52 protein-coding genes (1 of these 52 running past the window's edge) are annotated in these 57,671 nt (G+C 56.4%); 34 read left to right on the forward strand and 18 right to left on the reverse strand.

Features of this window, described 5'->3' with window-relative positions:
* Positions 1 to 533 precede the first annotated feature (533 nt).
* Positions 534 to 1,493, forward strand: coding sequence for an alpha/beta fold hydrolase (locus Q4D85_RS03715; protein WP_303198298.1), 960 nt, complete (start codon positions 534 to 536; stop codon positions 1,491 to 1,493).
* A 44-nt stretch (positions 1,494 to 1,537) separates the two neighbouring features.
* Here the strand turns inward: Q4D85_RS03715 and Q4D85_RS03720 are convergent, their stop codons facing one another.
* Entirely contained in the window at positions 1,538 to 2,791 is a 1,254-nt protein-coding gene (locus tag Q4D85_RS03720; protein ID WP_303198300.1) for a galactokinase family protein, read from the reverse strand.
* 183 nt (positions 2,792 to 2,974) lie between these two features.
* Between Q4D85_RS03720 and Q4D85_RS03725 the strand changes: the two genes are divergently transcribed.
* Positions 2,975 to 3,166 (forward strand): hypothetical protein, encoded by a 192-nt coding sequence (locus tag Q4D85_RS03725; RefSeq protein WP_303198301.1) that lies wholly within the window; start codon positions 2,975 to 2,977, stop codon positions 3,164 to 3,166.
* A 27-nt stretch (positions 3,167 to 3,193) separates the two neighbouring features.
* On the opposite strand, the gene Q4D85_RS03730 is transcribed toward Q4D85_RS03725, so the two are convergent.
* Positions 3,194 to 4,843 (reverse strand): CHAD domain-containing protein, encoded by a 1,650-nt coding sequence (locus Q4D85_RS03730; RefSeq protein ID WP_368502253.1) that lies wholly within the window; start codon positions 4,841 to 4,843, stop codon positions 3,194 to 3,196.
* Positions 4,844 to 5,411: 568 nt separating this feature from the next.
* Here Q4D85_RS03730 and Q4D85_RS03735 point away from each other — a divergent pair.
* The 5 genes from Q4D85_RS03735 to Q4D85_RS03755 all read left to right on the forward strand — a co-directional run bounded on the left by Q4D85_RS03735 (position 5,412) and on the right by Q4D85_RS03755 (position 12,152).
* Entirely contained in the window at positions 5,412 to 6,752 is a 1,341-nt protein-coding gene (locus Q4D85_RS03735; protein ID WP_303198303.1) for a glutamine synthetase family protein, read from the forward strand.
* Positions 6,753 to 6,781: 29 nt separating this feature from the next.
* Positions 6,782 to 9,889 (forward strand): bifunctional [glutamine synthetase] adenylyltransferase/[glutamine synthetase]-adenylyl-L-tyrosine phosphorylase, encoded by a 3,108-nt coding sequence (locus Q4D85_RS03740; protein WP_303198306.1) that lies wholly within the window; start codon positions 6,782 to 6,784, stop codon positions 9,887 to 9,889.
* 143 nt (positions 9,890 to 10,032) lie between these two features.
* The gene (locus Q4D85_RS03745; protein WP_303198308.1) at positions 10,033 to 10,677 is read left to right on the forward strand and encodes a heme oxygenase (biliverdin-producing); all 645 of its coding nucleotides are present in this window, start codon (positions 10,033 to 10,035) and stop codon (positions 10,675 to 10,677) included.
* A 499-nt stretch (positions 10,678 to 11,176) separates the two neighbouring features.
* Positions 11,177 to 11,437 carry a hypothetical protein gene (locus tag Q4D85_RS03750; protein ID WP_303198309.1) on the forward strand — a complete coding sequence of 87 codons (261 nt, stop codon included), beginning with the start codon at positions 11,177 to 11,179 and terminating at the stop codon, positions 11,435 to 11,437.
* Positions 11,438 to 11,450: 13 nt separating this feature from the next.
* Positions 11,451 to 12,152: an AAA family ATPase gene (locus Q4D85_RS03755; protein ID WP_303198311.1), complete on the forward strand. Its 702-nt coding sequence runs from the start codon at positions 11,451 to 11,453 to the stop codon at positions 12,150 to 12,152.
* Here Q4D85_RS03755 and Q4D85_RS03760 read toward each other — a convergent pair.
* Positions 12,149 to 13,438, reverse strand: coding sequence for a nitrate/nitrite transporter (locus tag Q4D85_RS03760; protein WP_303198313.1), 1,290 nt, complete (start codon positions 13,436 to 13,438; stop codon positions 12,149 to 12,151). The two genes, Q4D85_RS03755 and Q4D85_RS03760, sit on opposite strands and share 4 nt — an antisense overlap.
* Positions 13,439 to 13,528: 90 nt before the next feature.
* Here Q4D85_RS03760 and thrC point away from each other — a divergent pair, with 90 nt between their 5' ends.
* The 7 genes from thrC to Q4D85_RS03795 all read left to right on the forward strand — a co-directional run bounded on the left by thrC (position 13,529) and on the right by Q4D85_RS03795 (position 19,924).
* Entirely contained in the window at positions 13,529 to 14,956 is a 1,428-nt protein-coding gene (gene thrC, locus Q4D85_RS03765; protein WP_303198314.1) for a threonine synthase, read from the forward strand.
* A gap of 108 nt (positions 14,957 to 15,064) precedes the next feature.
* Positions 15,065 to 15,238, forward strand: coding sequence for a hypothetical protein (locus Q4D85_RS03770; protein WP_303198316.1), 174 nt, complete (start codon positions 15,065 to 15,067; stop codon positions 15,236 to 15,238).
* A 3-nt stretch (positions 15,239 to 15,241) separates the two neighbouring features.
* Positions 15,242 to 15,778: an NUDIX domain-containing protein gene (locus Q4D85_RS03775; RefSeq protein ID WP_303198317.1), complete on the forward strand. Its 537-nt coding sequence runs from the start codon at positions 15,242 to 15,244 to the stop codon at positions 15,776 to 15,778.
* A gap of 128 nt (positions 15,779 to 15,906) precedes the next feature.
* Positions 15,907 to 16,827, forward strand: a complete 921-nt coding sequence (locus Q4D85_RS03780) for a hypothetical protein (RefSeq protein WP_303198318.1) — start codon at positions 15,907 to 15,909, stop codon at positions 16,825 to 16,827.
* A gap of 24 nt (positions 16,828 to 16,851) precedes the next feature.
* Positions 16,852 to 17,286 (forward strand): DUF2231 domain-containing protein, encoded by a 435-nt coding sequence (locus Q4D85_RS03785; RefSeq protein ID WP_303198319.1) that lies wholly within the window; start codon positions 16,852 to 16,854, stop codon positions 17,284 to 17,286.
* Positions 17,287 to 17,351: 65 nt separating this feature from the next.
* Positions 17,352 to 18,707, forward strand: coding sequence for a Na+/H+ antiporter family protein (locus Q4D85_RS03790; protein ID WP_303198320.1), 1,356 nt, complete (start codon positions 17,352 to 17,354; stop codon positions 18,705 to 18,707).
* A gap of 221 nt (positions 18,708 to 18,928) precedes the next feature.
* Complete coding sequence (locus Q4D85_RS03795; protein ID WP_303198321.1) at positions 18,929 to 19,924, forward strand: hypothetical protein; 996 nt, start codon at positions 18,929 to 18,931, stop codon at positions 19,922 to 19,924.
* A 59-nt stretch (positions 19,925 to 19,983) separates the two neighbouring features.
* Here Q4D85_RS03795 and Q4D85_RS03800 read toward each other — a convergent pair whose 3' ends face one another.
* Positions 19,984 to 20,322 carry a zinc ribbon domain-containing protein YjdM gene (locus tag Q4D85_RS03800; RefSeq protein WP_303198322.1) on the reverse strand — a complete coding sequence of 113 codons (339 nt, stop codon included), beginning with the start codon at positions 20,320 to 20,322 and terminating at the stop codon, positions 19,984 to 19,986.
* Positions 20,323 to 20,453: 131 nt separating this feature from the next.
* The gene (gene glnA / locus Q4D85_RS03805; protein WP_303198323.1) at positions 20,454 to 21,890 is read right to left on the reverse strand and encodes a type I glutamate--ammonia ligase; all 1,437 of its coding nucleotides are present in this window, start codon (positions 21,888 to 21,890) and stop codon (positions 20,454 to 20,456) included.
* Between the two features lie 216 nt (positions 21,891 to 22,106).
* Here glnA and Q4D85_RS03810 point away from each other — a divergent pair, with 216 nt between their 5' ends.
* The gene (locus tag Q4D85_RS03810) at positions 22,107 to 22,580 is read left to right on the forward strand and encodes an RDD family protein (protein WP_303198324.1); all 474 of its coding nucleotides are present in this window, start codon (positions 22,107 to 22,109) and stop codon (positions 22,578 to 22,580) included.
* A gap of 91 nt (positions 22,581 to 22,671) precedes the next feature.
* Here Q4D85_RS03810 and Q4D85_RS03815 read toward each other — a convergent pair whose 3' ends face one another.
* The 3 genes from Q4D85_RS03815 to lipB form a co-directional block, all read right to left on the reverse strand.
* Positions 22,672 to 23,457 carry a DUF4191 domain-containing protein gene (locus tag Q4D85_RS03815; RefSeq protein WP_303198325.1) on the reverse strand — a complete coding sequence of 262 codons (786 nt, stop codon included), beginning with the start codon at positions 23,455 to 23,457 and terminating at the stop codon, positions 22,672 to 22,674.
* A 101-nt stretch (positions 23,458 to 23,558) separates the two neighbouring features.
* Positions 23,559 to 24,605, reverse strand: a complete 1,047-nt coding sequence (gene lipA, locus Q4D85_RS03820) for a lipoyl synthase (RefSeq protein WP_303198327.1) — start codon at positions 24,603 to 24,605, stop codon at positions 23,559 to 23,561.
* Between the two features lie 60 nt (positions 24,606 to 24,665).
* On the reverse strand, positions 24,666 to 25,433 hold the full coding sequence (gene lipB, locus Q4D85_RS03825; protein ID WP_303198329.1) for a lipoyl(octanoyl) transferase LipB: 768 nt from the start codon (positions 25,431 to 25,433) through the stop codon (positions 24,666 to 24,668).
* A 177-nt stretch (positions 25,434 to 25,610) separates the two neighbouring features.
* Here lipB and Q4D85_RS03830 point away from each other — a divergent pair, with 177 nt between their 5' ends.
* On the forward strand, positions 25,611 to 26,156 hold the full coding sequence (locus Q4D85_RS03830; protein ID WP_303198330.1) for a TetR/AcrR family transcriptional regulator: 546 nt from the start codon (positions 25,611 to 25,613) through the stop codon (positions 26,154 to 26,156).
* Positions 26,157 to 26,181: 25 nt separating this feature from the next.
* Entirely contained in the window at positions 26,182 to 26,541 is a 360-nt protein-coding gene (locus Q4D85_RS03835) for a DoxX family protein (RefSeq protein ID WP_303198332.1), read from the forward strand.
* A 306-nt stretch (positions 26,542 to 26,847) separates the two neighbouring features.
* Here Q4D85_RS03835 and gcvH read toward each other — a convergent pair whose 3' ends face one another.
* From gcvH to sucB, 4 genes are all read right to left on the reverse strand, one after another.
* Complete coding sequence (gene gcvH, locus Q4D85_RS03840) at positions 26,848 to 27,234, reverse strand: glycine cleavage system protein GcvH (RefSeq protein ID WP_303198333.1); 387 nt, start codon at positions 27,232 to 27,234, stop codon at positions 26,848 to 26,850.
* A 52-nt stretch (positions 27,235 to 27,286) separates the two neighbouring features.
* Positions 27,287 to 28,384 carry a glycine cleavage system aminomethyltransferase GcvT gene (gcvT, locus tag Q4D85_RS03845; protein ID WP_303198334.1) on the reverse strand — a complete coding sequence of 366 codons (1,098 nt, stop codon included), beginning with the start codon at positions 28,382 to 28,384 and terminating at the stop codon, positions 27,287 to 27,289.
* 26 nt (positions 28,385 to 28,410) lie between these two features.
* The gene (gene gcvP / locus Q4D85_RS03850; protein WP_303198336.1) at positions 28,411 to 31,287 is read right to left on the reverse strand and encodes an aminomethyl-transferring glycine dehydrogenase; all 2,877 of its coding nucleotides are present in this window, start codon (positions 31,285 to 31,287) and stop codon (positions 28,411 to 28,413) included.
* A gap of 274 nt (positions 31,288 to 31,561) precedes the next feature.
* A complete protein-coding gene (gene sucB, locus Q4D85_RS03855) occupies positions 31,562 to 33,643 on the reverse strand; it encodes a 2-oxoglutarate dehydrogenase, E2 component, dihydrolipoamide succinyltransferase (protein WP_303198338.1) in 2,082 nt (693 codons plus the stop codon).
* Positions 33,644 to 33,771: 128 nt separating this feature from the next.
* Between sucB and Q4D85_RS03860 the strand changes: the two genes are divergently transcribed.
* The gene (locus Q4D85_RS03860; protein WP_303198340.1) at positions 33,772 to 34,158 is read left to right on the forward strand and encodes an oxidoreductase; all 387 of its coding nucleotides are present in this window, start codon (positions 33,772 to 33,774) and stop codon (positions 34,156 to 34,158) included.
* 88 nt (positions 34,159 to 34,246) lie between these two features.
* Here the strand turns inward: Q4D85_RS03860 and Q4D85_RS03865 are convergent, their stop codons facing one another.
* Positions 34,247 to 35,728, reverse strand: coding sequence for a leucyl aminopeptidase (locus Q4D85_RS03865; RefSeq protein ID WP_303198342.1), 1,482 nt, complete (start codon positions 35,726 to 35,728; stop codon positions 34,247 to 34,249).
* Positions 35,729 to 35,946: 218 nt separating this feature from the next.
* Here Q4D85_RS03865 and Q4D85_RS03870 point away from each other — a divergent pair, with 218 nt between their 5' ends.
* The 3 genes from Q4D85_RS03870 (at position 35,947) to Q4D85_RS03880 (ending at position 37,664) form a co-directional block, all read left to right on the forward strand.
* The gene (locus Q4D85_RS03870; protein WP_303198442.1) at positions 35,947 to 37,047 is read left to right on the forward strand and encodes a branched-chain amino acid aminotransferase; all 1,101 of its coding nucleotides are present in this window, start codon (positions 35,947 to 35,949) and stop codon (positions 37,045 to 37,047) included.
* Between the two features lie 15 nt (positions 37,048 to 37,062).
* Complete coding sequence (locus tag Q4D85_RS03875; RefSeq protein ID WP_303198343.1) at positions 37,063 to 37,344, forward strand: hypothetical protein; 282 nt, start codon at positions 37,063 to 37,065, stop codon at positions 37,342 to 37,344.
* 80 nt (positions 37,345 to 37,424) lie between these two features.
* Entirely contained in the window at positions 37,425 to 37,664 is a 240-nt protein-coding gene (locus Q4D85_RS03880) for a hypothetical protein (protein WP_303198344.1), read from the forward strand.
* 95 nt (positions 37,665 to 37,759) lie between these two features.
* Here the strand turns inward: Q4D85_RS03880 and Q4D85_RS03885 are convergent, their stop codons facing one another.
* From Q4D85_RS03885 to Q4D85_RS03900, 4 genes are all read right to left on the reverse strand, one after another.
* Positions 37,760 to 38,590: an adenosylcobinamide-GDP ribazoletransferase gene (locus tag Q4D85_RS03885; RefSeq protein ID WP_303198346.1), complete on the reverse strand. Its 831-nt coding sequence runs from the start codon at positions 38,588 to 38,590 to the stop codon at positions 37,760 to 37,762.
* Between the two features lie 28 nt (positions 38,591 to 38,618).
* Entirely contained in the window at positions 38,619 to 39,683 is a 1,065-nt protein-coding gene (gene cobT / locus Q4D85_RS03890; RefSeq protein ID WP_303198347.1) for a nicotinate-nucleotide--dimethylbenzimidazole phosphoribosyltransferase, read from the reverse strand.
* Positions 39,684 to 39,797: 114 nt separating this feature from the next.
* On the reverse strand, positions 39,798 to 40,322 hold the full coding sequence (locus Q4D85_RS03895; RefSeq protein ID WP_303198348.1) for a bifunctional adenosylcobinamide kinase/adenosylcobinamide-phosphate guanylyltransferase: 525 nt from the start codon (positions 40,320 to 40,322) through the stop codon (positions 39,798 to 39,800).
* A gap of 14 nt (positions 40,323 to 40,336) precedes the next feature.
* On the reverse strand, positions 40,337 to 41,035 hold the full coding sequence (locus Q4D85_RS03900; RefSeq protein ID WP_303198350.1) for a DUF3043 domain-containing protein: 699 nt from the start codon (positions 41,033 to 41,035) through the stop codon (positions 40,337 to 40,339).
* A gap of 247 nt (positions 41,036 to 41,282) precedes the next feature.
* On the opposite strand from Q4D85_RS03900, the gene Q4D85_RS03905 reads away from it, so the two are divergent.
* Positions 41,283 to 41,630: an iron-sulfur cluster assembly accessory protein gene (locus Q4D85_RS03905; protein WP_303198351.1), complete on the forward strand. Its 348-nt coding sequence runs from the start codon at positions 41,283 to 41,285 to the stop codon at positions 41,628 to 41,630.
* A gap of 83 nt (positions 41,631 to 41,713) precedes the next feature.
* Here Q4D85_RS03905 and asnB read toward each other — a convergent pair whose 3' ends face one another.
* On the reverse strand, positions 41,714 to 43,636 hold the full coding sequence (gene asnB, locus Q4D85_RS03910; RefSeq protein WP_303198353.1) for an asparagine synthase (glutamine-hydrolyzing): 1,923 nt from the start codon (positions 43,634 to 43,636) through the stop codon (positions 41,714 to 41,716).
* A gap of 434 nt (positions 43,637 to 44,070) precedes the next feature.
* Between asnB and Q4D85_RS03915 the strand changes: the two genes are divergently transcribed.
* The 12 genes from Q4D85_RS03915 to Q4D85_RS03970 all read left to right on the forward strand — a co-directional run.
* Complete coding sequence (locus tag Q4D85_RS03915; protein ID WP_303198355.1) at positions 44,071 to 45,153, forward strand: cytochrome c oxidase subunit II; 1,083 nt, start codon at positions 44,071 to 44,073, stop codon at positions 45,151 to 45,153.
* A 22-nt stretch (positions 45,154 to 45,175) separates the two neighbouring features.
* Complete coding sequence (locus tag Q4D85_RS03920; protein WP_303198356.1) at positions 45,176 to 45,628, forward strand: cytochrome c oxidase subunit 4; 453 nt, start codon at positions 45,176 to 45,178, stop codon at positions 45,626 to 45,628.
* 479 nt (positions 45,629 to 46,107) lie between these two features.
* A complete protein-coding gene (locus Q4D85_RS03925; protein WP_303198358.1) occupies positions 46,108 to 46,725 on the forward strand; it encodes a heme-copper oxidase subunit III in 618 nt (205 codons plus the stop codon).
* Between the two features lie 81 nt (positions 46,726 to 46,806).
* The gene (locus tag Q4D85_RS03930) at positions 46,807 to 47,703 is read left to right on the forward strand and encodes a c-type cytochrome (protein ID WP_303198360.1); all 897 of its coding nucleotides are present in this window, start codon (positions 46,807 to 46,809) and stop codon (positions 47,701 to 47,703) included.
* Positions 47,700 to 48,920, forward strand: coding sequence for a ubiquinol-cytochrome c reductase iron-sulfur subunit (locus tag Q4D85_RS03935; protein ID WP_303198361.1), 1,221 nt, complete (start codon positions 47,700 to 47,702; stop codon positions 48,918 to 48,920). Before Q4D85_RS03930 ends, Q4D85_RS03935 begins: the two co-directional genes overlap by 4 nt.
* Positions 48,920 to 50,545, forward strand: coding sequence for a cytochrome bc complex cytochrome b subunit (locus tag Q4D85_RS03940; RefSeq protein WP_303198362.1), 1,626 nt, complete (start codon positions 48,920 to 48,922; stop codon positions 50,543 to 50,545). The genes Q4D85_RS03935 and Q4D85_RS03940 overlap by 1 nt, the downstream gene beginning before the upstream one ends.
* A 1,175-nt stretch (positions 50,546 to 51,720) precedes the next feature.
* Positions 51,721 to 52,347, forward strand: coding sequence for a C40 family peptidase (locus Q4D85_RS03945; protein WP_303198364.1), 627 nt, complete (start codon positions 51,721 to 51,723; stop codon positions 52,345 to 52,347).
* Between the two features lie 186 nt (positions 52,348 to 52,533).
* Positions 52,534 to 53,547, forward strand: a complete 1,014-nt coding sequence (locus tag Q4D85_RS03950; protein ID WP_368502256.1) for an NlpC/P60 family protein — start codon at positions 52,534 to 52,536, stop codon at positions 53,545 to 53,547.
* A gap of 25 nt (positions 53,548 to 53,572) precedes the next feature.
* Positions 53,573 to 54,697: a glycosyltransferase family 4 protein gene (locus Q4D85_RS03955; RefSeq protein WP_303198365.1), complete on the forward strand. Its 1,125-nt coding sequence runs from the start codon at positions 53,573 to 53,575 to the stop codon at positions 54,695 to 54,697.
* Positions 54,698 to 54,804: 107 nt separating this feature from the next.
* A complete protein-coding gene (locus Q4D85_RS03960; protein WP_303198366.1) occupies positions 54,805 to 55,740 on the forward strand; it encodes an ROK family protein in 936 nt (311 codons plus the stop codon).
* Between the two features lie 48 nt (positions 55,741 to 55,788).
* Positions 55,789 to 56,520, forward strand: coding sequence for a 1-acyl-sn-glycerol-3-phosphate acyltransferase (locus tag Q4D85_RS03965; protein ID WP_303198367.1), 732 nt, complete (start codon positions 55,789 to 55,791; stop codon positions 56,518 to 56,520).
* 195 nt (positions 56,521 to 56,715) lie between these two features.
* Positions 56,716 to 57,671, forward strand: the 5' portion of a protein-coding gene (locus Q4D85_RS03970) for an acyltransferase family protein (RefSeq protein WP_303198369.1). 130 nt of this gene lie beyond the right edge of the window; 956 of the gene's 1,086 nt are visible here — the first part of the coding sequence; it begins with the start codon at positions 56,716 to 56,718; its stop codon lies off the right edge, out of view.

Consider the following 57,671-nt stretch of genomic DNA (forward strand, 5'->3'; position numbering starts at 1 on the left):
CCCAAAACCACAGGTCAACATTTCATACACATTTTCCTGGTGAGAAAACCTCAATCCTATCGATAGTATGGGAGACCAGCATTCCGATCACTGATCCGATCCGCTATCAGATGCTTGATAGCTGTAAACCTTCCTGCGCGGAGTCTGACACAAGTGTATGCCATGACGGAATCAGATGTGCTTTTTGTTTCCTGATAGGGGGATGTCATGTTCTCTTGTAGCCATTTACGGTTTCGTGAAGCAACCATTTTCCAGCCACCCTTGAGGTATTGGTGCGGTAAAATTGGTGATAGTCGTGCTGGTCGGCGGCTTATTGTGCATTAAGAAGTGCGCAGTCATTATTCGTGCCAGATGGTTATGCAACTTGCAGTCAAAGCCATTAAATCTGCAATTTAGGAACGGAATTGCATGCTATGAATTACATGCTTATTGCTTTGGTTTTGTCGCTTGTTTTATTTATTTTTAGTGTGTTTAAAAAGTTCGGCAAGCGATGGCGGAAATTTGCGCTGTTATTTCTTTCTTTTTGTTTGATTGTGCTCACTGGTTTTGGATATCTGTTCCCGTTTAATCCGACGCCGGAACCAAAGGGGGATAAGGAAGTTCTGACGGCGGATGGGTTTTATCGTCATGAAACGGCGTTTCCTAAGATGCAGACCGGGAAGGGCGAACGCGAAATCCCGGTGCGGGTGTGGTATCCGCGTGGGGCGAAAGAGAAGAGTCAACCGTTACTGGTGTTTTCACACGGGTCGTTTGGTGTTTCCCTATCGAATGAAACGTTGTTCCGTGAGCTTGCTTCCCGTGGTTACGTCGTGGTGAGTCTCGACCACCCGCATCATTCGTTTAGCACAACGCTTTCTGATGGGCAGGCCGTCCGCGTTGATGGTGGATTCCTAAAAGACGTGATGGGGCTGCAAAAATCAACGGATATTCAGGCCAATTTAGCGGCACTGCGCGGTTGGTTGGAAATCCGGGTTGAAGACATGAATTTTGTGCTGGATACAATCCTCGACGGGCAGGGTAACAACGATTTTGAAAAATACGTAGATCCCGGCCGTATCGTGTTATCGGGTCATTCTTTGGGCGGTTCGGCCGCCTTGGCGGTGGGTGATAACCGGCATGAGCAGGTGCGGGCGGTAGTTGCTTTGGAGTCGCCGTTTATCCACGATATCGAGGGCGTTGCGGGGGAGTCATATGTTTTTAGTGATGGTGAGTACCCGATTCCGGTTGCGCATATCTATTCCGACGCGGTGTATCCGCATATTGCGGCTGACACGTTGTATAAGCAAAACTACAGCCTCATTAAAGCCGATGATGCGCGATTTTTAAACACACACATAACCGGGGTAGGGCACCTTGGGTTAACGGATTTGGCGTTGGTTTCACCGGCGTTGACGAATTGGCTGGATTCCGGTCTGGATACGCGCCGCCCACCAGAGACGTTGGTTGAGCTTAACGGCTATGTTGTTGACTTTTTAGCCACCTATAACGGCTGATACTCACACGGTTATGTGTCGTGTGAATGCCAGCCGCAGGCCTTTTACACTTGTAAGAGTGTAGCGGGGGTGCCGTTGGTTAATTCGACGATGGTGAAGCCATCGTCGCTAAGGTCGGCGATGAAGTTATCGGCGCGGGTGCTAGTGACCAGCGCGATTACCGCCGGGCTGAGGCCGCTGTGCGCGCTGCGGGCGCTGTCGGCACCGCGGGTGATGCACAATTGGGCGATCGTATCGTCGACGCCGGTCACACCGTATAGCCCCGCCATGTTGTGTTGGGATTGGGCTAACGCCGGGTACACGTCGGCGATGCGGCGGGAACGGATCGCCTGGGTGACGGTTTGCACGGTGCGCAGTTCGTCGGAATGGTAGTCCATCCACTGGTTCGCCTCAGACAGGGTGGGGAGATTGTCGGTGCCGTGGACCTCGTGGCAGGCCCGCAGCCAGTCGATGACGCGGATATTTGCCTCCGGAAGCAGTCGGATGGACTCGGCACCGAATGCGCGGGTTGCTTCGTCGACGAATGCTTGTCGACGCTTAAGCTCTTCCGATACAGGCACAAAGTCGGAAACCGGCGGAATCACGGCGATGGCTGCGGTCTTATTGAGGGTGCTAACCAGGTGGCTTGCCTGGGTGATGGAGAAGTCGGCATAGTCGACGACGTTGATCATTGCGTCTTTTCCACGTAGCGCCACCGTGTAGCGCGCCCGAAGGGCCGGTTCCGGGCGGTAGTTGTGGGCGGCCTGGTAGCAAATGTCGGCCAGCTTGGTTTTAGCGGGCGGGGTGTCGATGTCTTCAATGGAGTGTGCCAGCGCGAGTGCGGTCGCTACCTCGATGGCTTCGGTTTCGCCCAGTCCGCTTAATGGTGGAATTTCGGTGGCGATGGTTATGTTGAAGCCTTTGGCATCCCGGCTTAGCATTTGCCGTTGAATCATGGTGGCGGCAAGCCCAGCTAATTGGGTAGCCCGGTCGGCAGCACCGTTGACTGGGGGCTCTTGGTTTTGCGTTAGCTGGGCGGAGCTGGTGGCTTCCGCCCAGTCGCCGGAGGCGGTGAGTTGGTATTCGTGAACGTTGATCGTGTTGTCGCGGCGGGGGCTTATGGCGACGGCTGCGTTGAGATCCAAGATGCTCATCAACACAATGCCGCCAGCATGGTCGGTGTGCTCCCCAATGAGCGACCAGGTTGCCGGTGCGGTCGCGACCGCCTCCGCCGGAACACCGCAACCGGTTTCGTGCCAGGCTTGTACCCGCTGCGCGAGAGGGGTGTCACTGCTGTGGGTGTTGGACCAGATTGGCATGATGCGGAAACTTCCTTAAGACCGAGCGGGTTGTCAATATTCCACACTAATGTAGCAATCGATCGGGCGGATGTGGGGTGGGCTTGGCGGTTAGCTGACTAAGAAGCTTAAAAATAGGTAGCGTGGAAGAAGGCACATGCGCGGTGTCAACCGAGCCCGAATAGAAATGAAGGATGGATAATCATGCAAGATGACGATCTCAAATGGTTCTATAACCAAGAAACCGGTCAGGTAGAGCAGGGTAAAGTCTCTAGCTTCGAAAGCCGCATGGGCCCGTACGATACCCGCGAAGAGGCAGAACATGCGATTGAAATCGCCGCCGAACGCACCCGTGCGGCGGATGCGTACGACGAGGAATACAACGACGAAGACTAACTGCTATAAGCTGACGTCTGTCGTTGGTTAGCGCTTTTTGCGCTTCTTTGCACCCCGGTTTTTCTTCCCGTTGGTGCGTTTGTCGGTGCGGTGGATGAGTTGCTTAAAGGCAGCGGCCACCGCCGCATACGTTTGTTCGTAGTCAGCCAAGACGTGTTGGCTTAGTTCGTGTTCAAGCCGGTAAAGCACCCCAAACCCGAAGGTATTGATCCCGTGGCGATGCGCATTGCCAGCGAGTTTCAGTAATTTATCGCGGGCGGTGACGCTGTCTTGGAAATCGCCTAAGACGGTCTGCATGTCTTTGCAAGCTTTATACAGGTCGAGGGTGTCGATGGAGGTGGCATCGCCGATCGCCTCCGCTGCGTAGCGTAGTTTCTTCGCGGCTTTGCGCAGGTCGTGGAAGTAGGTTTCCCGATCACGCAGCGGAATTGTATCGTCGTCCCACGCGGCCACCGCCTTTTCGTGTCGGTTCCGAAGTTTGCGGAAGTTATCTTTGACGTGCTGGGTGAGGATTTTCGCCGATGCGGCCCGGTCAGTGCCTGCCCCGACGGCGTTGGCGGCCAGCTCCGGGCGGGCGAGAAATTCGTCCAACATATCCAACATGCCCAGGTAACGTGCGTCGTCAAGCACTTTAACGATGCGTTGATGGGCGTGTTCGTATTCCCGCCGCATCACGTCATGCAGGTAGGTGGCGGTGGCGTCGTCCACCGCGCCGGTTTCCTCCAGTGCGCACAGCAGGCGGAACCGTTCAGCGATCACTTCGGCGTCGCGGGCTTGGCCTAAAATCCCGGCGAGTTGTTTAAGGTTGTCCTCCAACACCAGGTGGGTTTTGCCACTTAAGATTCCCTCGAATGTTTGCAGGTGGCTGCGTAGCTCCCGGGTGGCTACCCGCATCTGATGCACCGAATCCCATTCGTCGCGACGCACCCTGGGATCGAAATTAACCAGCTTGTCGCGGTTACGCTTCAGCGCGTGTAGCACCGCGTAGGCGGGGGAATCCGCGGCGACTTCCGCAAGTTGCGGCGGGATGGGGGCGTAGTCGATGCTGTCGCCGATGGCCATCGCCAGTTTCGACGGGCTTTTCGACGCCACCGCGCCCGCCGACCGCAGGACCTCGGCGGCCGCTTTCAGCAGCGTGTCGGCATCATCGCAGGCGTCTGTTACCTCAATCTCCCATTCTCGCCACTGCGTTTTCTTGCCCTGTGGCAGGAAGGATTGTGCTGACACATGGTCGTCGCAAAATTCGGCGATAACGCTGCCGGAGTCGTCGGCAAGCAAGGATTCGTGTCGCTCATTATCCACCTGTGCGATGGGGATCAATTCCTCATTTCGGATAATGGCACGCACCGCCGCCAGAATGACATCGGGTGGTTGTTCCGCGTCAGTAGTAAGTGGATGGTGAATTTCTCGTCGTCCATTGGCCGCCGGGAGTTTAATATGCCACCCATCGTCGGTGCCGCCGGTGCGGCGTCGCAACGTGATCTTTAACCGGCTTAATCGTACGTCCGCGGTGTCGAAATACGTCGCGGTCAGCCGGTGAATCCTGGTTTCTGCCACCTGCGCCACCCCAGCGATGTCGCTCAAGTCGGGTACCGCAGTGTCGGTATCCACCGCAAATTTCGCTTCTACCTCAAGTTGTTCATGTAGTCCCATAACCTGGATGCTACCTGGATTCACGCAGCCGCTGTCTTGGGTGTGACCCGCCAAACGAAAACAACTACCACAGCCTGTAGCTACCACAACCAGCTACCACAATGAGCACAGAGTGTTTTCTTATCTGGGGATGGCATGGTTTGGGGAAGATAGCATGTGCACCGATGGGGACGAAGCGACGTGCGCTTTTGAGGGGATAGGGGATTAGTGTTCCCGGTTGTTATCAGCGTTCACAACCAGCAACTCGACCTTTCCATCCCAATGGGGCAGAAAACCTCATGCGCGTTGCGTATAAGTCGAGTTGCCTGCTTGGAGCACGATCACTAGGGTTTGCGATGGGGCGGAATTCCTGGTGAAACCCGCCGTACTCGACCAATCCGTCGTCGCGAGGGTGAAACCGGGGGTCTGAATCTGGAAAAGTCGAGTTCCAAAAAGGAACCCCGGTGCGGGGCGGTGGATCGTCGAAAAGCAAAAGGCGCTAAACGCCCGTGCTGGTGGGCAGAATCTCCTGGTAGCGGAACCGGAAGCGCCTTTGAACACTACGCCCTGGTGGCGCGTACCCAATTGGATAACAAGGCGCTATCGTGGACGTATGGATTCACAACAGGAATACGTGCTGCGTACCATCGAAGAACGAGACATTCGCCTGGTGCGGCTATGGTTCACCGACATCTTAGGTTCCTTGAAATCGGTGGCGGTAGCGCCCGCCGAACTGGAAAGCGCCTTTGCGGAGGGAATCGGCTTCGACGGCTCGGCCATTGAGGGGTTCTCCCGTATCTCCGAATCCGACACCATCGCCATGCCCGACCCCTCCACCTTCCAACTCTTACCGGTCGACGGCGATGACCACCCGATTCAATCGGCCCGCATGTTCTGCGACATCATGAACCCCGATGGGCACGCCTCCTATTCCGACCCCCGGCAGGTGCTGCGCAGGCAAGTGCAGATCGCCGCCGATGAAGGGTTCAGCTGCATGGTCAGCCCCGAAATCGAGTTCTACCTGGTAGAAAACCTCCAAACCGCGGGGCAAACCCCGAAACCCACCGACAACGGCGGCTATTTCGACCAAGCCAGCTACAACATCGCGCCGCACTTTAGGCGGGACGCCATGTTCGCGCTTGAGGATATGGGGATACCCGTGGAATTCTCTCACCACGAAACCTCGCCGGGACAGCAGGAAATCGACCTGCGGCATGCGGATGCCCTCACGATGGCCGATTCCATCATGACGTTTCGCTACCTCATGAAACTCATCGCCCAACGCAATGGGGTAGGGGCAACGTTCATGCCCAAACCGTTCCAACAATATGCTGGCTCTGCCATGCACACCCACATGTCCCTGTTTGAAGGCGACATCAATGCATTCCACGACCCGGACGACGAATTCAGCCTGTCGCGCACCGCGAAGCAATTCGTGGCGGGCATCCTCACCCACGCCAATGAAATCTCCGCCATCACCAACCAGTGGACTAATTCCTATAAACGCATCCTCTTCGGCAATGAAGCACCAACCGCCGCTACCTGGGGTGTTTCCAACCGCTCCGCGTTGGTGCGCGTGCCAACCTACCGGCTAGCCAAGGAACAATCCCGCCGCGTGGAAGTGCGTTCCCCGGATTCCGCCTGTAATCCTTACCTGGCGTTGGCCGTGCTGTTGGGCGCGGGGTTGAAAGGAATCCGCGAAGGCTATGACATTCCCGAACCTGCCGAGGACGATATTGCGTCGTTGTCGCGCAGGGAACGCCTTGCCTTAGGGTATGTCGACCTGCCTGGCAGCTTGGATCAGGCGTTGCGGGAGATGGAGAAATCCGAATTTGTTGCGGATATTTTAGGCGAGCATGTCTTTGAGTTTTTCCTGCGCAATAAGTGGCGCGAATGGCACGACTACCAGCAGCAGATTACTTCGTGGGAATTGCTCAATAATTTAAGCTTCTAACGCAAAAGTTTCCAAGGATTGTATAGCCCATGACATCCCCGCGCACCACCCGCAAAACCCTGCCCACCACGGGAGCATTAAGCTTAAGCAGCCCGCAAGCCATTGCTGATTTGGAGCAGCTTGGCTGGTGGAACGACGAAAGCGTTGAGATTTTGTGGGCACTCAGCGGTGCCGCCGACCCGGACCTGGCGTTGAACCAATTGATCCGCCTCAGGCAGGCGCTCACCGACGAGGCCGGGGGATTTACCGAACTGGATGCCGAAATTCGCACGAACCCGTGCCTGCGGGTGCGGCTTTTCGCCCTGCTAGGGTCCTCGAGCGTGCTGGGCGATCATCTTGTCGCGCAGCCTAAGCTGTGGCGATTATTGCTTGTCGACGCCCCCACGCGCGAAGAAATGCTGGAAAGCCTGCTGGGCAGCGTTGAGGCTATCCCGGCCTATTTCTCGGAGGACATCGGCTACACCGGGGTGTGTGATACAGCCCGCCCCGACCGCACCACGGTCGGCACCTATGTTGCTGGTATCACCGGCCCGGAAGCCGAAGCGATTTTACGACGCGACTACCGCACCCTCCTCATGCGGATAGCTGCGATTGATGTGGCGGGCACCTATCCGGAAAACTCCCGTCGAGTAGGGCAACCAGAAGTTCCGTTTCGGCAGGTAACCGAGCAATTGGCCGACCTGGCCGACGCGGCGCTCACCGCAGCCCTAGCGGTTGCCACCCGCCAGGTGTACGGCGATAATCCGGTCGATAGCCGCTTGGCTATCATCGCTATGGGCAAATGCGGCGCGAAAGAACTCAATTACATTTCCGATGTCGATGTTATTTTCGTCGCCGAACCAGCCGGATCCAAAGCGACCCGGCAGGCCAGCGAAGTGATAAAAATCGGATGCCGGTGCTTCTTCCAAGTCGATGCCGCGCTACGCCCCGAAGGCAAACATGGGGCGCTGGTCCGCACCTTAGAATCCCACGTCACCTATTACGACAGGTGGGCGCACACCTGGGAATTCCAGGCGCTTTTAAAACACCGCCCCATGACCGGCTGCATGCAACTCGGGCAGGAATACTCCGCCGCGCTTTCACCCAAGGTATGGGAGGCGAGCAGGCGGGAATCGTTCGTCGCCGACGTGCAGGCCATGCGTCGAAAAGTGGTGGCCAACGTCCCGGAGCACCTGCAATACCGGGAACTCAAACTCGGGCACGGTGGGCTACGCGATGTCGAATTCGCCGTGCAATTGCTGCAACTCGTGCACGGACGCTCCGACGAAACGCTGCGGACCCTAGCGACAGTCGACGCCCTAGCCGCGCTTATCGACGCCGGTTACATCGGCCGCGAAGCAGGCGCCAGCCTCATCGAAGCCTACGAATTCCTCCGCCTGCTAGAACACCGGCTGCAACTACAAAAGGTCAAACGCACCCACACGCTGCCCGAACGCGACGATACCGCCGCCTGGCGGTGGCTGGCGCACGCCGCCGGATTCCGCGGGGAGAAAAACCGCTCCAGCGTCGACATCCTGGAAGAAAACCTACGCAAGGTGCGGCTTACTATCTCCACCCTCCACCGCCAACTGTTCTACCGGCCGCTTTTAGATTCCGTCGTCAACTTAAGCGTCGACGAAATCAAACTCAGCCCCGATGCCGCCAAAGAACAGCTGCGCGCCTTGGGCTATAAACACCCCGACCGGGCATTCGAGCACCTCACCGCGTTGGCCGCAGGCGCGAACCGCAAAGCAAAAATCCAAGCGATGCTCCTGCCCACCCTCATGGAATGGCTCGCGCCCACCGCCGACCCGGACGCCGGGCTCCTCAACTACCGGAAACTCTCCGATGCGGCATTCGACCGCACCTGGTTTTTGCGGCTGCTGCGCGACGAGGGGATCATCGGCAAACGCCTGATGACAATACTCGGCAATTCCCCCTACACCGCTGACCTCATCATTTCCACCCCCGACATCGTCAAACAATTCGGCGACGGGGCAAGCGGGCCAAAACTACTAGAAACAAAACCCGACACCGTATCCACCTCACTCGTCCGCGCCGCCTCCCGCCACGACAACCCCGACCGAGCCATCCAAGTAGCACGCTCCCTCCGGCGCGCCGAACTAGCCCGCATCGCCGCAGCCGACGTCCTCAACCTCATGGACGTCAAAGACGTCTGCCGCAGCCTCTCACTCGTCTGGGACGCAGTACTCGAAGCCGCCCTCCAAGCAGAAATAGCAACAGCCTGCGCCGAAACCGGCAGCCCGGCACCCTGCGAAATAGCCGTCATCGGCATGGGGCGACTCGGTGGGGCGGAACTCGGCTACGGCTCCGACGCCGACGTGATGTTCGTCTGCGAACCCGCACCAGGAATCGACGAGTCCGACGCCGTGAAATGGGCCATCGGCATCTGCGACCGAATGCGCAAACGCCTCAGCAAACCATCCGGCGACCCGCCACTGGAAGTCGACCTAGGGCTACGCCCCGAAGGACGCTCCGGCGCAGTCGTGCGAACCTTAGAGTCCTACCGCAGCTACTACGAACGCTGGGGCGAAGTATGGGAAATCCAAGCACTGCTGCGCGCTGACTGGATCGCAGGAAACCCCGAACTCGGGTACCGATTCCTCGAGATGATCGACGAATTCCGCTACCCACCCAACGGCGTGGACGACAAAACCATCCGCGAAGTACGGCGCATGAAAGCCCGCGTGGACAACGAACGACTCCCACGCGGCGCCGACCGCAACACCCACACCAAACTAGGGCGCGGGGCACTCACCGACATCGAATGGACCGCACAACTACTCACCCTCATGCATGCCCATGAAGTCCCCGAACTGCGCAACCCCTCCACGCTGGCGGTCTTAGACGTGGTCGCCGCCAAAAAACTAGTGGCACCGGACAAAATACACACGCTTATCGACGCCTGGCTGCTGGCCACCAACGCCCGCAACGCCATCGTTTTGGTGCGCGGCAAACGAAAAGACCAATTACCGCACCCCGGGCCACAATTGGCGCAGGTAGCAGGCGCGGCCGGATGGGACCCGGAGGAATCCCAAGACTTCTTGGAGGAATACCTGCGGGTGACGCGCCGGGCGCGGAATGTCGTGGACGAAGTCTTTTGGGGTGAAGTGGTTCCTGAACACGGCGAGTACTGACTGCCAAAGGGATAGTCGGTAAATCAACCGATCGGTTGATGTTAGGTCACCCTTGCCTAAAATAATATATGTGGCAGTATTAACAACAGTGTAAGAAATTGCCCAGCAAGCGATTGCCTAGCAAAAAATTCCCAAGGAGAATTATGACTATTGCCACTTCGCCTCTTTCAGTGGAACTGAAGACCTCAACTGCCGACGCTCACGAACGCGCCGAGCACTCGACCTTCATGTCGGATTTGTTGGAGGGGCGGCTGGACGTCAACGCATTCATCGCGTTGCAGCAGCAATCTTGGTTGTTCTACACCGCGTTGGAAGAAGCAACCGACGCGGTACGTGAGTCAGGTTTCGCTGTTGACCTGCTCGACCCGGTACTCAACCGCAAAGAAACCTTAGCCCGCGACCTTGAGAAGCTCTGCGGCGCTGATTGGGAAGCTGGCATCACCGCGCTTCCAGCCACCCAGGAATACATCGACCGCCTCAACGACATCCGCGACACCGTCGACGGCCCACGCCTGGTTGCACACCACTACGTCCGCTACCTCGGCGACCTTTCCGGTGGTCAGGTTATCGGCCGCATGATGCAACGCCACTACGATGTCGACTCGGCAGCGTTGAGCTTCTACGACTTCCCGGAGATCGAAAAGCTCAAGCCATACAAGGACGGCTACCGGGCAAAGCTTGACGGCCTCGAGCTCACCGATGAAGAGCATGCCCGCTTGGTCAACGAAGCATCCGATGCCTTCATCTTCAACCACAACTTGTTCGCTGCACTAGGCACAAGCAACTAATCCCATAGTGCGCCACGGCGCAACAATCCCCACCAGCGTGTAATCCGAACTGAGATCGGGTCCACGCCGGTGGGGATTTACGCATTTTACTGGTATCAACGGGTGGATTCCAGAAGCTATGGAAACACCTCGTTTACGGTACGTTAGAACAGAAATTTATGGGATTGGGTCTGAGAAATCTGCAGCTAGATGAGTACTTGGCCTAGCCGCTTTAGGGCAACTCGACCTTTTAGTGGTGCGGCGGTAAGTTTCGTGGTCCGGGAGACGAATAGGTCGAGTTGGGGTGTGGCCAGCGGGTTGATCGCGCGTGTGTAGTGGGGCTCGATAAAGACTTACCCACAGGGTTTTTTAAAGACCGCAGAACCAGAAAAATGGCCCTATCTATTAAAGATCAGGGATACTTCGGGGAAAACCCTGATGCTTCGTGTCTAGTATGTGGCTTAAGCTTGGGCCAAGGGCACGGTAGTGCTGATTTCTAGATTCTAAGGATGTGACACTGATGGCTTTGACGCTTTCGCTTGATGTAACAAACTGCACTTTTGCGGAATTAAGTGCTTTCGTTCGGTCGTTGGAAGCCGCTGGTATTAAACCGCACGGGGTATTGAAACTGGAGGGGTCATCGCTTGTAGCCGTTATTGATGCCCCGGGTCAACGGGTGTCGGAGTCGTCGAAAAGCGCAACGCTAGACCCGCTGCAATTAGGGGACGCGGCGCTGAGCTCACTGATCGACGTTTTGAAATCCAAGCGCAATAACCTGTAGTTTTCCCTGAATAATGTTTGTTACTCAGATACGGGTCGATGCCGACGTCACCGGATACGCCGCGCAGCTTCCGGTGACGCGGCATTTAAAAAGCATGGGCGGGTTGCAGCTGCGTGCGCCGGTCACCGTGATCGTGGGGGATAACGGGGCGGGTAAATCCACGCTCTTGGAGGCGATCGCGGTCGCGATGAACATCAACCCCGAGGGCGGCACAAAAGCGCTGATGAACTTCAATTACGCGGAAACCGAATCGCAATTGGGGCAGGCGCTGACCATTTCGCGGGCGCAAAACCCTCCCAGGTCGGCGTTTTTGCGGGCGGAGACGTTTTTCAATTTCGCCACCGAGTTTCGTCGTAACGCGGCGGTGGACCCGTTGCTGCACGAACGTTCCCACGGTGAAGGGGTATTAAAGTTCCTGGAATCGTTGTGGAAGAAGTCCCACTTTATGCTTTTCGACGAGCCCGAGGCGGGACTATCCGCCATCGCCCAAATGGCGTTGCTGGCGCAGATTTACCACGCCGCCGAAGCGGGTTCACAATTCATCATCGCGACTCATTCGGCGATCCTGCCGGCTATTCCTGGTGCCGATATTGTGTGCATTTCCGAGAGCGGGATCGACCGCATCGCGTATGAAGAATGCGAGTCGGTGGCGGCGACCAAGGAATTTCTCGACAATCCGCACGAGACGGCGCAGTTTATCTGCTTTCCGGATTAACCCTCAGCGGCAGTGCGAAGCGGGGTGGCGCGCCTGTTAACCAGCCACCGGGAGTAAACGAAGCCCACCATGCCGATCGCCCACACGCCGATAACCGCCCACCAGGCGATGCGGAATTCTGACCAGCCGTGCGGTTGGGCGAATTGATCCAAAATAATTCCCACCAATTGCCCGGCGACCATTGTGGAGATAAACCCGCCCATATTGGCAAAACCGGTGGCGGTGGCGACAACCTTATTGTCCACGGATTCCCGGATGGAGTCGAAGCCGAAACCCGACGCGGGGATCAAAAGTGCTAAAACCACAGCCCAAATAAAGAGCCAGCCGACGGAAGGCGGGGAGGCGGGGAGGAAAAACGCGATCACGACCACGCCATTAAGCCCGGCGACCGCCAGGGAAAACGATTCCCGCCGTCTGCCCATACGTGCGGAAATCACACCATGAAGCGGCCCGGAACACACCGAGGTTACGGCGATGACGCTGAGCAGCGTGCCGATCGTCGTCACGCTTAAACCCATGCCCAGCTTCATCAACGGTGTGCCCCACAGCAGGGAAAACACGGTTAAGAGCACCATATTGGTCCAGTGTGTAAATAATCCTTGCCACACCACCGGATCGCGGACCACGATGGATAACGCCTGGCGCAGCGGGACGCGGGATGTGCGGCTTACTTGTGGGGCTGGCTGGGGTCGGTCGCGCACAACCGTAACGGCGGCTACTGCCACGATAATCCCGCAGGCCCCCAACCCCAGGAACGCGGTGGTCCAACCGGCGGCACCTAGCACAGCCAGAAACGGCACTGCCGAAATGATCTGCCCCAGTTGCCCCATGGTGCCGGTGATCTGCGCGAAGACGGGTGCCTTGCGTAGCGGAAACCACTGCGGCAACAGCCGCATCACCGATAAAAACGCGGTGGTGTCGCCCAAGCCGATTAACACGCGGGCTGCGACTGCGACCTGGAAACTCGTGGTGAGACCCATAATCACCTGGCCGAACGCCATTAACACCGCGCCGGAAAACAGCAATTTCCGCGGCCCGAAGCGATCAATGACAATGCCAGCCGGGACCTGCGCGAGCGCATACACACCAACCTGAACTGTAATGAACAGCGCTAGTTGGCTAGCGGCCAACCCGAAGCGGTCAATCGCGGCGACACCCGCGACGCCAAACGATGTGCGTCCGGCCACCGCCATAACGTAAACCGCGCAACCACACAGCCATACCGCCAGCGCCCTACCGGAGACGGTGGTTGGCGCGGCTGACGTGGATTGTTTTGAAGTGCTCACAAGAAAAACATACTCAACGAGCCCGGCTCGGTGAATTATTTGCCCCCGGTGAAACCGTAGTTTCAGCTAGAGCACGCTAATCTAGTACCCGTGCACTATATTTCAACACGCGATAAAACCAAGACCCCTGCAACGTTCAGCGACATTCTGCTAGGCGGGCTCGCCCCCGACGGCGGCCTATACCTGCCGGAAGAATACCCGCAGTTGACACCAGAGGTTCTGAGTAACTGGCGGGAATTGCTTACAACGCAGGGCTATCACGCGCTTGCGGCGGAAGTATTGAAGCTATTTATCGACGATATTTCCGAGGCGGACATCGAAGCCATGTGTGCCCGCGCCTATCGGACCCCGACGTTTTCTAACGACGAGATCGTTCCGGTAACCAAACTGCAGGATGGGATATACATCGGGCACCTATCCGAAGGGCCAACCGCCGCCTTTAAAGACATGGCCATGCAGCTTTTAGGCGAGCTATTTGAATACGAACTCGCCCGCCGTGGTGAAACCCTCAATATTCTAGGGGCCACCTCCGGCGATACTGGTTCGGCCGCCGAATACGCGATGCGGGGTCGAACCGGGATTAAGGTTTTCATGCTCACCCCCAAGGGGCGCATGACACCGTTCCAGCAGGCACAGATGTTTGGTCTGGCCGACGACAATATTTTCAATATTGCGCTCGACGGTGTTTTTGACGATTGCCAAGACGTGGTCAAGGCAGTCTCCGCCGACGCGGACTTTAAAAACAATAACCGGATCGGTGCGGTTAACTCCATCAACTGGGCGCGACTGATGGCCCAGGTTGTCTATTACATTTCTTCCTGGTTGAAGATCACCGACACCAACGACCAAAAGGTGTCGTTCTGTGTGCCGACCGGAAACTTCGGCGATATTTGCGCCGGGCATATTGCAAAGCAAATGGGACTGCCGATCGACCGGCTTATCGTTGCCACGAACGAAAATGACGTGCTTGACGAGTTCTTCCGTACCGGCGAATATCGAGTTCGCTCGGCGGCCGATACCCTTGAAACCTCCTCGCCGTCGATGGATATTTCCCGCGCCTCCAATTTTGAGCGATTCATTTTCGACCTTCTTGGCCGCGACGCGGAACGTATCGCCGACCTCTTTGGTACCCAAGTGCCTACCGGTGGTTTCTCACTGGTGGCGGACCCGGCGTTTGCAATCGTCCCGACCCGGTACGGCTTCCTTTCCGGGCGCTCGACCCATGCCGACCGGGTAGCGGTGATTAGGGATTGTTTCGAACACTACGGTGTCCTGATTGATCCGCACACTGCCGACGGCGTCAAGGTTGCGCGGGAATGGCTCGACCAGGTGGATTCGCCGATCGTGTGTTTAGAAACCGCGCTACCGGTGAAATTCGCGGAAACCATCACCGAAGCCACCGGTGCCTTCCCGCCGATTCCAGAACGGTTCGCTCACGTTTTAGACGCCGAACGCCACGTTACCGATCTGCCCAACGATGTGGACACGGTGAAAGAATTCATCGCTGAGCGCTTATAGGTCGTCGACTAGCGCCTAATCAGCACGTAGAACGCCGACCGATGGACCCGCATGCGTTGCCGGTCGCGCTAAGTAAAACACCAAGAAAACTTGGAGATAGGGAAGAAGATGGCACAAGAACGATCCGCCGGAGCGGAGTACTTTACCGAATTTAACCCAGAAAAATTCGCCGAAGAATTTACGAAGAAAATGATGGCGGAGTCTGCCCAGTCGGAAACCAGCTCCGGCGAAAGCACCAGCGATGCAGCCGAAAGCTCGGATGGATCGGCAGGGGAGAATTAACTCATGGCTACTCCAGATTTCATCGTGGAATTACGCAAAAAGATCGGCAACGATCACCTCTGGCTGCCTGGTGTCACGGCGGTCATTATCAAAGACGTGCCCGAAGGCGCGCCGATCACCGCTGTTCCGGAAGTTCTGCTGGTCAAACGCGCCGATAACGGTGAGTGGACACCAGTTACCGGAATCGTCGATCCGGGCGAAGAACCTCACGCCGCTGCGGTTCGGGAGGCGAAGGAAGAGGTCGGCCTTGACATTAAGGTGGAGGCGCTATTGGGGGTTGGGGCTGTAGGTCCTATCACCTACGAAAACGGCGATGTTTCCAGTTATATGGACACCGCGTTGCGGTGCAGCGTTGTCGGTAGCGACGCCGCCTTCGTCAACGACGACGAAAGTCTTGAGGTGGGGTGGTTCTCGGTGATGCAAATGCCGCCGATGAAACCTCGGTTCCGGCTCGTTGTTGGCGATGCAGTTGCACAGCTGCGGCGGCCGGAGGGTTTTCGCCCCCGCATGGGCTACGTCAAGCGCGATCGCACCCGTTAAACGGCGCTATTTTCACACATTCGGGATGCTCGTTTCGCCTTGTGCGGTGATGATTTCCGGATGAGCTGAGCATTAAAGTCTTTTTAAAGACCATCAATGTGATCTGTGCAACCAGTAGGATCGGGGCTATGGAATTTTCACAGATGCTACTTTCACGATCACGGAACCAGCAACCAGCACGGCGATTCTTCCTGTGGTGCTGTGTGGTTGCGGTTCTCGCCGTTTCGGTTATCGTGGCACCCCGACCAGCGACTGCAGCCCCGGTGGCTATCGGTGCGGTTCCGCCACGAACCAGTGTGTCTGTGATCGATGCCGGTGGGGCGCTGATTAGCTCCCCGGCGGGCAGCCAGCCGCGCAGTTCGTTATCCCTATCGAAGCTGTACCTCGGATATTGGGTGCTGCGCAACGGCGATATCGCGGACAAGGGCATGGTGAACGAAATGATCCGCTCCTCACACGATGGAATTGCGACCACTCTTGATCGGAAATACCCGCATGCCATCAATGCGATTATCGGGGAATTCAGGTTGCGGGATTCTAGCTACCGGGGTTTCTGGGGCACCACTCTTACCAGCACGAATGATGTTGCCCGTTTTGTTCACGCCATTCGCTTCGACCCCATTGCCCTGCCCCTGATTGACGGGATGACCAGGCCCGCGCCAGTGGCGGCGGATGGGTATCCGCAGAATTTTGGTACCGCGACGCTTCCAGGTGTGATGGGTACGAAATTCGGTTGGGCGGACGCCCGCAATGCTCATGCTTCCGTGAGCTTCGGCGTAGGTTTTGTGGTTGCCGCGCACACCGAAGGAAGAGCCGCCGATCACACTGCCGACGTCCAAGCGTCGGTCACCGTGGGGCCGCAGCTGCCAGTTGCCACGCCGCCGGTGATGATGCCGCTGGTTCCCGGTAGTTCACCGGAGATTCCGATGCTCAACGGTTCGCAGATCAAAGCCGAATTTGGGTGCGCGGCCCCACCGGAGGTGATGAATCTGATCCCGAATGAGATTCATGTGCCGCAGGCGGTGACCCAGGCTATGCCGCGGTGTTAGCGCCGCCGTGTAAAATCCTGTTGCATGCAGCTTCCTTTGCACCCATTGGTGGTTCACGCCCCGGTGTTATTGGTGCCGCTGGCGGCGGTCGGCCTCGTGTTGTGGGTGCTCATGCCGCAGTGGGGTTACCGATTACGCTACGGGCAACTTGTGGTGAGCGGGGTAGGGGTGGCAACGGCGCAGTGGGCGAAACTCACTGGCGTTACGTTGCTGGAAGATATCGGATTGACCGTGGCGGAACCGGGTGATGTTGCGGATCATTTGTGGTGGGGAAGTGTTCAGGTTATAGCCGCTGCCAGCGTGTTTCTGTGTTCGTGTCTGCTGTGGTGGTTGGCGGTGAATCAAAAGCCTGGTTTCGTCGCGGCGGCTGCACAATTGCTTAGCGTGGTCTGCGGGGTTATTGCGTTTGGGGTGACAATCGCCGCAGGTCACTCGGGTGCGGAATTGGTGTGGGGTTAGTGCTTTTCGACGATTCACCCCAGCTCGCTTACTAAATAGATGCTGTAGCGCGTATATTATGCAATATGAATGCCGTTCTCATCGCAGTCGTAGTCATGCTGGTATTAGCAATGGTGCGCGTCCACGTTGTCCTTGCACTTTTCATCGGCGCTCTTGTCGGTGGCCTTCTCAGTGGTATCGGTTTCGACGCTACGATGGTCGCGTTCCAAGATGGTCTTTCCGGTGGGGCAAAGATTGCGCTGAGCTACGCCTTATTGGGGGCTTTCGCCATGGCGGTCGCAAGCTCCGGCCTGCCACAATTGCTTGCTCAGGCGATTCTCAAACGCATTGGTAACCAGTCAGATACTGTGGCCAGCCGTGCAGTCGCGGTAACCAAATGGCTGATGGTGGCCGGAATCTTGGCGATGTCGATGATGAGTCAGAACGTCATTCCAGTACACATCGCGTTTATTCCGCTGATTATTCCGCCGCTTCTGGGTGTGATGACCAAGCTGCGCCTGGACCGTCGACTCATCGCCTGCGTTCTTACCTTCGGCTTGGTCACCACGTACATGTGGATTCCGGTCGGCTTCGGTGCAATCTTCTTGAACGACATTTTGTTAGGCAATATCGAAGCAGCTGGAATGGATACCTCTGGTATTAATGTCATGCAGGTTATGTCCATTCCAGCAATCGGAATGTTTTGTGGTCTGCTCATCGCCGCGTTGTTCTCCTACCGCAAACCACGGGACTACGCGACCCAAGACGCGGCTGAATCCGCCGAAGAGAAAACGTTGGTGGTGTCGCGGTACAAGATTAGCGTAGCGATCGTTGCGATTATCGCCACTTTCGTTATTCAGGTTGTGATGCAATCCTTCGACCTTGAGGCGGATTCGTTGTTGATCGGTTCGCTCAGCGGCCTGGCGATCTTCATGCTTACCGGGGCAGTGAACTGGCGCGAAGCCGACGACGTGTTTACCACCGGCATGAAAATGATGGCGCTCATCGGTGTCATCATGATTACCGCCCAGGGCTTCGCTTCCGTCATGAATGCAACGGGTGAAGTGGAAAGCCTGGTCAATTCCTCCGCCGCAATATTCGGTGGCAATCAAGCCCTTGGCGCGTTGGGAATGCTGTTGGTGGGCCTAGTCGTGACGATGGGCATTGGTTCCTCCTTTTCGACACTGCCCATTATCGCCGCGATCTACGTTCCGCTATGTGCTGCACTGGGCTTTAGCCCGGCGGCCACGGTTGCGATCATCGGCACTGCAGGTGCGCTGGGCGATGCCGGTTCACCAGCGTCGGATTCGACCCTGGGCCCGACAGCTGGTTTGAATGCCGACGGGCAACACGACCACATCCGAGATTCGGTCATCCCAACCTTCATTCACTTCAATATTCCGCTCATCATTGCCGGTTGGGTAGCCGCGATCGTTTTATAAGATTTTTGTGAGTCGGACTTAGGTAAAAACTTCCGTCAACAATGGGGCCGCTACCGGCAGTCTCATTGTTATTCATGGAAATTTACCAGTGCATTCGTCTGGATCGGACTCCTTTGGCAACCTTTACTGGACCGAAAAGTGACGCGTGATTTGCATAAGGTAGCCCATTTGCGGCTATTATGTTAATGAAATTTAAGCTAAATTTCAGAAAGGTTTATGCAATGTATAAGAATCTGCGATTGATTCTCGCCACCTCGTGTGCGGCAGCAGTGGCTTTGAGTGGCACCGTGCCAGCTAACGCCTATCAGGAATATGTCTCCACCACCGTCACCGTAACCCGAGGCGACAACGGAGCGGCCGTTTGCTCCTACTCGGACTACAAGACTACGGTATCCTCAGAAAAAGAGAAAGTAGTTGCGGCTGAACTCGCTGACTACTCCAACGTTGCGTTTTTCATGATCGCCGACCGGCTGGGAATCGATGACCAAGAATTTTACACCTGGTTGGGAACTGACGATGCAGAACTGCGGAAACCTCTCGATGCTGCACTCGAAAAGCATGGATTCAATCAACAAGAAAAGACTGACTTGCTCGATGTTCTTTCTGCTATATACTTGGCCGCAGGTGCAGAAGCCGACCAATTTGATGGTGTACAGCGGCAGGGAATCTATAATGACCTGAACGCTCAAGGTAACTCCGCTCAAGCTGCGGCAGCGCTGTACGCTAAGAAGATAAAGCCTATTGATGATCTGAAAGCTATCGTTACCGCTGCCGAAGCAGGCCAAGGCGCTAAAAACTACGTTCAAGGCATTGAGGCATACAAAGTGATTCTCAAGTGGACTGAGGCTTCGAACGCACCAGCGCTAAAGGCACTCAAAGAATGCCAGACCAAGGCCGCTGAGTTGGAAGCTCAGAACCCGCCAGCCCAGGGCAGCCAGACCTCTGCTACCCAGACTCAGCCATCTGAGACCAAGACTCAGCCGAGCAGCACCCAAACCCAACCGTCTGAAACCAAGACTCAGCCGTCTAGCACTCAGAACCAAAAGCCTTCTGAACAGCCGGGTGATAAGACGGAACCAGCTGATAAAGGTTCCTCCAAGCCTGCAATCGCTGGCATTGTTGTTGCAGCTATCGCTGGCCTCGTTGGCCTGATCGCGGTTGCCGCACCAATGTTGGCAAAGATCTTCCCACCGTTGGCCGCATTGTTAGGTCGCTAATGACCTAAACGGATTCGGTAACTAAAAACCTGGTAGAACGTCGTGTTCTACCAGGATTTTTATACCTTTTTCACCACGCTGGATTTCAATTGCATGGCCCCGAAACCGGGGATTTTGCATTCAATGTCGTGGTCGCCTACCCCTTGAACCAACCGGATTCCACGAACCTTGGTGCCCGCCTTAATTGGTTGGCTTGCTCCTTTGACCTTGAGCGTTTTAACCACCGTCACGTCGTCGCCATCCGCGAGGGGATTTCCCACCGAATCGCAGATCACGGTTTCGGCTTCGGCCTCTTCAGAGGACCACTCGTGGGCGCATTCAGGGCAAACTAACAGCGGCGGCATTTCGTAAGTGTATTCCGAGGTGCATTCCGGGCATGGGGGCAACAGATCAGTCATGGAAAGCTACTATACGCAGCGTCAAGTGCAGATACCAAGCGGGAGCGGTAGGGGAATAGGCGAACGTGGGGGCGTCGAAAAGCAAACCCCACGAGCAATAGCATTCGTGGGGTAGCAATGGTGCGCAGAAATTAGCAGTCGAAATACAACTCGAATTCCTGCGGAGTTGGCCGGAGCCGGACTGGGTTTATTTCCTTGTCGTACTTGAGCTTGATGTAGGTGTCAATCAAATCCTCGCTGAATACGCCGGTGTCGGTGAGGAAGTCGTGGTTCTCCGCCAACGCCTGCAGCGATGCCTCCAGGGAGGTTGGGGCCTGCGGAATGGAAGCAGCTTCCTCCGGCGGCAATTCGTAGAGGTCCTTATCCACCGGTGCGTGTGGCTCAATGCGGTTCTTGATGCCGTCAAGGCCGGCGAGCATCATAGCGGCGAAACCGAAATACGGGTTGCCCGATGGGTCCGGTGCGCGGAACTCAATTCGCTTAGCCTTGGGGTTGGAACCGGTGATCGGGATACGGATCGCTGCGGACCGGTTACGCTGCGAGTACACCAGGTTGATTGGGGCCTCAAAGCCCGGTACCAGTCGGTGGTAGGAGTTCAACGTTGGGTTGGTGAACGCTAGAACAGCGCCCGCGTGGTGCAGGATACCGCCGATGTAGTAGCGGGCAATGTCGGAGAGACCAGCGTAGCCGGACTCGTCGTGGAAGAGCGGCTTGCCGTCTTTCCACAAGGACTGGTGCGCGTGCATACCGGAACCATTGTCGCCCGCGAGCGGCTTTGGCATGAACGTCACGGTTTTGCCGTTGCGGTAGGCGACGTTTTTGACGATGTACTTGAAGGTTTGCAGGTCGTCGGCGGCGTGCAGCAGGGTATTAAACCGATAGTTGATTTCCTGCTGGCCACCGGTGCCGCACTCGTGGTGGAATCGTTCGATCTGAAATCCCGATTCGGCCAGTACCCGGGTCATCTCGTCGCGGATGTCCTGGGTTTGGTCGTATGGCGGAACAGGGAAATAGCCGCCCTTCATGCGGTTTTTGTAGCCCCGGTTGAGTGAACCGTCGAGGTTTGTTTCCGCGCCCCGGTTCCACCAACCTTCATCGGAGTCCACCTCGTAGAAACCGGCGTTGGCTTCGGTGGCGTAGCGTACGGAATCGAAAAGGTAGAACTCGGCTTCGGCACCGAAATAACAGGTGTCGGCGATGCCGGTGGAAGCCAAGTACTCTTCGGCTTTCAGTGCAACGGTGCGGGGGTCGCGGCTGAATGGTTCTTGGGTGAATGGGTCGGCCACGAAGAACTTGATGTTAAGGGTTTTTGCGCGTCGGAATGGGTCGAGCTGGGCGGTTGCCAGGTCCGGGATCAGCGCCATGTCGGATTCGTCGATGGAGGTGAAACCGCGAATGGAGGAACCGTCGAACGCTAAGCCTTCGGCGATGGCGTCTTCGTCGAGAATGCTAGCGGGAATGGTGAAATGTTGCTCACTACCTGGGACGTCTGTGAAGCGGACGTCTACAAACTCGACATTCTCATCGGTGATAAATTTCAGTACCTCGTCGGCTGAGTGAAATGCCACGGTTACTCCTCATGTGGGCAAAATATTTACCGCTTGATAGTGGGTGAAAGTTCTTTGCTAGCTTAAGCGCCATCAACCTGCAGTGACGGCTACAACTTGCCAAAGAAGCACATAAAATGTTAACTCACGCACCGGTACGTGACCAAAACAACTGCCGGTACGTGCCCCAATTTTTTGGTGCGGAGAAAACCACGGATACCCGCTAGATTAGTAGGCATGGCGAAAAGCAAAAGAAGCTGGCTTGACGGCCCGGAAATCCCGGCGGAATATGACAAGGGCGGCCCCGGCCGGTGGCCTGGCGAAAAGTTGGGGCTGCCGAAAGAAGGACCAGGCGCATTAGCCTCGGTTGCGCGCCGCAGCGTCGGGGTTTTGATCGATTGGGTGATGTGTTGGATTGTGGCCGGTTTCATTCACATGTTTACCGATGTTTTTGGTGGGGTGGCCACCCTGACACTGATTCTGTTTATCATCTTAGGAATCACCTCAGTGGCGATCTTTGCCCGCACCCCGGGTCAAGCCTGGCTGGGCATGGGGGTTGCGCGTGTCGACGATAGAAACGCCCGAGTCGGACTGGTTCGGGCGATAGCACGCACCCTGTTCACCATCTTCGTATTGCCAGCGGCAATGGTGGATACCGATGGTCGGGGCATGCACGATCGGGCCACCGGAACTGCAGTCATTCTTGGCTGATCGTTGTAAATATCGCAGCCCAATCGGAAACACAAAAAACCTGCGCGAACTGTGTGGTAGACAGTCGCGCAGGTTTTATCGGTTTAGAAGGCTATTTGGCTTTCTTCTGGCGTTCCGCGGTACGCCGTGCCCGGCGGTTCATGCCGGATACTTTACCGCCCTTTGGAAGTGGGCCTTTGGGTAGGCCAGCTGCCTTGTGCTGATCGGCGGTGTCCATTGCTTCGATACGCGCGGCGATTTCGTACACTTCGTTCTTGTTGTACTTGCGGTTCATCTTCACCATGGTGGATTGCAGCTTCCGCAGCGGTACTTGGCCTTCGCCGTCGCCGACGATCAAGGTGGATACCGGAACGCCAGGGGCCAGGCGATTAAGCCGCTTCTTTTGCTGCTCAAACAGCGGCTTGAGTCGGTGCGCTTCGCCCTCACCAACCAAGACGATGCCGCAGACGCCGACGACTCGGTGGACGAAATCCATGTGGGTGGTGGAAGCAACCGCGGCCTTGGTGCGCCATGCGACACCGAAGCCGGAGCGGAGGTTTTCCAGAGCCCAACCAGCGGCACCGGGTTGATCGGCGGCGCGGTCGTAGACGCTGTTTTGCAGCCTGCGGCTAAAGACCCACATCGCCACGGCGATACCTAAAAGAAGGCCGGTAACCAGCATGAACCACTGGCCGTTCCACAGCAAGCCGATGAGGAAGAACACCAGTCCGGTTCCGAACACGGACAGCAGCATCAATGGAACAAGCAATTTATCTTGTTCTTTTTGAATTTTGAATGCTTGCCAAATCTGTGCCCAGTTTTGGCGGCGGGCGGCGCGTTTCGCGGCGCGTTCTTCCTTCTTTGCGGCTTTAGCCGCCTGCTTGTTGTCAACAGCCATGCTCATTACCTTAGTTGGGGGATTCGATAAATGGAATTGGACTATAACGTAAGCCGCAGCCGGAGGAAACAACCAGGCTGCGGCTCATTCGTGCCAGGGGACTACCTGGAAGAAACCACTGGGGTATCCGCAGACGCGCCATAGCGATCCAACAGGGTGGACGCTTCCTGCGCAGTGGAACCCTGGGCGGTCTCGGCGAGGTGACTTAAGTTTTCCGGTAATTGCTCGCCCCGGGCAGCAAGCGCCTCAGCATAGAGCTTGCCCGCGCGATAGGACGACCGCACCAGAGGGCCGGCCATGACGGCGCCGAATCCGAGCTCGTAGGCGAAATCGCGGTGCTCGATGAATTCTTCCGGCTTCACCCACCGGTCGATCGGATGGTACTTCGGACCGGGCCGTAGATACTGGGTGATGGTGATGATGTCGCAGCCAGCCGAATGCAAGTCGGTCAGGGCATCGCGGACTTCCTCCACTGTTTCGCCCATGCCTAAAATCAGGTTCGACTTGGTTACCAGGCCGAAGTCGCGGGCTTGGCGGATAACGTCGAGGGAGCGATCGTAGCGGAATGCGGGTCGGATGCGTTTGAAAATCCGGGGCACCGTCTCAAGGTTGTGGGCGAAAACTTCCGGGCGTGCCTCAAAAACTTGTTGGAGCAGCTCGGGGCGGCCGGAAAAATCGGGGGTGAGATTCTCAACACCGGTGTGGGGGTTAAGCTCGTGGATTTTCCGAACGACCTCGGCATATAGCCACGCGCCTTCGTCTTCTAAGTCGTCGCGGGTAACACCGGTGATGGTGGAATAATTCAGTTCCATCTCCCGCACCGATTCCGCGACTCGGCGGGGTTCGTCCCGGTCAAGGGGTTCGGGTTTCGCGGAATTAATCTGGCAGAAGTCGCACCGCCGCGAGCAATTTGCGCCGCCGATGAGGAAGGTGGCTTCCCGGGATTCCCAGCATTCGTGGATATTGGGGCAGCCTGCCTCCTGGCAAACGGTATGCAAGCCGGAACCAGCAACGCGTTTTTTAATGTCTTGGTATTCCGGCCCGGTTTTTACCGAGGTGCGAATCCACCGAGGTTTTGCTTCGATTGGGGTTTCCGAGTTGCGGACCTCAATGCGAAGCAGCTTACGTCCATTTGGTGCTGTAGTCACACTTAAGCAATGTACTAGGGGTGGGCGGAAATGGCGAACAATTAAACCACTGGTTAAGGTTTAGCTTTTCGACGCCCCACTGTGCGCAGTGATTTTGGTGGGATCGGGGGCGGAGGCGAAGGTATGGTCGGCCACGACCAGGCGGCCGGAGAAGGCGTCGTCAAGCGCCTGGAGAGCGGGTTGGATCATCTCGGCGACGGTTACGTCGCGGCCCAATTCTTTGCTCAGGGTTGTCACGCCCGCATCCGAAATCCCGCAGGGGATGATGTGGTTGTAGTATTCCAGCGTGTTATTGCAGTTAAGCGCCAAGCCGTGCATGCTGACCCCCTTGGTGATGCGAATGCCCAGGGCGGCGACTTTGCGGTGGTCGGCTGGGGTGGCACCGGGAATCCATACGCCGCTGCGGCCTTGAATCCGGCCGGCGTCGATAAGCCCGGTGCGGCGAACGATCTGAATGAGTGCCTCTTCCACCCGGCGGACGTAATCCACAACGTCGATGGGATCTGCGAGTTTAATAATCGGATACATCACTAACTGCCCCGGCCCGTGCCAGGTGATGCGGCCGCCCCGATCAACGTCAATGACTGGCAACCCGTTGGTGGGACGGTCTTCCGGCTGGGTGCGTTTGCCCGCGGTATAGACCGGTGGGTGTTCTAGCACCAAAACCGTGTCGTCCATTTCATCGGCGGCGCGCTTGGCGGCTAGTTCTGCTTGGAGATCCCATGCTTCCTGATAATCAATCGTTCCCAACAGGCGAACGCCCAATGGCGTTTCGGTGTGCCGGATGGATTGATCGGCTGGAAAGAATGGTTTCCGGGGGGCGGTCACTGTATGACACTCACTTTCACGCTGGTACATGACGTTATAAGCGCACCCGTTAAGTGCGCACTGTGGAAATTGTAGCTTTTTCGTATCTGTCATGTTGGCGGTTTGGTGGTTTTTGATATTCAAACCAGCTAATGTTGAACACGTTCAGTGAACGTGTTTAGTTTTTAGGTGATGATTATGTCTCGCGATAAAAAACGAGAAGAAACTCATGCGCGGGTAATAGCGGCTGCCGATGACCTGATGTGTACAAAGGGTTTCGCCGCAACCACTATTCGCGACATAGCGCTTGAGGCGGGAGTAAGCGTGGGCACGGTGATGACGGTGGGCGATAAAAACACGCTGCTGGTGCAGGTTTTTGAGCACTATATCCGCATGATCCACGCGGGCCGCACGCCGGTTCGTAGTGCGGATCCGGTGGCTGAGTTGCTGTCGCTGGTTGCGCCGTTTGTGGAGCTCTTTATCAGTCGCATTGACCTTGCCCGGACCTATGGCGGGATCATCGTGATGGGTGGCGGGGGAACGGAGTTATTTGGCGTAATTTCCGAGCAATTAATTTCAGAATTTCAAGTCGTGTTGGCGGGTAACCGGGCGCAAGCGCTCGCGTGTTATCACGCCTATGTGGGGATCGTCTTGACGCTATCGACGAAGAAAGTCGAAACGGTAGCCGAACTCATGGCCGAAATCGAGGCGGATTTTCGAACCATCACAGGGAAAACAATGTAATTAACCAGGAGCAATGGAGGAAAAAATGGATGTCGTATCGTGGATGTTTGTGGCCTTAGGCGTGACGATGGCTGGCGATGTTGTCTTGTGCCTCAAGCCGCCTACATTTATTCGGGAATGTATTGCGGGGGTGAATTTTCCCAGCGATTGGTCGTGGGCTTTGCTCGTGGCAAAGGGGTTAGCGGCGATTGGGTTGTTCTTAGGGGTGTGGATTTCTGAGTTTGGCGTTGCCGCTGCTAGCGGGTTGGTAGTCTATTTCGTCTGTGCTTTGATAGCACACCTGCGCGCTCGATTTACCGCGCATCCGTCCTTTCTGAGCTGCGTGTTCATGCTGGTTTTTTCGCTGGCTGTGGCAGTATGCTCTGCTGGCCTCGTACTCTTCTAGCGCTGGCGGTGATTGCGGCAGAGGCAGGTTGGGACGTTTGCTGCACGCAAGGTATTTCGGTTCTTGCTATTGGTGTAGTGGATCTCATAAGAAATAAATATGGACGACATGTAGGGTTTGCAGATCTATTTATTCCCATGTGGTCACTTCTGCTACCACTTACATGTCGTCATGCAAAATTTCTTATATGTAGCTTGCGGGGATAAAGCGCAATCAGAAAGTGCAACCGATAGGCATTTATGGAAAATACGCAAGCCTCCGGAAAAATCCGGAGGCTTGAATAGGTAAAGCTTGGGTGGTGTGGGACTAAACGCCGTTTGCTGCCGCGTACTCCTCAGCAGTCATGAGCGAGTCAACGGCGGTGACTTCCACCTCAAAGAGCCAGCCTGCGCCAAATGGGTCGGCATTGATGACGGAATAATCGTCATGAACGGACTCATTGACAGCGGTGACGGTGCCGGTAACCGGAGAATACAAGTCGGAAACGGACTTGGTGGACTCCACCTCGCCGCAGGTTTCGCCAGCTTCAACTTGATCGCCAACCGCAGGAAGCTCAGCGAATACCACCTCACCGAGTCGCTCGGTGGCGACAGAAGTGATGCCTACTTTCACGGTGGTGCCGACGGCATCGTCGACCAATGCGTCGATCCATTCGTGTTCGGCGGAATAGGAGAAATTCTCAGGCAAAGACATGACATGTGGCCCTTTCTTTAGGTAGCACTCTTCGGTTGAATTGTAGCGTGATTTACGCACGCTTTCGCGAATAAAACGGAAGCGCAACCACTTCAAACGGATAACGCTTACCGCTGATCTCAGCTTCTAACGCGGTGCCGATTTCGCTGTGGGCTACATCAACATAAGCCAAGGCGATAGGGTGACCGAGGGTAGGGGAGGGCAGTCCGGAGGTGACCTCACCGACTGCCGTGCCGTCGGCGTCGAAAAGCGCCGCGTGGGAGCGCGCCGCCCGGCGGCCGGACGACGTCAACCCCACCAGCACCCGTTCCGGCGAAACCTCAGCTAGGGCGTCTTTGCCTATAAAGTCTCCTTCTTTGGCAACCAAGACACCTAAGCCCGCGTGAAGCGGGGTGGTTTCCAGCGTCAGCTCATTGCCGTATAGTGGCATGCCAGCTTCAAGCCGCAATGAATCCCGGGCAGCCAATCCACACGGCACCAATTCATGCGCATCGCCTGCGGCAATGATCTTTTGCCACAGGTCGGTTGCTTCCTCTGCCGGAATGAACAGCTCGAAACCGTCCTCGCCGGTGTATCCGGTACGGGCAAGAAGGACATCGTGATCGGCGATCACAGCCGGAACTGCGGCGTAATACCCCAGCTCAGTCACAGCCTGTGGGTTGGCAGCTAGTTCTAAAATCAATGCCTGCGCATTGGGTCCTTGAACCGCGATGAGCGCGGTGGTGGCGGAGGCGTCGTTAAGCACGACGTCAAACCCTGCGGCGCGGTCTCGCAGTTCCTTGACCACCACGTCGGCATTACCGGCGTTAGGGACAACCAAGAATGTATCTTCAGCGGTGCGATAGACAATGAGATCATCAATAATCCCACCCGAAGCCGCGACAATCATGGTGTACTTGGCCTTGCCAACTTTGATCGTGGATAGCCGAGAAATCAACGCGTAATCCAAAAACGCACCAGCATCCGGCCCGGATACCCAGACCTCGCCCATGTGGGAAAGATCGAAGATCCCGCAGGTTCCCCGCACCGCGCGGTGTTCGGCCAATTCATTGCCGTATTTCAATGGCATATTCCACGGGCCGAATGGGATGAATGTTGCCCCTAGTTTATCATGCTCCGCGTGCAGCGGAGATTGGCGCAAATCAGTCACGTAACAAACCTTTCTTGTTAGCCGGTCTAGTTGTCGTTTTCCGTGATATCGAAGGCGGAAGGCGGCGGGCAGGAGCACGCAAAATTGCGGTCACCGAACGCCTCATCCATCCGGCGTACCGGTGGGAAATACTTCAAATCGCGCCGTAGTGACGCCACTGGATACGCTGCCTGCTGCCGGGTGAATGCGTGGTCCCACTCGTCGGCGGTGACGCTTTGTGCGGTAAACGGCGCGTGGTGAAGCACCGATTCCTCGTAGGTGACCGTGCCTGCGGCGATCTCATCGATCTCGGCACGGATGGCGCGCATCGCCGCGATAAACCGGTCAAGCTCGGCTTTATCCTCAGACTCGGTGGGCTCAACCATCAGCGTTCCCGCAACCGGGAAGGACAGCGTGGGGGCATGGAAACCATAATCAACCAGGCGCTTGGCAACATCGGTTGCCGAAACCCCAGTTTGAGCCGCCAAATCACGCACATCCAGGATGCATTCGTGGGCGACCAGATTATTCGCGCCGGTGTACAAAACGGGGAAAGAATCATGAAGCTCAGCAGCGACGTAATTGGCAGCCAAGATGGCATTCGCGGTTGCATCTTTTAGCCCCGCACCACCCATCATGGCGATATACGCCCACGAAATCGGCAGGACACCGGCCGATCCGTACATCGCACCGGAGATCGGCACGCCAGTATCGGTGGGGGTTTCTTCTTTCGGATTGGTGCCAGTGGCATCGGTAGGCAGGAATGGAACCAGATGTTCCCGCACCGCCACCGGGCCAACACCCGGGCCGCCACCACCATGCGGAATGGTAAAGGTCTTGTGCAGGTTCAGATGCGACACGTCACCACCGAACACACCAGGCTGGGCGATACCGGCAAGCGCATTGAGGTTAGCGCCGTCGATATACACCTGTCCGCCCACCTCATGCACCTTTGCGCACACTTCGCGGACGGTGTCCTCGAAGACGCCGTGCGTTGACGGGTAGGTGATCATGATGCCCGCCACGTGTTCGCGGTGCTTTTCCAATTTGGCATCCAAATCCGCCACATCGATGGAGCCGTCCGGGGCGGTGGCGACAACCACGACCCTAAGGTGCGCCAGGGTGGCGGAGGCAGCATTGGTGCCATGCGCGGATTGTGGAATCAAAATGATGTCCCGCTGATCGTCGCCGCGCGACAAGTGATAGCGGCGGATGGCCAAAAGGCCAGCTAATTCGCCCTGCGAACCTGCATTAGGCTGCACCGACACTTTAGCGTAACCGGTGATCTCGGAAAGCCAGCCTTCCAATTCGCCGATAAGCGCCTGCCACCCTTCGGTGAATTTCTTAGGCGCATAAGGGTGAATATTGGCGAATTCCGGCCAGGTGATCGGCTCCATGCCGGTCGTCGGATTGAGCTTCATGGTGCATGACCCCAGCGGAATCATCGTGCGATCTAGCGCCAAGTCCTTGTCTTTGAGCAGCCGCAGGTAGCGCAGCATTTGCGTTTCCGAATGCACGGAGTCGAAGATCGGGTGCGACAGGGTGGCATCGGTGCGCTGCAATCCGGACGGGAATTCCCGTCCGGTGCGGTCCGCCGGGGCGTCGTCAAGCGAAGCGCCAAACGCAGCGGCGAGCTTTTCGACGTCCGCAACCTCAGCGTCCTCACCGAACGCGACCGAAACCTTGTCCGCGCCAATCGGGCGAACCAAATAGCCGTCGTCCGCCAGCTGGTCGGTGATCGCCTGCGCGGCACCCGGCACCACAACGGTGACAGTATCGAAGAAACTCTGGTGAGCGATCGTGCCACCGGAAGCCTCAATCGCGTGGGCGAACCGGCTCGCCAAATCGTGAACCCGCTGCGCAATCGCCTTCAACCCCTCAGGGCCGTGCCATACCGCATACATTGACGCACACACCGCTAACAACGCCTGCGCGGTGCAAATATTAGACGTCGCTTTTTCGCGACGAATGTGCTGTTCCCGGGTCTGCAGCGCCAATCGGTACGCCGGATTTCCGGACGCATCCACCGACACACCGACGATGCGGCCCGGAAGCTGCCGCTTTAACGCGTCGGTGACCGACATGAATGCCGCATGTGGCCCGCCGAAAAACAGCGGAACGCCGAACCGTTGCGACGAGCCAACCGCAATATCTGCCCCCAACGAGCCGGGCGAAGCCAATAGCTGGAGCGCAAGCAAATCGGTAGCCACCGCGGCCAAACCACCCCGGCCGTGGACATCATCAATGATCGGGCGAATATCGTGGACATCACCCTCAGTTCCGGGATATGCGAGCACCACTCCGACGATGCTTTCGCCAACGAGACCGGCGCTAAGATCCGCGATTTCTACTTCCAACCCGATGGCGCGGGCCCGCTCAGCGGCAACGCCTAACACCTGGGGGTGCAACCGTTGATCCAGGACAACCCGGTTGCCTTTCTTATTCACCCGAGCCATAAGCCCCACGGCCTCGGCGACGGCGGAAGCCTCATCAAGCAGCGAAGCATTAGCGATCGGCAGACCGGTCAATTCCGAAATCATCGTTTGGAAGTTCAGAAGCGCCTCAAGCCGCCCCTGGGAAATCTCCGGCTGGTAAGGGGTATAAGCGGTGTACCAGCCCGGATCCTCTACAACATTGCGGCGAATCACCGGTGGGGTGATGGTCCCGTAGTAGCCCTGGCCGTAAAACGGCTTGAGAATAACATTGCGGTCAGCATAGGACTTCAGTCGGGCAAGCGCCTCGGTTTCGGTTAAGGCCGGGCCGATCGCGGGTGGGGCATCGGATCGGATATCGGCCGGTACGGCAGCATCAACCAACGCGTCGATGGATGGGTAGCCAAGCCGTGCAAGCATCGCCACCCTTTCCGCCTCATTGGGACCTATATGCCGGTCACGATAACTGGACAAGGAAAGTGATTGCGTCATGGTGGCGACGGTCTCCTTTAGTAATTCACGGGTATAGCGCTCACAATGGTACGTGATAGAGATCATTATGCCACGGCTTTGTCGCCGCCATCGCACAATGATGGACGACGTTCAATTTCCCTCGCCAACCAGCACACAATCATCGGGTGGCGTGCATAAAACTAGCCAATCGAAGCACTCGCACCCTTAAGAACGTTTCCCATGCCGGGCGAACACGCAAAAGTCGGTGCCACATAACGTGACACCGACTTTCTAAGCTACAAACTACGCCAGATTAGAGAGCAAGATCGTCTGCGAAGTTTGCGGTTTCCAACCGATCCTTGATGGTGGCGGTGAAGCGGCCAGCATCAGCACCGTCGACCACCTGGTGATCGTAGGTGAATGGCATGTAGCACATCTGGCGGATGGCGATTGCGTCCACGCCGTCCTCGGTGACAACCACAGCGCGCTTTTGAATAGCTGCGGTGCCCAGAATGCCAGCCTGCGGCGGAACCAGGATCGGGGTATCGGACAGCGCACCCTCGGAACCGATATTGGTGATGGTGAAGGTTGCACCCATCAGATCCTGTGGCTTGAGCTTGTTATTGCGGGCGCGATCCGCCAGATCGACGATCGTCTGAGCGATCTCTGGGAAGGTCAGATCCTGCGCCTTGTGGATGACCGGGGTGAGCAGGCCACGTGGGGTGTCCACCGCGATAGCGACGTTCACGTCAGCGTGGTAGGTCATTTCCTTGGTCTCAGCGTTGTACGACGCATTGACATTCGGGTGGGAAACCAATGCCTCAACGGCAGCCTTGACAAAGAACGGCAGGTAGGTGAGGTTAACCCCGTACTTCTGCTGGAAGCCCGGCTTGGATTCCTTACGCAGCTCCGCGATCTTGGTCATGTCGACCTCTTGCAGATGGGTAAGCTGTGCGGAAATCTGCAGCGCTTCCACCATCTTCGCGGCGGTGATTTCCCGAATCCGGTTCACCTTCGCGGTGGTGCCGATCAAGGCAGCCTTCTCCGGATCAACCGACTTGGTGGACCAGTTCGCCCGTGGGCCAGTAGCCGCAGGTGTTGAAGATTCTGCCGGTGCTTCACCGCTGGCTGCGGCGAGAACATCCTGCTTGCGGATACGGCCACCGATGCCGGTTCCGGTGATCTTGGTCAGATCAACACCGTGCTTCTCGGCAAGCTTGCGAACCAGTGGCGTGACATACGGGAGGTTGTCGCCCGATGCTGCCGGAGCGGCAGGCTTCTCGTGCTTTTCGACGCTCGGTGCTTCAACCTTCGCGGCTGGTTCAGCTGCTGGTGCTTCGACCTTTGCGGCTACTTCTTGCTTGGCTTCCGGTTCTTCTGGCTGCTCAGCTGGTGCTGGGGTTGGTGCAGCTGGTGCCGATGCGGCTGGTTGTGCGTTCTTGTCGCCGATGCGGACGATGACTTCGCCGACGTCGACGGTGTCGTCTTCGTTGAAGAGGATTTCCAGGATGGTTCCGGCGACGGGGGATGGGACTTCGGTGTCGACCTTGTCGGTGGAGACTTCCAGGAGTGCTTCGTCGACTTCGACGGTGTCGCCGACGGACTTCAGCCATTGAGTGATGGTGCCTTCGGTGACGGATTCGCCGAGTTCGGGCATGACCACGTCAGTAGCGGCACCGCTTGCTGCTGGTGCTTCAACCTTCGCGGCTACTTCTTGCTTGGCTTCCGGTTCTTCTGGCTGCTCAGCTGGTGCTGGGGTTGGTGCAGCTGGTGCCGATGCGGCTGGTTGTGCGTTCTTGTCGCCGATGCGGACGATGACTTCGCCGACGTCGACGGTGTCGTCTTCGTTGAAGAGGATTTCCAGGATGGTTCCGGCGACGGGGGATGGGACTTCGGTGTCGACCTTGTCGGTGGAGACTTCCAGGAGTGCTTCGTCGACTTCGACGGTGTCGCCGACGGACTTCAGCCATTGAGTGATGGTGCCTTCGGTGACGGATTCGCCGAGTTCGGGCATGACCACGTCAGTAGCGGCACCGGTTGCTGCTGGTGCTTCAACCTTCGCGGCTGGTTCAGCTGCTGGTGCTTCGACCTTTGCGGCTACTTCTTCTGTAGCTGCTGGTTGCTCAGCAGGTGCGGATTCTGCGGCAGGGGCTTCGCCTTCTTCGCCGATGATGGCGATGACTTCGCCCACGCCAACGGTGTCGTCTTCTTGAGCGCGGATCTCCAATAGCACACCGGCCACTGGGGAAGGGACCTCTGTGTCAACCTTGTCGGTGGATACTTCTAACAGGGGTTCGTCTACCGAAACTGTGTCACCGACGGACTTCAGCCACTGGGTAATTGTGCCTTCGGTTACTGATTCGCCCAGTTCGGGCATCACAACGGAGTGCGCCATTGTTGTCATGACTCCTAGTAAATCTTGTTGTGGAAAGTCTTAATACCTTTAAGAGAGTACCTGCTTTGCGCCCATAATGTGACTTTCAAGGTAAAGGAAAAGAATTTTTCCCCCTACAATTGTAATCTGTGTTCAATTTCTTCGGCCGCAAAGGCACCAAATCTAACCTCAAACCCGCACGTGGACCGGGTGAAACGGTTCGGGAAGCGGATTTAGCATATTTGAAACAATGGGTGGTCGATCATGCGATCGTGGAAGCTTTTGTCGAGCCAGAAACCCTCGTGAATGAAATGTCCGTAGTACTTGTTGATGTGACTGGAGATTTCACCCGGCGGCGGATCGGCGGGCCTAAGGGAATCGATGTCATTGCCAAGGAACTGAACGTGCCAATTTACGACGTCGAGGAAACCGGTTACCCCCAACGCATGCGGGAAAAAATTGAGCGCGACCGAATTCTGCGGAAACGGGAGGAACAACGCCAACGCCGTGAGAAATTCGAGCGGGGCGAATACTAAAACCAGCTACCCACCACTGAAGCAAAAACAGTGGTGGGTAGCTGGTTTGTGCCCTAAAGCGGGGCGGCGGTGGCGCGTCGAAAAGCAATTACAGCGATTGCAGGAATGCCACGAACGTGCGAACCGGAACGCCGGTGGCGCGCATCGGGGTGTAACCGTAGACGGCGCTGGTGTTAAACGATGGACCCGCAATGTCAACATGGGCCCAGGTGATGCCGTCGCCGACAAATTCTTTGAGGAAGCAACCAGCCGAAAGCATGCCGCCGGAACGCTGCGGGGTGATGTTACGGAGGTCAGCGACCGGGGATTTCAGCGCCTCAGCTAGTTCCTCCGGCAGCGGCATGGCCCACGCTTGCTCGCCGACGTTTTGGCCGAAGGTCGCCAGTTGGGCAGCGAAATCGGCATCACCCATGATGCCGGAGGTGCGGTCGCCCAACGCGATGATTTGGGCACCAGTAAGCGTTGCGGTGTCGATCAGATAATCCGGGTTTTCTTCCGAAGCCAGGGCGAGGGCATCGGCTAACACTAACCGTCCTTCGGCGTCGGTATTGAGCACTTCGGTGGTGGTGCCGTTGTAGTGGGTTATCACGTCGCCGGGGCGGAAAGCCTCGCCATCGGGCATGTTCTCGGCGAGTGCCACTGTCACGGTAACCGCAATGTCGAGCTTCAACCGGGCAGCCGCAACTGCCGTTGCGATGACTGCGGCGGAACCACCCATGTCAGAGATCATGTGATCCATGTTTGCCCCTGGCTTCAAGGAAATTCCGCCAGTGTCGAAGGTGATGCCCTTGCCGACGAACGACACGTGTTTCTTTGCCTTCTTCGGCTGGTAGCGCAGCTGCACCAACCGGGGCTTGCGGGCGGATCCCATACCGACTGCGAGGATTCCGCCGAATCCCTGCTTAATGAGTTTCTTTTCGTCGCGGATATCCACATCCAAGCCGTAGGTCTTTGCGATTTCCGTGATGACAGCCGTATAGCTTTCCGGATACAGGTGCGAGGATGGGGCATTAACCAGGTCGCGAGCCAGATTCACTGCTTCGGCGGCGATGAGTCCGCGTTCGAACTCTTCTTTAGCTGCTTTACCCTCGCCCAAAACAATGATGGTGCCTACTGGGGTGGAGCCTGCCTCAGATTTCTGGCCGGTGTAGGAATACGCACCCAAAACGGAACCTTCGGTGACCGGCTGGATGCCGAAGATTCCCAGCGTGGTTACCGCAGTCTCTACGTCTTTGAGGGAGCGGGCGGCTACGGCGCTGGCGCGGCGCAGGGTTTCGTCGTCAAGCTTTTCGCTGTCGCCGAGGCCTACCGCGACAATGAAGTCAGCGTCGACTCCTTCGATCGCTGGGATTCGGGTGATTTCCTCAGCTTTTCCGGTTGCTCCAACAGTGCTGAGGAGCTCCCAGATACTAACGTCGATGTCTTCCGAAAACTGCCCGGAGGCTGCGAGTTCCAGTCCGTCCTCGCCTTTAAAGACCGGCACCAACAGGGCGTCGTATGCTTTGGGGAGTTTCTTAGCAAAGGTCACGGTTGTCGCCGTGCCGGTTGCAGGCAGTGAAAGTTCTTTCACAGGGATACATCCTTTCGGAAGTAAAAAAGGGGGTTAGTAACAACCTATCTAGGGTATCGAAAAGCCCTATCGGAAGTCGATGTGGCTAAAAACCGCAGGTTAATCGGTAATTTGTGTCGAAAACTCATAGCTTTCGGCCCGTGGCCGACACCCCCACCTGGGCAGTGACTGGCCTGTCACGGGTGCTGCTGGGGCAGTGGGCGGTGTATGTTTTTCACATGGAACCGTTGAATTTTGTTATCGAACCCACCGCCCATCCCACCCCCGCGACCGAACTTGCTGAGATTCTTTCCAACCCTGGTTTTGGCAAGCACTTCACCGACCACATGGTCACCATCGACTGGGACGAGGAACGCGGCTGGCACGACGCGAAAGTTACCCCATACCAGCCATTAGTTTTCGACCCGGCCACCAGCGTTTTCCATTACGGCCAAGCGATCTTCGAGGGGATCAAGGCGTATCGGCACGCCGACGGCCGGATCAAGACGTTCAGGCCGGAAGATAATGCCGAGCGCTTCCAACAATCGGCCCGTCGGTTGGCAATGCCGGAATTACCGACCGAGCTGTTTATTGAATCGTTGAAGCAATTAGTCACCATCGATAGCCAGTGGGTCCCCGCAGCAGGCGGCGAGGAATCCCTGTATTTGCGGCCAGTAATGGTGGCGACTGAACCGACGCTGGGGGTACATCCCTCAGCAAGCTATAAGTATTTCGTTATAGCTTCGCCTGCCGGTGCGTATTTCAGCGGCGGGATTAAGCCGGTATCCGTCTGGCTTTGCGACGACTTCGTACGCGCCGCTCCCGGTGGCACCGGTGCCGCCAAGTTCGCCGGAAACTACGCTGCTTCACTTCTGGCCCAAGCGCAGGCGGCGGACAAAGGCTGCGACCAAGTGGTGTGGCTTGACGCCCACGAACACAAGTACGTCGAGGAAATGGGCGGCATGAACTTGATGTTCGTGTACGGAAAATCTGACACCCCCACCATCGTCACCCCGCAGCTTTCCGGTTCGCTGCTTCCCGGTGTTACCCGCCGGTCCTTGCTACAGGTCGCGGCGGACTTGGGATACACGGTGGAAGAGCGGTTGTTCAGCACCGATGAATGGCGGGAGGCCGTCGCCGCCGGTGACATCACCGAAACCTTCGCCTGCGGCACCGCCGCCGTCATTACTCCGGTTGGTTCGGTGAAGTCCAAGGACGGTGAATTCACCATCAATAACAATGAACCGGGCCCAATTACGCTGAAGATGCGGGAACACCTCACTGGCATCCAGCGTGGCAGTATCCCCGATCAGCACGGCTGGCTCGTTGACCTTTCATAGGGTGGCGGCAGGTATATGACAGCGGGCGAAATGTGGGAGTTCCTCAACCCGGAGCAATCACGTGCCACCAACGAGTACTACAGGCGGTGGCTCGGCCGCGACCTTGTCGTGATTGCCCGGCGGGTTGATTGCGACGATGCAATCTGCGTCCCGCGCGGCAATTACGAGCCGGTGTATCTCATTCACGAACACTGCGATCCCGACTGGGCTGAGCTGTACCGGTGGGACACCCGCGCCGAATGGGAAGAGCTGCTGGCCAACGGCGAAACCGCTTTGCAGAAATTCCAGGAAGGCTAAGCGCCCAGGAGGCGGCTACAAGCGGTGATGCTACTAAACTTATCTAGTAGTGTCGCCGTTTTTATTGAAGGAGGTAGCAGGTGAATAAGCTGAAACTGGCAATCGGCTGCCTAGTCGTAGGGGTTGTTTCCTTAGTGTTTTCCCTGATCGCCGCCGGTATCGACTACCGCATGATGGAACACGAACATCCCGTGTATAACACGCCTCAATGGATTCTTATGTGGAACGCCGTTTCGCTCATTGTTGTGGTTATAGCCGCAATAGCCACAGTCGCGGTGCTTGTACTTAAGGCGGCTGGGCGTCGAAAAGCGAAGGGCTGACAATGCGTCAGCTTTGACAACTGTTCAATGTTTTACAGGTGTAAACGTCGTTTTATTCGTTTGATGATCCCCGTCGAACAAGGCAGGTTTCCACGTCACAGTGCTGCGCTAAGGATAATGGCGATCACCGCGGCGCAAAGGCTGGTGCAGATTTCGGTGATAAAACCGCAGGTATCACCGTTAAGTCCGGAAAACCGCTTGCTGCAGTGCCGGGCAAGCACGACTGCCACGATAATGACGAAAATCAAACAGCACAGGTATCCTAACAATCCGAATACCACAGGGAGGCTTGCGAGCAATAGACTCCCGGCGGCGATGAAAAGGCTGGCCAATGACCACGCGGCAATGGCCGTTGTGCTAACCGTGCCGATAACCAACGCGGCGAAACCCGTGGGCTTCATCGGGCTAAAACCCCGCCAGGCACCCACCATTGTGCAAATCCGGCCGACGACGGGAATTACCGCGATCACCGGCGCAAAGCCAGCATCGGCAATCGCAGCGATTCCCGCGATTTGAAGTACAAGGGCAAGCAGCGCGCCAGCCATGCCAATCAAACCCGCGTGCGGATCGGCCAAAATCTCCCGTGCTTTGGCGGGCTCAGCATAGGAACCCAGTGCATCGCCGACGTCGGCAAGCCCGTCGATATGCATGAACCGATTAAACAGCTGCCAGCCCGCGACCACCAGCACCCCGATGAGCAAACCGGGAGTGCTGATGCTATGGAGCGCGGTAGCCAGCAACGCGCCCGCGACGCCGACGATAATTCCCACTATGGGAAGGCTGTTCATGACGCGAGCACCGGTGATCCGGTCGAATGCCGAAGCGCCGGATACCGGCAGGATCGTCATCCAACTCAGTGCGGTCAACGGTCCCTCAATGATTGCTGGGCCGTGTTCGCCGGGAACGAAGTGGGCTTTATCCGACATGGTGGTTTCCGTTTGTTAAACAGGGGAGTTAGGCGAACCGGTCGTCGGGAACCGCATCGGCACCGGAAACCTGGGCCGAATCGAAGGTCGCCATGTCGGTCATGATATTGGCCGCCATACGCACCAACGGGAAAGCGGCGGCGGCACCGGAGCCTTCACCCAGCCGAAGACCAAGGGTGAGCAGCGGTTCCAAACCCAAGTATGTCAGGGCAAATTCGTGGGCTGGTTCGGCAGATTGGTGTCCGGCCTGCATCCACTTGCGAGCGCCGGGGGCAAGCTTGTCGGCCAGCATCGCAGCGGCAGTAACCACAACCCCGTCCAGCAGGACAGGGGTGCGGCGCACAGCAGCCTGGGCGATGAACGCCGCCATCGCCGCCAATTCTGGTGACGTGACCTTGCGCATGATCGCTAGCACATCGCCCTTGTCCTCACGGGCCCGAAACATCGCGTCGCGAACCACCGCGACCTTCCGCTTCCATCCTTCGTCATCAATTCCGGAGCCCCGGCCCGTAACAACCACCGGTTCGTGGTTTGTTAATAGGCCGACGATGACCGCAGACGGCGAGGTATTGCCGATGCCAAGGTCACCGGCCATGAGGAAGTCTGCGCCAGCGTCGATTTCTTCGTCGGCGATGCGCTTACCCACCTCAATCGCGTGCCGCAATTGCTCCTCAGACATGGCGTCCTCGACATCAATCCGCCCGCAACACCGCATCACCCGCTCAGGTCCGGTGGCGTCGTGGTCGAGGGAAATGTCGGCCACCCGAATGCCGATACCAGAGTCCTGCGCAATGGCGTTCACGCCCGCCCCGCCTGCGTTGATATTCGCCGCCATCTGAATCGACACTTCTTTGGGGTAAGGCGAAACGCCATGCGCCGAAATGCCGTGGTCGCCTGCGAAAACTACCAACCTAGGTTGCGTGATTTTCTTCGGCGGCACCAGACCTTGGCAAGCGGAAAGCCACACACCGAGATCTTCCAAACGCGACAATGCGCCGGTTGGTTTGGTCAACGTTAACTGGTATTCCCGGGCCTTAGCTGCGCTTTCGGCGTCGGGCGCTTGGATCTGTGGGAAAAAATCGGAAGGCTGCATGACAGTCGCGACTTTCTTGTGAAGTGATTGGTTATTAAAAAATATACGTAATCCGGCAGCCGCATCGTTGTCGGCGTTCGCCGTTAGTGGGGGAGCGGGGTGGATAACCGCAAGTTAGCGTTTAAGCCATAACACTTGTCCGGCGATGACGAATGCCACTTGCTCGCAAGCCTCGGCGACGGCGGCATTCAAAGCTCCGATCTCATCCCGGAACAATCGACCCGCACGGTGTTCGGGGATGATCCCCATGCCCACCTCCGGGCTGACCAGGATGAGATCGCGATCGGCGGGGTAAGCCGCGACTGCGGCCACGAAGGTATCGATTTCCGCGGCGGTGGTGCCGCGTGGTTGCTCCCACGCTTGTCGACGATCAATGGTGTGCGTGAGCCAGGTCCCTAAGTCGTCGACAAGCACGGTCGCCTGCGGCGGATCGGCCAGAATCGTCACGGCGTCTGTGGTTTCTTCCGTTGACCAACTGGCCGGGCGGCGGCGGCGATGCTGATCAATGCGGTGGTCAAAATCGGTATCCCCAGGCCACGGCCGCGCTGTTGCCACATACACGCAGTCGGATGCCCCGACAAGCCCTTCCGCGAAAGCCGACTTGCCGGAACGGGCTCCACCTAAAACGAGGGTACGCACGAAAGACCTCTCAGTTATTTGACGGTGTCGCCGATTTCGACCTTCGGCTTCGGGGTACGCCAGCGCCGCGGCTGCGATGCGCGACCAAAGGCGTAGAAACCGATGGCATAACCATTCTCAGTTGTGTTGGGGAACTTCTCCCGAACCGCACGGGAAGCGGCGCGGCCCAGCATGACGGCCTCGGCGAAGAACACCAACATGATCAGCATTGCCACGATGGACACGATATTGGAGATGCTGGGATAACTGGTGGACACCATCATGACCAGCAACAAACCGATGGCAAACGGCATGACATAAGAATTGAGGTGCCGCTTGGAATCAACTAAATCCCGCACGAAAGCGCGCTCTGGTCCCTTGTCGCGGGGAAGAAGATAGCGCTCGTCGCCGGAATCCATACCGCGCTGGGCGGCGCGTTGCCGCTGCTTGCGGGCCTCTTTCTGCTCGGCTTTATACGCTTTCCACTCCGCGTTGGTCATAGAAGCCTTTAATTCTTTACGACGCTTGCGGGATTCCCCCAACGATTCAGCTGGGGTAAACCGTGACTCAAAGCTGCCCGAATGCGACTGGGCTTCTTTGCGCTTGGGGGTGGCGTGGCCTTTTTTCGGGGTATAGGCCTTCGACTGCTTAGCGGCGTTCTGCGTCGATTCGGTTGCGGCGGTCTCGCTGGAGTTTTCTTGAGGTTCCACAGACTTGGATTGAGAAGAATTCACGACACCTAGAGTACCCAGAACCGCAAATAGGAAACAACGCGGCAGACCACAAGAAAATGTGAAAGATTGGGCGCATGAACCCGGATCGGTTACCGAAACAGGTTTTGAGAGTAAATATATCGGCGGTGTGCGGGCTAAAACCAAAGCTAAAGTGAGTAATCTTCGGGTGAGTTAGCCGCAACGCCATTAAAGGTGCATAATGGTGCGCAAGCACTTTTATGTGTAGAAGCAATTTAAAGGAGCATTAATGACAACCCCAACAACTAATACAGGCGTCATCGTTACCCCGGAAGCCGTCGCCAAGGCTAAAGCATTGATCGCGCAGGAGGCAGACGGCGATAAGTACTTCCTGCGGTTGGCCGTCGCGGCGGGCGGCTGTGCTGGTCTGCAGTATCGGTTGGAGTTCCAGACCGAGCTCTTAGACGGCGATAAAATCGACGATTACGACGGTCTGCGTTTTGTTGTAGATAAAAAGAGTGTTCCATTCCTCATTGGCGCAACCGTGAAGTTTGAAGATACCCTCCAATCCTCCGGTTTTGCCATAGAAAATCCGAACGCGACTGGTTCTTGCGCCTGCGGTGATTCGTTTAATTAAAAGGCCGCACCAAAAAGCGTCGAAAAGCAAAGTTCCTGCTTTTCGACGCTTTTAGCTTTTCGACGCCTTCCGTGCGCCTTTAGCTACAGGTAGACCGGATAGTCGCGCTCTTCGATGCCGGGATCGATGCGCTTTTCCTCAAAAATACCGTGCCACACCATGAACGCCAGCACGGTCCACAACCGCCGAGAGTGGTCGCTGACCTGGTTGCGGTGCTCGTGCAGCATTTCTAACACGGCCTTCTTATCGAAGATGTCCTCAGTCTGCGATGCGTTGATCGTGTCCTGCGCCCAGCCGAATAGCTCATCGCCAGCCAACCAGTGCCGCATCGGTACCGGGAATCCCAGCTTCTTTCGGTGCAACACGTGGCCCGGAACGATCTGCTCCATCGCCTTACGCAACGCGTATTTTGTGGTGCCGTTGGCAATCTTCAAATCGTGCGGAATGGTTTCTGCTACCTCGAAAACCACCTTATCTAGGAATGGCACCCGCAGCTCCAGGGAATGAGCCATATTGATCTTGTCGGCCTTGACCAAAATATCGCCGCGCATCCAGGTAAATAGGTCCAAATGTTGCATCCGAGCAACTGGGTCCATATGGACACTTTGGGCGTAGATCGGGGCGGTTACCTCGCGGTGGTCCCATTCCCGCTTAGCCCACGGGATAACCCGTTGCATTTGCTCAAAGTTAAAGGAACGCGCATTTCCGTAATAACGATCCTCCATGGTCATGGAACCGCGCTCAAGTAGCGACTTACCCTTCATACCCTCCGGCAAGACCTGAGACAGTCGGTTCAGCCCCTTGCGCAGTGGCGAAGGAACATAGTCAAACGGCTTTAGCGACAGCGGCTCTTTATAAATGGTGTAGCCGCCAAACAATTCGTCCGCGCCCTCACCTGAAAGCACAACCTTGACGTGCTTGCGGGCTTCCTGGGCGACGAAGAACAGTGGAACCAAAGACGGATCGGCAACCGGATCATCCAGGTACCACATGATCTTTGGAATCGCGTCCGCGTATTCCTCTGGGGACACAATCTTGACGATGTGCTCGACGCCGATCGCCGCAGCGGATTCCGCGGCAACGTCGACTTCCGAGTACCCTTCGCGTTCGAAACCAGTGGTGAAGGTGAGCAAATCCGGGTTGTGGCGCTTGGCCAGCGTGGCGATCGCGGTTGAGTCGATACCGCCGGATAAGAAGGAACCGACGGTTACGTCGGCACGCATATGCTTTTCGACGCTGTCCTCCAACGCCCGCGCAATCCGATCAAACAAGTTCTGTTCCTTGTTTTTCGGTACATGCTGCGCCGGGAACTGAGGCCGGAAATACCGAGTCTGCTTGACGTCGCCGCCGAGGGAAACAGTCGCGGTGCACCCGGATTCCAGCCGACGGATCCCGGTATGCAGACTTTCTGGTTCCGGTACGTACTGTAAATCGATGTAGTGCTCAATCGCGCGTTTATCCAGTTCAAGCTCAAGGCCAATGGCGTCGGCCATTTCCAAGATGCATTTCTTTTCCGAGGAGAACACGGTGCCAGCTGGGGTGGTGGCGTAATACAGTGGCTTAATGCCGAATTGATCCCGGGCGAGAAACAGCTTTTCTTCGACGCTGTCCCAGATGGCAATGCCAAACATGCCCCGCAAATGGCGCACGACATCGGCACCCCAGTGGTGGAAACCAACGACGATAGGTTCACCGTCGCCGGAGGTATTGAAGGTATAGCCCAGCTTGCCGAGCTCATCGCGCAGCTCAATGTAGTTATAGATCTCGCCGTTGAACGTCATGGCGTAACGGTCGGGGTTTTCCGGAGGGCCCCATTTCAGGGGTTGGTGCGAATGCTCAAGGTCGATAATGGACAGTCGATTGAAGCCGAAGACCGCATGATTGTCGTGCCAGGAGCCTGCCTCGTCGGGGCCGCGATGCCGCATACACGGCAGTGCCTTTTCGATGGTCGGTACAAAGCGGGCAGCATCTGCGTTGCTGGTCAGCATGCCTAGAAGTCCACACATGGTAAGTGGAGTCCTCCTTTATAAGGATGAAGATTGTCCAATACGTTTTCCGATCAACAGTACTCCCAAAACCTCAGGTTGAACATCTTTGCCACACGGCGGGGAGGTGGAAGAAAAGTGGGGGTAACTTCCGGCGAAAATTGTGGGCATACGAAAGATGGATAATTACCTGCGAAATTGTGAGATGGGTTACACCCTGGCGGGAAGCGGGCGGAGAATATGCGTCAAATGTCACGGAAACACGGCGATTTCCCAGTAAATGCGGCGTCTTTGAAACAAAGATAGAGAAAGCTTGAAAGAAGTAAAAAATAATAAAGTTCCTGAATCGACCCGAATATACGCTATCCTGCGAAGATAGACGTGGGCGTATTGCAGGCAGCTATATGTCGGCATATGTCCAAAGAAAACTAGTGTGTAAAGGAAGGCAGACGCGCGTGGAACAGCAGCACAAGCGTGGCTTTGGTCGCAAGACACTGCTCAGCGGTGTTTTGGCTCTAGGTGCTACGGCTCTCGCAGGATGTGACGTGGCGGCACCGGAAGGTGCGCTGGGTTGGTTCTTGGGAATGGGCTGGCCAAAGGGCATTACTCCAGAAGCAACCGCAATGTATAACTTCTGGGTGTGGGTATGGGTTGTCGCATGGATCATCGGATTCATCATGTGGGGCCTGTTTATTTACGGAATGTTTGCGTGGTCCGCTAAGCGTGCACAGAAAGCAGGCAAGGACGAGTTCCCACGTCAGACCCAGTACAACATCCCGGTTGAATTGGTCTTGACCATCATGCCGATCGTTATCGTCATGGGATTGTTCTTCTTCACCGTTCAGACCCAGGACAGGGTAACCGCCCTGGACAAGGATCCAAAGGTTGTTGTTGACGTCACCGCTTACCAGTGGAACTGGAAGTTCGGTTACCAGGCAGTGTCCGGCGACCTCACCGTTGACGGCAAGGATTACGACGGCAAGGATGCAGAGCGTCAGGCACAGGCTGAGGCATCCAAGGTTGATCCAAACGGAAACAACCCAATCAATGGCCGTTCCAAGTCTGACTACTCTTACCTGCATTTCGACAAGATCGAGACAGTCGGCACCACCGAAGAGATTCCAGTCTTGGTTGTTCCTTCCAATACGCCAATTGAGTTCCAGCTCGCCTCTGCAGATGTGAGCCACTCCTTCTGGGTGCCGGAGTTCCTATTCAAGCGGGACACCTACGCACACCCAGAGGCGAACAAGCAAGAGCGCCGCTTCCAGATCGAAGCAATCGAAGAAGAAGGTGCCTTTGTTGGTCGCTGCGCCGAAATGTGCGGTACCTATCACGCCATGATGAACTTCGAGCTTCGGGTTGTTTCTCCGGAGAACTTCGGAAAGTACATCGAGTTCCGTTCCAAGAACCCACAGGCAACCAATGCGCAGGCATTGGAGCACATTGGCGAGGCTGGCTACGCCACTTCGACCGCACCGTTCAATTCCAACCGTGACACCCGCGACGGCGACAACGCAGTCGACAATCACAAGGCTTAAGTTTTAGGGAGGTAAAAGAAAAATGCGCGCAACAGCAAAAATCATGTACAGCATGGCGGCCTTCCTAGGTGTTATGTCCCTGCTCTACTTCCTGGGAACTATGTACCTGGACGATACCGGCAACCTTTACGTCGATGGTGGCGGTTCATTCAACTTCGAATGGGCTGGCGGTGTGTCCCTCATCTTGGCTGCTGCACTTGCTTTGATGCTTGGTGGCTACCTGCACTTCACCGACAATCGGATTGACGTGCTGCCGGAAGATTGGGAAGAGGCAGAAATCGCCGACGGCGCTGGAACCCTGGGTTTCTTCTCGCCATTCTCGATCTGGCCAGCCGCGATGTCCGGCGCAGTAGCGGTCTTGGGCTTTGGTATCGTCTTCATGCATTACTGGATGATCGCGCTTGGTGCTGTGCTGCTGATTTACACCACCACCATGCTGAACCTCCAGTATGGTTTGCCAAAGGAAAAGCACTAATATCTTTGGTTAACGTCTAGCTTTCTTGGCTGCCCCGCAGAGACCCTGCGGGGCAGCTTTTTGCGTCGGATGGAACCGCGTGAAAGTTCCCGAACATCGGAAAAATATTTTTCAGGGGTGGGAAATGGTGCATCTACAACTAAAAGACGAGGTAGGAGAGGGGCAAACGAAAGTTGGAGGCGCGTGGAAACGGCAGGAAATCCGTTGTGATATAACTCACTGATGTTTTTTGGCGAATGTGTGGAAAAATCATCTCCGCTATGGGGCAAAGCTGCTGTATGAAAACATGGTTGTAGCTAGATGCGGCGGTGACCTGGGATTTCGATGCCGTCGGATAAAACCCGAAAAAGTTCCCGAATGGCATTCTGAAAATTTTCGCCGGGGAATAGGCGGGGTGGGGGATCGGGCGTGTATCAGACACGCAAAAAATAAGGGGGCATGACGTGACTTAAGAAGCGTGAACAGACATACTAGATAGCGTGACGAGCGCAATTGGAAACCCAGATATGGCAGCAACACCTCGTGTTGCGGCACTGAACCGACCAAACATGGTCAGTGTCGGCACGATTGTGTTCCTGTCCCAGGAATTAATGTTCTTCGCCGGCCTGTTTGCGATGTATTTCACGTCGCGAGCCAACGGTCTTGGAAATGGCTCATGGCAAGAAGGGGCGGATCATCTCAATGTGCCTTACGCATTTGTGATCACCGCTATCCTGATTTCCTCCTCAATCACGGCACAGTTCGGTGTCTTTGCGGCAGAGCGTGGCGATTTGTTCGGTTTGCGTCGTTGGTACGCGCTGACAATTCTTCTCGGCTCTGTGTTCTTGATTGGTCAGGCATACGAGTACTACCACTTGGTGGAACACGGCCTCACCATTCCAAGCAGCGTCTACGGCTCCACTTTCTACATCACTACCGGATTCCACGCGGCACACGTTTTGGCGGGTGTCCTCGGGTTCGTTGTGATTCTGCTGCGGATCGCAAAGTCGAAATTCACGCCGGCTCAAGCTACGGCAGCAATGGTTGTGTCTTACTACTGGCACTTCGTTGACGTCGTGTGGATCGGCTTGTTCATAACCATTTACTTCATTCAGTAGGCCGTATCGGCCAAATGAAGGGAACGTCCTTTCATATATGGCCTACAGCCCTTCACTTTCCATGATCGAGATAAAAGGAAAATGATGGATACCAACCCCCAGACTCCCGAAGTGGTCGATTCGACCGCATCGGCACGCAAGGCTAAGAAGGCGAAGTCGCGCCGCAAGGTGCGCCGCACCCTAGCTGGCGCACTGGCACTCGCCCTTGGTCTTACTGGCGCAGGCATTCTTGTTAATGCAATCACCCCAGACGCACAGGTTGCTACCGCACAATCCGATGAACAGGCGATGATCCAAGAGGGTAAAACCTTATACGACACTGCTTGTATCACCTGCCACGGTGCCAACCTGCAGGGTGTGCCAGATCGTGGCCCATCGCTGATCGGTGTCGGCTCCGGTGCCGTATATTTCCAGGTTCATTCCGGACGTATGCCGATGCTGCGTAACGAGGCGCAGGCCGCCCGTAAGACCAAGCGTTATAACGAGGCCGAGACCCTGGCGATCGCAGCGTATGTTGCTGCCAACGGTGGCGGTCCGGAAATCGTTTACAACGAGGACGGCACAATCGCACAGGAAAGCCTGCGCGGTTCCCACTACGACGGCAAGATTGATCCAGCTGACGTAGCTCGTGGCGCTGACTTGTTCCGGTTGAACTGCGCATCGTGCCACAACTTCACCGGTCGTGGTGGCGCACTTTCTTCCGGTAAGTACGCACCAGTTCTGGACCCAGCGAACGAGCAGGAAATCTATCAGGCCATGCTCACGGGTCCACAGAACATGCCGAAGTTCTCCGATCGCCAGCTCTCTGCTGACGAGAAGAAAGACATCATCGCCTTCATCAAATCCGCTAAAGAAACCCCATCTCCTGGCGGCTGGAGCCTAGGAGGCCTTGGCCCGGTTGCTGAGGGTATGTTTATGTGGCTTGTCGGAATCGTGGTCCTCGTGGCCGCCGCTCTGTGGATTGGATCGCGCTCATGAGCAATAACAACGAAAAGAAATACACTGCCAAAGAGCTGAACTCCATGACCAATGAAGAGCTCGCTCGGCTTGGCACTCAACTAGACGACGTCACAGTCGCCTACCGCAAAGAACGGTTCCCGATCGCTAACGATCCAGCCGAAAAGCGCGCAGCGCGTGCTGTCGGTGTATGGTTCGCAATCGGCATCGTTGCTGCCATCGCATTCCTCGCTGTTTACTTAGCGTGGCCGTGGCAGTACAAGGGTCTGGGCGACGAAGGCATGTGGCTCTACACCTTCTACACCCCACTGCTGGGTATCACCTCCGGTCTGGCTATTCTGTCGCTGGGTTTCGGTGTCGTCCTTTATGTTAAGACCATCATTCCGGAAGAGATCGCGGTTCAGCGCCGTCACGACGGCCCATCTGAGGAAGTAGATCGTCGGACCATCGTTGCTTTGCTCAACGATTCTTGGGAAACCTCGACCTTGGGTCGTCGTAAAGTTCTCAAGGGTTTGATGGGGCTGGGCGGCGTCCTTGCTGGCTTGGTCGTTGTCGCTCCACTCGGCGGCATGGTCAAGAACCCATGGAAGCGTGGCCAGCTTGGCATTCAGGGCGACGGTACCTTGTGGACCTCCGGCTGGACCCTGCATGAAGAAGGCGTCAAACTTTACCTCGGTCGCGACACCGGTGCATTAGCTGTAAAGCATGACTCCGACTCCGGCGAACACTACGTCACCCAAGGTGTGACACGTCTGGTTCGTATGCGTCCTGAGGATCTCGCGGCAGCCGCTATGGAAACCGTTTTCCCATTGCCTGCCGACGCGGTCAACGATGGCGATCTTTACGACCCACACGCGGATGTATACGAAAACCACATGCATTCGATCCACGGCCCACGTAACGCAGTTATGCTTATTCGCCTTCGTTCTTCCGATGCGGCGAAGGTTATTGAGCGGGTCGGCCAGGAAGATTTCCACTACGGTGATTACTACGCGTACTCCAAGATTTGTACGCACATTGGTTGCCCAACCTCCCTCTACGAGGCTCAGACCAACCGCATTCTGTGTCCGTGCCACCAGTCGCAGTTCGACGCTTTGCACTACGGTAAGCCAGTCTTCGGCCCCGCCGCCCGTGCACTGCCACAGCTGCCGATCACCGTTGACGAAGAGGGTTACCTCATCGCCGCAGGCAACTTCATTGAGCCTGTCGGCCCGGCATTCTGGGAGCGTAAGTCCTAATGAGCACTAAACTCGCTGAAATCAGCAATAACATTGACTCGCGATACACCGCTGCTGCGGGTATTCGGCGACAGATTAATAAGGTATTCCCGACTCACTGGTCATTCATGCTCGGTGAGATCGCCCTCTACAGCTTCATCATCCTGTTGCTGACCGGTGTGTACCTGACCCTATTCTTCGATCCTTCCATCACGAAGGTCATTTACGACGGCGCATACTTGCCACTCAACGGCGTAGAGATGTCACGCGCTTACGAAACCGCGTTGAACATTTCCTTCGAGGTTCGTGGCGGCCTGTTCATCCGTCAGATGCACCACTGGGCAGCTTTGATGTTCATGGTTTCCATGACCGTCCACATGCTCCGTATCTTCTTCACCGGTGCGTTCCGTCGCCCACGTGAAGCGAACTGGATCATCGGCTGCGTCCTGCTGCTCCTCGGCATGGCCGAAGGCTTCATGGGTTACTCCCTGCCGGACGACCTGCTCTCCGGCGTCGGTCTGCGCATTATGTCCGCGATCATCGTCGGCCTGCCAATCATCGGCACCTGGCTGCACTGGTTGATCTTCGGTGGCGATTTCCCATCCGACCTGATGTTGGATCGCTTCTACGTTGCACACGTCTTGATCATCCCGGGCATCATCCTTGGCCTGATCGCAGCTCACCTGGCACTCGTGTGGTACCAGAAGCACACCCAGTTCCCTGGCCCGGGTCGTGCTGAGAACAACGTGGTTGGTGTTCGCATCCTTCCTCTGTTCGGCATCAAGGCAGCTGCCTTCGGCCTAATCACCGCAGGTGTTCTGGCTCTGATGGCTGGCTTGACCACCATCAACGCCATCTGGAACCTGGGTCCATACAACCCAGCACAGGTGTCCGCCGGTTCCCAGCCAGATATCTACATGCTGTGGACGGACGGCGTGGCTCGTGTCATGCCTGCGTGGGAGCTCTACCTCGGTAACTACACCATCCCTGGTGCTTTCTGGGTGGCTCTACTCTGTGGTCTGATGGTTGTGGTTTTGGTCGCCTACCCGTTCATCGAGCAGAAGATCACTGGCGATACTGCGCATCATAACCTGCTGCAGCGTCCTCGCGACGTTCCAGTTCGCACCTCTTTGGGTGTGATGGGTATTGTGTTCTACTTCCTGGTGACCCTGTCCGGTGGTAACGACTTGTTTGCCTACCACTTCCAGGTCTCCTTGAACGCCATGACCTGGGTTGGCCGTATCGGTTTGATCGTCCTGCCACCGCTGGCGTACTTCATCACCTACCGAATCTGCATCGGTTTGCAGCGTTCCGACCGTGAGGTTCTGGAGCACGGCATCGAAACTGGTGTCATCCAGTTCCTGCCAAACGGTGCATTCATCGAAGTTCACCAGCCGCTCGGCGCGGTGGACGAGCATGGTCACCCAATCCCACTGCCATACGCTGGTGCGCCAGTTCCGAAGCAGATGAACCAGCTCGGCTTCGCTGGTAGCCCAGGACGCGGTTCCTTCTTCTCCCCAGATTCCGAGGAGATTGCCGCAAAGGCAGCCCATATCGAGCATGAGAATCATCGCGAAGAAGCTGAAATGCTCGAAAACCTCAACAAGGCCAACCGTGCCGCTGATGAGGACAACGGCTTGATTTAATAGCCAAGCCAATTGCGTTCACAATTCGGCCGCTGTGTGGTCCCTGATATACCAGGGATTAGACGGCGGCCGTTTTTCGCTTTTCTCGGGGTACTTCGCGCTCCGGTAGGACTTCTCAGTGGATTGTTGAAAGCGATACAACTACAACGCTTTTTCTGTGACATGCCTTTTTTGATTCGAAGGTGTGGAGATAGCTCGTGGTTTTAGCTTTCCTGCGCGTCAAGGGCGCGGGGGAGGGCGTTACTGGTGCCATACGGAGCGTTCTTTCGTTATATATGTCGCTGTTGTTGTAAGGCGTGCCGGTTGATTCGCCTATATGGCAAACAATCGTGCGCGCATTGGTAACTAATTGTCGTTGCGCACTCGCGGTTAAAGGGAGGAAAGGCGATTGTTCCCAGTTGGTCAATCGTCGATAAGTAAGGCGCTGTGTGCGGCTAGGAGCTTTCAGTGCAGGTTCGGCATGACGGCCCGAGCAGGCTACCGCAGGATGCCTGGTTCTTTTTCTTTTCTCATACGTGGTGTTTGTCTGCTGGTGCGCTGTAGCTATCCAATGGGGGAGAGACAGAGAAACTGTGCGTTGTGATGTGTTGCGACGTTGTAACGCTTCCATCTTTTGATGGAATAGGCTTTCGCCTATGGATTGAACTGCATAAATGAGTATTTTTGGGGATTTTATACGGGTGTGTTGCGTGCAAGAGATTTTGCGGCGCATGGCTTATGGGGGTCAAAAAGTGGGTAAAATCGCCCCAATTTTGGCCAAAAATCCAACTATGTGACGGAAGTCACATAAATTAAGATTGCCGGTTTTATGCTTTAAGGTTGAACCTGGTTCTGTAATCCATATCGACATTGATACTCTTGTGTTATCGCAGGTGGTAGCTATAGTTTTTCTTGGCATGTCCGATGTCTGAGGTCTGAATTACAACAGTGGAATGTTCTAATATATTTCTCAGAATGCATTGATAACAGGTTGGTAACGGAAGAAAATTTGCCATTGAATGGACAGGGGTTGAAATCATTTCGTAACCTGATTGAGACATAACAGCCAGAGAGAAAAGCCGAACTGGTTAGAAAGGTCCCGAATAAAGAGGTTTGGGAAACCGGCTCCGGGCTGAAACGTAACGGGAAACCGTTTGCGTGGATGTAGGCGCAACAAGAGTATTGGAGATTCATTCGTGGCTAAGCACCGTCGTCAAAACAACAACGTGGTACGCAACACTGCTGCCGCAACCGCAGCCGCTGCGGTTGCGACAATGGTTAACCCAGCACAGGCTGCAGAGGTCGTCGTCCCAGGCACCGATGTTCGCTTTGAGGTTGCCGGTGTGGAGAACGTTCAGGGTATAGCAGACGTTCCAGGTGCCAACCAGTGGATCCCATCCCTCAAGGGTCAGGGTAATGCTAACTACTCCGCAGTCGTGGAGAACCCATTCGAAGCTGTTCAGCCAGTCCAGACTCAGTCTGTTGGTGACAAGATCCTCGCAGCTGCTCGTTCCAAGATTGGCGCACCATATGTTTGGGGCGCAACCGGTCCAAACGCTTTCGACTGCTCCGGTTTGACCTCTTGGGCATACAACCAGGTTGGTAAGCAGATTCCACGTACCTCCTACGCCCAGGCAGCACAGGGGCAAAAGGTTTCTCGTGAGAACCTGCAGCCAGGCGACATCGTCGTCTTCTACTCCGGCGCTTCCCACGTGGGAATCTACGCTGGCGATGGCAAGGTTGTTCACGCTGTAACTCAGGGCACCCCACTGCAAGAGGCACCAATGGGTAATATGCCGTTCCACTCCGCAGTTCGGTTCTAATCTGAGCCTTGTTTCTGGCTGTCTCCCCGCCAAAGGGGAGGCGGCTTTTTGTTATTTAACCGGGAATTATTTACTTTTTTCACATCGGTAACAGTCGACATGGGAAAGTCTCGCTGACAACGGTGAATGCCTTATAGTGATTTTCGGTTTAGTGTTTCTTAGTTTCAAATCCGATAGAGGTTTATTGTGCGCGCCGTTTACCGTAGCTGTATGGTCATCGTGGCCAGTCTTGCGCTAATTACCACGCCGGTGGTCTCATCTGCCGAGGACGTTGATCAGCTCATTCAGTCGATGGACGAACTGTCGCAGCAAACCAGCGCTAAAAACGAGGAAGTTAAGCACCTGGAGGATGAAATTCGGGTCGCTGAGGGCGAGATGGTTAGCCTGCAGGAAACTGCCGACCAAGCCACAAGCCACGCCGATGAGGTCAAGGCCCAGGAGTCCGGTTTCCAGGGGGAAGTTAATCGGATTGCTTCTGCGAAGTATCGAGGCGTTGTTTTGGATCCGGTTACTCAGGTGATTGGGTCGAATAATCCACAGAACGCGATCGACCGTTCTGCATACATCGCCACGTTGACCTCGAAGACGGAGAACGTCGTCGAAAAGCTGCTGGATGCGACCGCTGAAGCCAACGAATCTCGTAATAAGGCGTTACAGGCAGTGGAAGCCGCCCAATTCAAACGCAATAGTTTGGTTGCCAAGAAAGACCAGTTAGCCCGCGAGCAGGAAGACTTGAAGGTCAAGATCGAGGAGATTGTCTCCAAGGTTGATTCGCTTTCCGACGCCGACCGGGCACGCTGGGTGGCGAAGAATGGCCCAGTGGAATTCGCAATCGCGGGTATCACCGGATCTAACCCCATCGGGCTCGCGGCGCTGCAGGCTGGCATGACCAAGATCGGTGCGCCCTATGGGTGGGGTGCTACCGGGCCGGACCAGTTTGATTGTTCCGGCTTGATTGTCTGGTCGTACCAGCAGCAAGGCAAGACCGTTCCGCGGACGTCGCAGGCGCAAATGGCAGGCGGGACTCCAGTTAGCCGAAGTGAATTGCAGCCAGGTGACATCGTCGGCTTCTATCCAGGTGCGACTCACGTTGGTATTTACGCGGGTGACAACAAGATTTTGCACGCCTCAGACTACGGTATTCCGGTTCAGGTCGTGAGTATGGATTCGATGCCGTTCTACGGTGCTCGCCGCTACTGAGTGACTGCGGCATAATAGTTCCCGTATGCGAGTTTTATTAGTAACGAATGATTTCCCACCAACCATCGGTGGGATTCAGTCGTATCTTAGGGATTTTCTGGCCACTCTCAACCCGGAAAACGTGGTTGTTTTTGCCTCGACGCAAGATGCGGCCGCGGCCCGGCAGTGGGATGCTGCGGCGCCGTACCGCGTGTATCGCTGGCACCGCCGGGTAATGCTGCCGACCCCGGCAACGGTGCGTCGCATGCAGGAAATCATTCGGGAGGAAAACATCGACGTCGTGTGGTTCGGAGCGGCGGCACCGCTTGGCCTCATGGCGCGGTTTGCTCGTTCGGCTGGTGCTGCGCGGGTGGTTGCCTCAACCCACGGGCACGAAGTGGGGTGGTCGATGCTGCCCGGCGCGCGTCAGTTATTGAGGGTTATTGGGCGGCGATGCGACATTGTGACCTACATTTCGGACTACACGCTGGGCCGGTTTCGTTCCGCATTCGGTGATACGATCTTCGCGCATCTGCCCTCCGGGGTGCACACGGATCGGTTCAGCCCACTATCGGAGCAGGAGCGGGATTTAACCCGGCGGCGGTTGGGTCTTGACCCGACTGGGCCGGTTGTTGTGTGCGTTTCTCGGCTGGTTCCGCGCAAGGGGCAGGATCACTTGCTTGCGGTGTGGCCTGAGGTTGTCGCGGAGTTTACGGAGGCAACGTTGGTTTTGGTCGGTAGCGGCCCGTATAGGAATCGATTAACGCGGATGGCACAGTCTTGTCCGCATGGATCGGTTCGGTTCACAGGGCGCGTGTCGGAAGCGGATTTGGCCGATTTTGTGCGGTGCGCGGAAGTGTTTGCCATGCCGTGTCGCACCCGAGGCGGCGGCTTAGACGTTGAGGGGCTGGGCATCGTTTTCTTGGAGGCTCAGGCGGCGGGTATACCGGTGATTGCGGGTGATTCGGGTGGTGCGCCGGAAACGGTAACTTCGGATTCTGGGATCGTGGTCGCTGGGCGCAGCAAAAAGCAGCTTTTCGACGCTCTACGGTTGTTGCTTTCCACACCGCAATTGCGTCAGCACATGTCGGCGGCGGGGCAACACCACGTCGCGGATAACTGGACCTGGGAGATCATGGGTGCCAGGTTGCGGCGGATTCTTTTCGGCTAGTGGTTGCGATTACATTCTTCTGGCTGTGCGAACTAGGTGAGAGACAAGGCCAGTGGGTATAATCGACGATTATTATTTTTTGATTTCTCACCTTAAAAGGCGGCTTCATGTCCTCAACTGTCACTGTTGGTTTTGATATTGGCGGAACCAACATGCGGGCTGGCGTGGTTACGGCAGAAGGTGAGATTATTGCCTCTGTTTCTTCCCCGGTGCCACAAACTGATGCTGATCTGACCAATGGAATCGTTTCTGTTGTTCGAGATTTAAGCCGTGATTATCCCATCGGGGCCGTTGGATTGGCGGTGGCCGGGTTCTTGGATCCCGCCTGTGAGGTGGTTCGGTTCGCGCCGCATTTGCCGTGGCGGGATCGTGCGGTTCGCGCGGAGTTAACGCAAGCGCTGGGGTTGCCGGTTCGATTGGAACATGATGCAAATTCCGCCGCTTGGGGGGAATACCGGTTCGGTGCCGCCCAGGGGAGTGATAACTGGGTGTTATTTGCCATCGGTACTGGAATTGGTGCGACGCTTATGCCTAACGGTGAGATTTATCGCGGCGCGTTCGGCACCGCCCCTGAGTTCGGTCATCTGCAGGTGGTTCCGCAGGGGCGGGCGTGTCCGTGCGGAAAACGCGGCTGTTTGGAACGGTATTGCTCCGGGACTGCATTGGCGGAAACCGCGCGGGAAATATTGGAACAGGAACCGCACCTGGAAAGTTCGTTGCGCAGTCAGGCGTCGATAAGCGGAAAACTGGTGATGGAAAACGCGCGTCGTGGCGACCCGGTGGCGTTGCGCGCGGTGGCGGATTTTTCCTACTGGTTGGGGCTGGGGCTGTCGATCGTGGCCGATGTTTTAGACCCGAGCCTGATCGTTATCGGCGGTGGGGTATCCCAGGATCACGAACTGTATTTGGATGCCGCGGTCAGCGAGATGTCCCGAAACATCGTGGGGGCAGGATTTAGGCCACTTCCGCACGTAACTTGCGCTCAGTTGGGCGGCGATGCAGGTATGATTGGCGTGGCGGATTTAGCGCGGAAGTTGCTCTAAAATCCCGGTCGGTAAACGTAAGAAGCTGCGGTTGTGGGAGGAAAAACCATGAGCAACAAATGGTATTGGGCGTTTAAGCATGTTTTTCTAGGCCCATTGCTGCATGTGTATAACCGGCCCACCATCGTCGGCGCTGAGAACATCCCGGCCACGGGTTCGGCGATTCTGGCGTCTAATCATCAGGCGGTTTTTGATTCGTTTTATTTGCCGCTTTTGTGCCCCCGGCAGATTACCTTCCCGGCGAAAAACGAGTATTTCACCTCTCCGGGTGTGGTGGGAAAGCTGCAAAAGTGGTTTTTCACCGCAGCGGGTCAAATCCCGCTGGATCGCACGGCAAGTGATGCAGGTGAAGCGTTGCTGCGAGCCGCGCAGTCGGTATTTGATAAGGGCGAATTATTCGGCATCTATCCGGAAGGGACACGTTCGCCCGATGGGCGTGTGTACCGGGGCAAGACCGGAATGGCGCGTGTTGCCTTGGAGTCTGGCACACCCGTGATCCCCGTCGCAATGATCGGAACCCGGGAGGCTAATCCGATCGGGTCGTGGGTGTTGCGTCCGAAAAAGGTGCATGTGCGTATCGGGGAAGCTATCGACCCGATCGCGTTTGTGACGGAACGGGGATTTGACCCGGCATCGCACGAAGCTGCCCGGTCATTGACCGATCATGTCATGCTGATATTGGCGCAGTTGGCCGATCAGCCGTATGTTGACGTCTATGCTGCCGACGTGAAGAAATCCTTAGAAGCCGGAAACGGTTATCCACCGGAAGCACAACCCTAATTCACGCCATCATCGCGGTTGCAGCGGTCAGTTTTTCCGCCAGAATCTGGCGATGAAAACCTCACTAGTGGTGTAGGCGGTTGAAGGCACGGTTTTTCGTCTGAACTGGTGTGCTCTGGCTCTGCTTAGTTTCGCTTCCTGTGGTTTTTAGATAAACTAGACAAGTTTTTGATTCAACCAAACCGAAGGGTCGTCGTGTCTGACACCGCAACTACCGCACGTATGGCGTGGCCAGATGTGGCCCGTGGTGTCTCGATTTTAGGGGTCATGACACTGCACGCCACGTTTGAAGTTCCAGGCGGCTCCGACACCGTGATCGCGAAGGCTAATGAGCTGATCGCGATGCTGCGTATGCCGCTGTTCTTCTTGGTGGCCGGGTTTTTTGCCCGTAAGGTCTATCGGTTTAGCGTGGTGGAGCTGTTTAGCAAACGGATTTGGTTTTTGCTCGTTCCGTATTTGTGTTGGGCACCGGTCGAAATTTTCTTCGCGCGGCTGAAGCTATTGAGGAACCTAGATGTTGCCATGCCAGGTGCGGATTTCTACCGCGAGACGGTGGTGTGGGGCTTGAATATGTATTGGTTTTTGTGGGTGCTCATCGTTTTCACGGTGGTGTTGTGGCTGACCAAAGCATGGCCGATATGGGCGCAACTATCCCTGCCGGTTGTAGTAATTGCGGCGACCCCGTGGTTGCTTGCCCACGGTAATCTTTCAACACCGCGTCTTGTGGCATATTTGCCGCTGTTTTTGATCGGTGCCTATCTGCGCCCACAAATCACGTGGTTCGCAGACAATGCGTTGCGGTTGCCGGTGGCTTTTGCCGCCGTAGTTTCGGGTGGGATTGCGGCTTCGGTGCACCGTTTCGTCATTCGGGGTGGGCTCGTCTCGGATACCTGGAAACCAGTCGCGGATGTTGTGGTGAGCATAGGTCTTATACCGCTTGGGGTCTTAGCGGCGGTGGTATTGGCCAAAGTGCCCGTCGTGGGGGCGGCGTTAATGAAGGTTGGACGGCATACCTTGGTCGCTTACTTGGGGCACCCGATCGCACTGTCGGTGATTTTTAGCCTTGGTATCTATGGGCGGGTGACCATTGAGCCCGGGGCTGAGGTGGTTTTTGAAACGCCGACTTTTTGGGTCGTGATGTGCCTGGGTAT

Source organism: Corynebacterium sp. (genome assembly GCF_030532965.1).
Taxonomy (GTDB): domain Bacteria; phylum Actinomycetota; class Actinomycetes; order Mycobacteriales; family Mycobacteriaceae; genus Corynebacterium.

Coding starts and splice junctions, on each gene's coding strand:
- Q4D85_RS03720 (WP_303198300.1), bottom strand. CDS start 2,791: ATGCCAATCTGGTCCAACACCCACAGCAGTGACACCCCTCTCGCGCAG.
- Q4D85_RS03725 (WP_303198301.1), top strand. CDS start 2,975: ATGCAAGATGACGATCTCAAATGGTTCTATAACCAAGAAACCGGTCAG.
- Q4D85_RS03735 (WP_303198303.1), top strand. CDS start 5,412: ATGGATTCACAACAGGAATACGTGCTGCGTACCATCGAAGAACGAGAC.
- Q4D85_RS03740 (WP_303198306.1), top strand. CDS start 6,782: ATGACATCCCCGCGCACCACCCGCAAAACCCTGCCCACCACGGGAGCA.
- Q4D85_RS03745 (WP_303198308.1), top strand. CDS start 10,033: ATGACTATTGCCACTTCGCCTCTTTCAGTGGAACTGAAGACCTCAACT.
- Q4D85_RS03750 (WP_303198309.1), top strand. CDS start 11,177: ATGGCTTTGACGCTTTCGCTTGATGTAACAAACTGCACTTTTGCGGAA.
- Q4D85_RS03755 (WP_303198311.1), top strand. CDS start 11,451: ATGTTTGTTACTCAGATACGGGTCGATGCCGACGTCACCGGATACGCC.
- Q4D85_RS03770 (WP_303198316.1), top strand. CDS start 15,065: ATGGCACAAGAACGATCCGCCGGAGCGGAGTACTTTACCGAATTTAAC.
- Q4D85_RS03775 (WP_303198317.1), top strand. CDS start 15,242: ATGGCTACTCCAGATTTCATCGTGGAATTACGCAAAAAGATCGGCAAC.
- Q4D85_RS03780 (WP_303198318.1), top strand. CDS start 15,907: ATGGAATTTTCACAGATGCTACTTTCACGATCACGGAACCAGCAACCA.
- Q4D85_RS03785 (WP_303198319.1), top strand. CDS start 16,852: ATGCAGCTTCCTTTGCACCCATTGGTGGTTCACGCCCCGGTGTTATTG.
- Q4D85_RS03790 (WP_303198320.1), top strand. CDS start 17,352: ATGAATGCCGTTCTCATCGCAGTCGTAGTCATGCTGGTATTAGCAATG.
- Q4D85_RS03795 (WP_303198321.1), top strand. CDS start 18,929: ATGTATAAGAATCTGCGATTGATTCTCGCCACCTCGTGTGCGGCAGCA.
- Q4D85_RS03800 (WP_303198322.1), bottom strand. CDS start 20,322: ATGACTGATCTGTTGCCCCCATGCCCGGAATGCACCTCGGAATACACT.
- Q4D85_RS03810 (WP_303198324.1), top strand. CDS start 22,107: ATGGCGAAAAGCAAAAGAAGCTGGCTTGACGGCCCGGAAATCCCGGCG.
- Q4D85_RS03815 (WP_303198325.1), bottom strand. CDS start 23,457: ATGGCTGTTGACAACAAGCAGGCGGCTAAAGCCGCAAAGAAGGAAGAA.
- Q4D85_RS03830 (WP_303198330.1), top strand. CDS start 25,611: ATGTCTCGCGATAAAAAACGAGAAGAAACTCATGCGCGGGTAATAGCG.
- Q4D85_RS03835 (WP_303198332.1), top strand. CDS start 26,182: ATGGATGTCGTATCGTGGATGTTTGTGGCCTTAGGCGTGACGATGGCT.
- gcvH (WP_303198333.1), bottom strand. CDS start 27,234: ATGTCTTTGCCTGAGAATTTCTCCTATTCCGCCGAACACGAATGGATC.
- gcvP (WP_303198336.1), bottom strand. CDS start 31,287: ATGACGCAATCACTTTCCTTGTCCAGTTATCGTGACCGGCATATAGGT.
- sucB (WP_303198338.1), bottom strand. CDS start 33,643: ATGGCGCACTCCGTTGTGATGCCCGAACTGGGCGAATCAGTAACCGAA.
- Q4D85_RS03870 (WP_303198442.1), top strand. CDS start 35,947: ATGGAACCGTTGAATTTTGTTATCGAACCCACCGCCCATCCCACCCCC.
- Q4D85_RS03875 (WP_303198343.1), top strand. CDS start 37,063: ATGACAGCGGGCGAAATGTGGGAGTTCCTCAACCCGGAGCAATCACGT.
- Q4D85_RS03885 (WP_303198346.1), bottom strand. CDS start 38,590: ATGTCGGATAAAGCCCACTTCGTTCCCGGCGAACACGGCCCAGCAATC.
- cobT (WP_303198347.1), bottom strand. CDS start 39,683: ATGCAGCCTTCCGATTTTTTCCCACAGATCCAAGCGCCCGACGCCGAA.
- Q4D85_RS03905 (WP_303198351.1), top strand. CDS start 41,283: ATGACAACCCCAACAACTAATACAGGCGTCATCGTTACCCCGGAAGCC.
- asnB (WP_303198353.1), bottom strand. CDS start 43,636: ATGTGTGGACTTCTAGGCATGCTGACCAGCAACGCAGATGCTGCCCGC.
- Q4D85_RS03920 (WP_303198356.1), top strand. CDS start 45,176: ATGCGCGCAACAGCAAAAATCATGTACAGCATGGCGGCCTTCCTAGGT.
- Q4D85_RS03930 (WP_303198360.1), top strand. CDS start 46,807: ATGATGGATACCAACCCCCAGACTCCCGAAGTGGTCGATTCGACCGCA.
- Q4D85_RS03935 (WP_303198361.1), top strand. CDS start 47,700: ATGAGCAATAACAACGAAAAGAAATACACTGCCAAAGAGCTGAACTCC.
- Q4D85_RS03940 (WP_303198362.1), top strand. CDS start 48,920: ATGAGCACTAAACTCGCTGAAATCAGCAATAACATTGACTCGCGATAC.
- Q4D85_RS03955 (WP_303198365.1), top strand. CDS start 53,573: ATGCGAGTTTTATTAGTAACGAATGATTTCCCACCAACCATCGGTGGG.
- Q4D85_RS03960 (WP_303198366.1), top strand. CDS start 54,805: ATGTCCTCAACTGTCACTGTTGGTTTTGATATTGGCGGAACCAACATG.
- Q4D85_RS03965 (WP_303198367.1), top strand. CDS start 55,789: ATGAGCAACAAATGGTATTGGGCGTTTAAGCATGTTTTTCTAGGCCCA.